Here is a 57,671-nt window from a genome sequence, read left to right as displayed (position 1 = left end):
GGAAGCCGTTGAACACGCCGCACAGCGCGGCGGCCAGAACCGGCAGCACGAACGCCAATGCAATGCCGAACGGCCCGGCGACGTTCATGAAGATCATCGGCGCGAGCGATCCGGCGATTGCCATCGAAGCGCCCACCGATAAATCGATGCCGCCCGTCGCCACGACCAGCGTCATCCCGATGCCGACAATTACGATCGTCACGACTTGCGTCAAGTTCACGTTGAAGGTTTGCAGCGACCAGAAGTGCTGCGTGAAAAACAGGTTGAACACGACCATCGCGAGGAGAACGGCGATCTCGCGCTGGATCGTGATGCGGTATTTCTTCTTCGCCGCGCTCGGCACGTTCTGTCCCACAGGCGCCGCCGCCGTTGCCGGTTGAGTTTTCTGGTTCATGGCTGACCTTCTTTGGCATCGACGGCTTCTGCAAGCGCCGATTCTTCACCTGATCCGTACGCGATCGCGTCCATGATCGACGCTTCGCTCATGCGCGCGCCGTCGAGTTCGGCGACCGTCTTGCCATCGCGGATCACGACCGCGCGATCGGCCACCGCCGTCAGTTCCTCCAGTTCGGACGCCGACAACAACACCGCCATTCCCGAGTCGCGCAACTCGCGGATGATCTTCGCGACATCCGCTTTTGCGCCTACGTCGATACCGCGCGTGGGTTCATCGAGCAGCAACAACGACGGGTTCGTCGCCAGCCATCGCGCGAGCAAAACCTTTTGCTGATTGCCGCCCGACAATTCGCGGATCGGCTGGTCCGGCGAACGCAATTTGATCCCTAATGATTCGATGAACCTGTCCACGATTGCGCGTTGCTTCGCGACATCGACCACGCCGTGTTTGGTCAACGTGCGCAGACAGACGAGCGTGAGGTTGTCGCGCACGGACAGTTCCGGCACGATGCCATCGCCTTTGCGATCCTCCGTCAAATACGCGATACCGCGCGCAATCGCGTCCTGCGGCGACTTGAAGTTCACCGCTTTTCCATCGATGGAAAGCGACCCGCGCTCGGCCGAATCCGCGCCGAACATCAAGCGCATGGTTTCCGTGCGCCCCGAGCCGAGCAAGCCGGCGAGACCCACGGCTTCGCCCGCGTGGACATCGAGCGAAACATCCGTCACCTTCGCGCCCGCGCCAATGTTCTTCGCGCTGATCGCGGTCGTGCCGCGTTTCGCGAGATTCGCTTCTTTCACGGCGCTGTCTTCCTGCACCACGGCGGCGAGCGTGCGGCCGAGCATCGTGGTCACGAGTTGCAGTTTGTCGAGCGCGGCCATGGGGCTTTCGGCGACGGTTTGTCCATCGCGCATGACGGTCACGCGATCGCACAGCGCATACAACTCGTCCAGCCGATGGGAAACAAAAATCACCGCGCGGCCGTCGTCACGCAAACGCCGCACGACGCTGAATAAAAGCTCGACTTCGCGTTCATCGAGGGACGACGTGGATTCGTCCATGATGACCATCTTCGCTTCCGACGATACCGCCCGCGCCAACGCCACCATCTGCTGGATCGCGGTGGAAAATTCGCGCACGGGTTTGCTGACATCGATCTGCAAGCCGAACGAATCGAGCAGTTCCTGCGCGCGCCGGTGGACCGTCTTCCAGTCGATCAAACCAAACCGGCGCGGCTCGCGGCCAAGAAAAATGTTCTCGGCAATCGAGCGGAACGGGACCAGGTTGATCTCCTGATAAATCGTGCTGATACCGGCTTCGCGCGCCTCCTTGGGCGTGCGGAAATCGGCTTCGCGGCCATCGAAACGAATCGTGCCGCCCGTGCGCCGGTACGCGCCGGTCAGGATCTTGATGAGCGTCGATTTCCCCGCGCCGTTCTGCCCGATCAGCGCATGCACTTCTCCCGCGCGTACCGACAGCCGCGCGTGCCGCAGCGCGGCCACGCCGCCGAAGCTGATATCGATGTCCTGCATCTCCAGCAGCGGCGATTGAGTTGGCGTGTTCATGGAATGCGTCTCCTCGGGCGAACTGAAATGGTTCGCCGGATACAAAAGAAGCGACGGCCGGCGAAAGACCGGGCGCGCCGCTTCGAACACCTTCGTTGCTCTTTACAGCGGGCTTCTTAGCCGATCAGTAGCCGTACTGCATGCTCTGCGCGACGTTGCTCTTGTCGTAGAAACGGTCGGAGACTTTCACCCACGGCGGGATGGTTTCGCCCTTCGCGAATTTCTGCGCAACGTCACATGCGAGCGGGCCGAAGAACGGGCTCGACTGCACGCTCGCGCCGAGTTCGCCGGCCGCGATGGCGTCCATGCCGCCCTTCGTTCCGTCGATGGTCACAATCGTGATGTCCTTGCCCGGTTGCTTGCCGGCAGCCTTGATGGCCGCGATCGCGCCGAGCGCCATTTCGTCGTTATGTGCATAGACGGCGGTCACATCCGGATGCGCCTGAAGCAGCGTTTCCATGACTTGCCGGCCCTTGTCGCGCGCAAAATCGCCGCTTTGTGACGCGATGATCTGCAGGCCCGGATTCTTCGCGATCACGTCATCGAAACCTTTCTTGCGATCGTTCGCGGCGGACGCGCCCGTCGATCCTTCCAGTTCGATGATCTTGCCCTTGCCGCCCGTCGCCTTCACGAGCCAGTCGGCGGCGCGTTGCCCCTGGTTGATGAAGTCCGAGCCAATGAACGTGATGTAGTCGCGGCCGGCCTTCGCCACCGACTGATCCACGTCGCGGTCAACCAGGATCACAGGAATGCCCGCTTTCTTGGCTTGCAAGACGATAGGCGCAAGCGGCTTTTCTTCACGCGGCGGGAACACGATCAAATCGACGTGCTGCGCGATCATGCTTTGAATGTCGGCGACTTGTTTCGATGCCGAGCTGTTGGCATCGGTCATGACCATCTGCCAGCCGCACTTCGCCGCCACGTCCTTGAAGCTCTTGGTTTCGGCGAGACGCCACGGGTTGTTGCTTTCGGTCTGCGCAAAACCGACGCGCAGCGGTTTCTTGGTCGCCAGCTTCGGCAGGGGAGAGTCGTCGGCGTGAGCGACGCCGAATGCCGCCGCCATCGACAGCGCGAGCACGGACGTGGCGAGCACGCGGAACGGGGTCTTGCATGTTTTCAAGTTTTCAAGCGACAGCATGTCTTCCTCCGGTATGGATGGTCTTGCTTTTTTAAGTGCTTCGGTCCTGCTGTGTCGTGTTCTTTCTTGCGCCTTGCTCGCTCCGTCTCAAAAAGTCGGAGTGCGACGATTATTCCACCGCATTTTATTATTGGTCAATCGCTAATATTATTAATTGCGGGTTGTTTTGCTTCGGTGAATACCCTTACCGATGCGCGCTCAACCAACGGTCCATCGAGCTTTACTACACGTCTTCGGACCGGTGCGCCGGCGGCGCGGTTGTGTTCTTCCTGCAGCAGCGTTTCGACCGCCCATCGGCCGAGTTCGTAGTTGGGCAACACGACCGTGGAAAGCGGCGGATGCGTGTGGCGCGCGATTTCCTGATCGTCGTAGCCGAGCACGGAAACGTCTTCTGGAATGCGCAATCCGAGTTGTTTGAGCGCCTCGATTGCACCGAGCGCCATCAGGTCGTTCGCGCAGAAAATGGCCGTGGGCGGGTTCGGTTCACGCATGAGCGAAAGCGTTTGTTCGAAGCCCGAACCGGAGCTCCAGTCGCCTTCGCGGACGAGTTCCGGCGCGAACGGCAAGTCCGCCGTGGACAGCGCCATCCTGTACCCCTTGAGCCGGTCACGCGCCGCGTCCTGCCACGGCTCGCCGTTCACATATCCGATCCTTCTGTGCCCCGCGTTGAGCAAATAATCGGTCGCGACATGGCCGCCCGCCACCTCGGCCGGGACGACCGATGAAAGCTCCGTATCGCTTGTGTAGCAGTTCAGGAGCACGGTCGGGACCTTCGATAACGCCGCCGGCAAGGACACTTTTCGCGTGTACACCGTTGCGTAGATCACGCCGAGCACGTTCGGGTTTGTCAGCGTCGCGTCGAGGACTTGCTGCTCGATTTCCGCGTTGCCGTGCGTTGAATAAACCGCGAGCATCCGGCCGTTTGCGAACGCCGTATCGCGCGCGCCGTCGATGTTCACGACTGGGTGCGGACTCGTCGAGATTTCATCGGCGAGATAAACAATCAGGTTCTTTTCTTCCGCCGAAACCGTCGCGTCCAGCGGCTCGCGCGTCGTCATTCGGTAGCCGAGATCCTGCGCCGCCTTCAGCACCTTGTTGCGCGTGGCGTCGGAAAACTTCGCGCTGGTCGCGTTGTTGAGCACGAGCGAGACGGTCGATTGCGAGACGCCTGTCAGCTTCGCGATGTCCGTCATCGTCGGGCGGCGTTGCGTGGATTTTTTCATTTTTCGGGCCGCGAACAAGCGGCGTGTTCGATGCAATAAGACTCGATAAAGCCGGTCTTTGGATGTCGCAGACGGTAGCATTAATATTTCCCGCGAGCAACGCTCCGAAACCATTGATCCGCTTGGTTTTCAGGCGAAATAACGCCGGTCTAAGTGTTATTACTAATAATATTGACTGCGGCACGCCGATCATGCGATTCTCGGGGCGTGCGACGGTGGCCGAAAGGCGAGCCGTGCGCGCTGACCACGCCGTACGACGTGGCGCAATTAAAGGAGACGATGATGCCCCGTTACGACGAGCGCGCGCGCAACGCGCTTGCGGAAGATTTCGAGCGCGACGGTTTCGTGCTGTTACCCGATCACTTTTCACGCGCCACGCTTGAAGCATGGCGCGCGGCATTCGAGCCGCTTTTCACGCCGCATGTCGACGAGGCGCGCGAAAAAGGCGGCAGCGGCAATCGGGGACCGGGCCGGTATTACGTGACATTGCCGTTCGAAGGCGAATTCGCCGATCCCGCTATTTTTTGCGATGACGACGTGCTCGGCATTGTCGAACGTATTGCCGGGCCGGACCCGGTGATGTGCCAGCTCGCCACCGATACCCCCGTGCGCGGCTCCGACTTTCAGGACTGGCATCGCGACACGCCGCCGCTGTTCGATAACTTCCCCGAGACGCCGTCTTTTCAGTTGGCGATAAATTTCCCGCTCGTCGATGTCGATGACCAGAACGGTTCGCTGGAAACCACACGCGGGACGCACCGGATATCGCGGGAAGATGCGCTCGCCGGTCTCGCCGATGGCAAATTTCCATCCGAGCGCGTGCCCATGAAACTCGGCGATGTGATGATCCGCGACGTGCGCGGTTTGCATCGCGGGACGCCGAATTTCACCGATACCCCACGCCCCATGGTCGTTATCGGCTATAGCCGATCGTGGTATTTCCGCCCGGAGGTTCAGGTTCAAGTGCCGCGTTCGACGTTCGACGCGCTGCCGCCGCGCGCAAAACGATTGCTCCGATACAACCCGCAAGTCGACCGGACGCCGCGCAGCTTCGACGAAAGCTATCAGCGGTTCGCATATTGAGCGCCGCCCGTAGCGTGGACGATCCTGCGCTGATTGAACTCCGCGCGGGAAATCGGCGAGCGGTGATTGCGCCGCATATCGGCGGGGCGATTGCGGCGTTTTTTGACCTGACCGATCAAGGCGAGCCGCTGCACTGGCTAAGGTCCGCGTCGCCGGAAGCGCTCGCTGCGCGCAATCCGCTTGGCATGGCGAGCTTTCCGCTGCTTCCCTATTGCAACCGTCTGCGCGACGCGCGTTTTGTCTTCAATGGCGAAGCGGTGGATTTATCGCAGGATGGCAACGCGTTCGATCACGCGCTGCACGGCCATGCGTGGCGTCGGCCCTGGAAAGTGCTTACGGCTTCTGCAAACGCTGTCGAGCTGAGTCTGACGCATGAGCCGAGCGGTGAAACGGCGCATCACTGGCCGTATAGGTATGAAGCGACGCAGCGCATCGAACTTACCGGAGCCGGCGATTTGCAGGTCACGCTCGCAATCCACAATCTCTCCGATAAACCCATGCCCTTCGGCATGGGCCATCACCCGTACTATCCGCGCACGCCGTCAACGCGCATCCACACCCACGTCCGCGCAATGTGGCACGCGACGCCTGACCTCCTGCCCACGAGGCTTGACGCGCACGAAAGCGTGGGAATGCTGGCATCGAAGGAGGGGATGTCGGCCAATGCCTTCGATCTCGACAACAATTTCGCCGGCTGGTCGAGATCGGCAACAATCGAATGGCCCGATGAAAACCGTAGCGTGACCCTGACGGCCGAGGCGCCTTTCAATCACATGGTCCTGTACGCGCCCGCCGCGCATCCGGATTTGCTGTGCGTGGAACCGGTATCGAATACGGTGGATTTCCTGAATCTGGACGTGCCGCAGGAAGATAGGGGCGGTGGGGTTCTGCGACCCGGAGAACGCGTTCAGGCAAGCTTTGGATGGCGACCGTACTCCGGTCCAAACGGGCGCTGAGCCACTTTCCCGGTATCATCTCGAAATTATCCGCACGTTCGATTCTTTCAGCGTGCTAGAACATTCGAGAATCTTAAAATGAGGGGAAAGGCATCATGAACACCACCGACGGGGCACTGGGCGACTCTGGACTTCCCCGCCGGGTGTTGCTCGTCGACGACAGCGTCGATGCAGCCGAAGCCATGTCCATGCTGCTCGAAACGCTGGGCCACGACGTACGCGTGATGCACGACGGCCCGAGCGCCCTCGCGATGGTCGATGAATTCGCGCCCGAGGTCGTGATCCTGGATATCGGCTTGCCCGGCATGAACGGTTTCGAGGTAGCGCGTGACCTGCGCACGCGCGCCGTCACAAAGTCAGCGTTGCTGATTGCGCTGACGGGTTACGGCGCTGACAGCGACCGTCAAAAGGCACATGACGCCGGCTTCGACCATCATCTGGTCAAACCCGTGTCGTTCACGGCGATAGAAACCGTGATCATCGATAAATTTTCGCAGGCTTAAAAAAGCTTCACTCCACCCGCAGCTTCGCCATATACGGCAGATGATCGGAGAGCCACGCGGTATCTTGCGTCGGCGTGATCCATTCGACCGGTTTCATGCCGCGCACGAACATCTTGTCGAGCGCGAGCGCCGGTGAAAACGCCGGATAGGTCCGCCCCGATTCCCCAAGCATGGTCGCCACTTCGTTCATGCCGAGTTCGGCAAAAAGCGGCACGGAATCGTTGCGCCAATCGTTGAAATCGCCGGCCAGCACCAACGGCCCTTCAGGCGCTTCTTTCTGTATCCACAAGGCGATCCAGTTCATCTGCCGCAAACGCGCCGCGCGCGTCAGCGCGAGATGCGCGCACAACAACGTAACCGATCGCCCCGCAAACGTGGCGCGCGCAACCAGCAAACCACGCCGCTCGAAGCGATGCGCCGAGATATCCCATCGGCCGCCGAGATCCAGCGGATGTGGCGAAAGTATCGCGTTGCCGTGTCGCCACGATGGCTTGAAAACGTTCTGCCCAAGCGCGATCTGCAAATCGAGCGACGTCGCGATTTCGGTGGCCTGGCAATGCCAGATGTCGTCGGTGGGGGCATCGAGCGGATTGCCGAAACTCGCCGCTAGCACGGGTTGCGGCATCCGGCGCGCCATGGCTTCCTGAAGGAAATAGGCATCGGCGCGGGTGGATTGCACCCAGCGCTGCATCGCGCTCCATGCCTGAAGCCCGAGCGGCGAGCGGCCTTTGTGCAAATTCCAGCTCACGGCCACGAAGTCGGGCACTTCGCGAGCGGAGGGAATGCCGGAGTTGAGATGTTCTGGATTTCGCATGCGATCGGTGTGTTGCCCTTACTGCGCAGCCGTTGCGAGCGTTGCGCGGACTTTGTAGGTGAGCGTCGGGTTTTTATCGACGATTTGCCACGTCGACCATTCGCCCGGCTTCAGCACCAGTCCAGGATGCGCGGCGTTGACCTGGCGCGGCTGCGGCGGCAGCTTGCAACCGGCGGCGGTGACCGGCGCCGAGCCATCTTGCAAGGTTTCCTGGGCGTCGATCTGAAGCGTGATGTCGTCGGCGTTGGCGTGGACGGGCGAGAGCGTCAAGGTGCGCTGCAGGTCGATATCGCCAGCGGGTTTGTCCGCGCAACCTACGTTGTTCTTGACGACGTGATGATGGGTGTCGGTGCGGGCCTGCCCGACGGCGGTCGTGCCCGTGAAGCTGTCGATCTGCTGACCGTCTTGCAAAACCTGCAATTCCCACTTCACCGATTGCGGCGGCGCGCTTTGCGCAAAAGCGCTGAATGGTGCTGCAACTGCGGCGCAAAAAAACAACGCGGCCGTTTGGTGTTTCAACATATGAGCTTTTCTCCTGATCCCTTTCTGGGTCCGGGCGTCTCGCCCGTTCGTTCGATCCGGGTAGCTGTTTTCTGACATGCATCCTGCCTGAGCGTTCAGCCCGCAAAGCTACGTGCGGCCATTGACGCCAATTACAAACTGAAACGCCGCGCCGCCTTCCAGCGGCCGCCGGCGGCCTTCGTAGCCGCACATTTCACACCCGCTCAGCCCAACGATCATACAAGCGGATCGGCTCGTCTGCTTGGGCCGTGTCGCAATATTCACGATTGGCAGCAAACCCCCGCGAGTGCTCGCTTGCGTGCATCTTTATGGCCGATAAACTGGATTTGCCGACCATCAAAACGGGGAAAAGCAATGAGCACCGCCGTAGTCAGACAAGAACTCGCCGTGGCATCGTTCAGCAAGGTCTACGACCTGGACGAAGTCGAAACCGCATTGAACGACCTGAGCGAAGGCGGCAGCGAGGCGCTGCGCTCAACCTACGAAAAGATGCTCAAAGCCGGCAATCTGCGCTTTTGCGTGAAGCCGAACCGGATGCCGTCAATCGACGATCTGGTGGCCGATCTGCCGAATTTTGCTGAACCGCTCAACGATATCCGCAAGCAGATCGCGCTGTGCCTCGAAACCGAGGACAGGCTCGAATTGATGCCGATGCTCTTGCTCGGAGACCCCGGCATTGGCAAGACGCATTTTGCGAAGCAACTCGCGCGCTTGCTCGGCACGTCGTGCCATTACCTCGCGATGAGTTCGCTCACCGCCGGCTGGATTCTGTCGGGCGCGTCGTCGCAATGGCGCAACGCCAAGCCCGGCAAGGTGTTCGACGCCCTGGTCAACGGCAGTTACGCGAATCCGGTCATGACGGTCGACGAAATCGATAAAGCCACCGGCGACGCCCAATACGATCCGCTCGGCGCGCTGTATGCGCTGCTGGAACACGATACGGCGAAGAGTTTTATCGATGAATTCGCCGAGATTCCGATCAACGCCGGCAACGTCGTGTGGATTGCGACGGCGAATCAGGCCAATACGATCCCCGAACCGCTGCTCAACCGCATGAACGTGTACGAGATCGCGCCGCCCGATCGAGACGGCGCGCGCCGGATTGCCCAGGCGATTTATCACGAGATTCGCAGCGCGCACGCCTGGGGCGCGCGTTTTCCGGAAACGCTCGGCGACGCGCCGCTCGATGCCTTGACCAAAGCTTCGCCGCGAGAAATGCGGCGCGCGATGCTGAACGCTTTTGGCAATGCCCGGATCGATAACCGGCATGAAGTTCAGGCGAAAGACATCGAGCTGGCTAATGGCAGCCGCAAGAAAGCGATTGGATTTTGAACGGATGGATTTATCGAAATCTGCGAAAAGTGCCCAAAAAATGGCCTCAAACTGACTTTTTCCTGGCAAAACGGCCATATTTCCCATTTCGACCCCGATTATTTCGGAAAGTAGTACGAGTTTCGTGCTGTTTCCTATCGGTAATTGTGTTTCGCGCAACAAACGCATCATTGCCGGGCTCGCCTAGAATGAAGAGATGGACAGGATCGAATGTGTGGTGATTGGTGCGGGTGTGGTCGGCCTTGCGGTTGCAAGGGCTATGGCCGCGCGCGGACGTGAAGTGATCGTGCTCGAAGCGGGCGAAGCGGTCGGGATTGGCACGAGTTCGCGCAATAGCGAAGTGATCCACGCGGGGCTGTATTACCCGCGGGGTTCACTGAAGGCCGAGTTGTGCGTGCGCGGCCGCGCAATGCTCTACGAGTACTGCGATGCGCACGGCGTGCCGTACAACCGCTGCGGCAAGTTGCTGGTCGCGACCGCGCGCAACCAGTTGCCGCAACTCGCCGCGATCCAGCAAAAAGCGCTCGAAAACGGTGTCACGGATCTGGTTCGCATAAGTGGCGCCGATGCGACGGCGCTCGAGCCGCATCTTCAATGCGTGGAAGCGATGCTTTCGCCGCAGACGGGGATTATCGATAGCCATCAGTTCATGCTCGCGCTTCAAGGCGACGCCGAACGCGATGGCGCGAACATCGCGTTCCACACGCCGGTGACGCAGGTCGATGCGCGCGACCGGTGTTTTATCGTGGAGACGGGCGGCGAAGCGCCTTTGCGTTTCCAGGCCGATTGCGTGATCAACAGCGCCGGGCTGTTTGCAAATGACATCGCGCGGCGGATTCGCGGACTCGATCCGCGCCACGTGCCGCCGCTTTACTTTGCGAAAGGGAATTACTTCAGCGTGAGCGGCCGCACGCCTTTTGATCGCCTGATCTACCCGATGCCCAATGAAGCCGGCTTGGGCGTCCATCTCACCATCGATATGGGCGGACAGGCCAAGTTTGGGCCGGACGTGGAGTGGATCCAGAAGATCGATTATTCCGTCGATGCCCAGCGCGCCACCGGTTTTTACGCGGCGATTCGCGCCTATTGGCCCGATCTCCCCGATGACGCATTGCAACCCGCCTATGCCGGGATCCGGCCGAAGCTCTCCGGGCCCGGCCAGCCTGCCGCCGACTTCGTGATCCAGGGACGCGCGGCGCATGGCGTGGCAGGACTGGTGAATCTGTTCGGTATCGAATCGCCGGGGCTGACGGCTTCGTTGGCGATTGCGGAGAAGGTCGCGAGGATGTTGAGCGTTTAATAATGCCTTTGGCGATTTCTTATCTCCGTCATTTGAGTCATTCCGTACCATCGTGCGTTGATATGCTCTTGGACATCGTCGTCGACAAGAACGGCGTCCCCCAATACAACAGAACAACGGAGCACATCAATGCAATCTTCACGGCGTACTTTCCTGATATCGAGCATTGGCATGGCGTCGGCGCTGGCGGTATCGCGCACGGCCTTCGCCGATCCGGTGAAGCTCCCCGAAACTGATCCCATGGCGAAGAGCCTTGGCTACAAAGAAAACGCCGCCACCGTCGATAAAGCCAAATTCCCGCGCTACGCCGCCGGTCAGGACTGCGGCAACTGCTCGTTCTACCAAGCCAAGGCGACCGAGCCGTACGCGGCATGCCCGATGTTTGCCGGCAAGCAAGTGGCATCGAAGGGATGGTGCAACGCTTATAACAAGCGAGCCTAGTCCGGCCGAGCCTGATCCGGCCGAGCCTGATCCGGCCGCATTCCATGAATGCAATACGCGCCCCGCCATATCGGCCGGGCGCGTTTTTTATCGCCGCTTGAAAACGATGTCACCGATCTTTACACTCGCAAGGCATTCGATCTGAGCCGTGGGCGAGCATTGTTGTCGCTCGCGACACTAACAGGCGCAACCAGCGATACGAACGCCCTCGCGGGCGGAGGTGACATGGCATCGGTGAGACCAGAAAGCACGATCCGCAAGACACCGAACACGCGCGCGGTGGTCGCCGCCGTAATCGGCAACGCGCTCGAGTGGTACGACTTCACGGTCTTCAGTTTCATGACGGTGGTGATCTCCAAGCTGTTTTTTCCCACCGATAGCGACTATTCCTCCATCCTCCTGACCACCGCGACCTTCGGCGTGGCATTTGTCATGCGCCCTGTCGGCGGAATCGTGCTGGGTCTCTATGCCGATCGCGCCGGGCGCAAGGCGGCGCTGAGCATGGTGATCGCGTTGATGACGTTCGGCATCTTGTTGCTCGCCATTGCGCCGCCTTATGCCGCGATCGGCCTGGGCGCGCCGTTGATCATCGTGTTCGCGCGGCTGTTGCAAGGCTTCTCGGCCGGCGGCGAGTTCGGCAGCGCGACGGCGTTGTTGATTGAAGCGGCGCCTTTCTCGCGGCGCGGTTTCTATGGCAGCTTCCAGATGGCGAGCCAGGCGGCGTCGCTGCTGCTGGGCGCGGTCGTCGGGTCGATCATCACGCGCAACATGTCGCCCGAGGCACTGATGTCCTGGGGATGGCGCGTGCCGTTCATCTTCGGGCTGATCATTGGGCCGGTTGGCTTTTATCTGCGCCGGAACATGCTCGAAACCGAGGCGTTCATCCATGCAAAAAAGACGGCGCGGCGTGCGACGCTCGGCGAAGTGTTCCGCGAACATGGCCGCGAAGTGATCTGCGGACTGGGCGCGGTGATCGCGCTGACGGTGACTGTGTATGTGCTGATCGGCTATTTGCCGACCTTCGCCGTCAAGCAGTTGAAGCTGCCGTATGGTCAGTCGTTCACGGCGTTGATCGTGGGGAATCTGCTGTTGACCGTGTTGTCGCCGGTTGCGGGCGCGTGGTCGGACAAGATCGGCCGCAAGGGTTTGTCGATGTGGTCGCTCGCCATCACGCTCGTGCTCATTTATCCGCTGTTCGTCTGGCTTTCCGCGGAGCCGAGCGTGACGCGGTTGATCATCGTCCAGGCCATCTTGTCGATCACGCTTTCCGGCTACTACGGACCGTTCGGCGCGCTGCTCGCCGAGTTGTTCCCGGCGCATATCCGTTCGACGGGGTTATCGGTTGCGTACAACATGGCGGTGATGCTGTTCGGCGGCTTCGGGCAGTTCGTGGTGACTTGGCTGATCAAGGCCACGGGTTCGCCGCTCGCGCCGACGTTCTATGTGATGGTGGGCATCGTGCTGTCGCTCGTCGCGATAGCGTTCATCCCGTCCGCGCCTCACGCCGATGTCGACGAAGCGCGTGTCCTACCTTGATGGAACGTTCATGAAAGTCGTGAGAAGCGGCGAATTTACGGCAGAGCGCGCGTGGGGCGCGCTCGACATTGCGAACCTGAACGGCACGACATGCCGCCTTCACTGGACCGATGCGCCTTACAAATGGCACATAAACGACGGCGAGGAAGTATTCGCGGTGATGCAGGGACAAGTGCGAATGCGCGTGCGGCGCGAGGGCGTGGAAGAAGTTTTCATGCTCGAAGCCGGCGACATCTTCCATGCGCAATCCGGCGATGAACATGTTGCGGAGCCCGTGGGCGTCGCGCGAATTCTGGTGATCGAAAAAGAAGGAAGCGTGTGAACGCTCAATAAAAAGCCGTTCCTCGATGCATCGGGAACGGCTTTTATTCTGCAGACAAGATGGGCTTAGCTTGTCGTCTTGCGCTCGAGCCCGGCCTTCACCAGCAGATCGGCGAGCGCTTCGCTCATGCCGCCTTCATGCTTGGTCGCGTGTTCCTGAAGCTGTTTCACGAGATGGCTGTCCAGCTTGCAAGCAAACGGTACAAGCCCCTTTTCTTGATCCAGACGACGCTGTTCGCGCTTGTCGAGTTTCGGCTCGGCCGGGTTCGCGCCGAAGCGCGCCGCGTTGCCTTGCTTCAGTTCGTTGGCGAGCTTGAGCGCCTTGTTTTTTTCGAGGTCGAATTTTTTCACGCGGTTTTCCTGAAGCAATGGAGACACAAAGGCCGAGGCGCGTATTGTACGCAGGTCACGGGTTTGCCCGGTTTCCCCTCAGTTGTCCCTTCAGCCGGAAGCCGGAACGGGCGGCGCGCCGCTTTCCTCATCCATCAGATCTTCGATACGCGCCCGCATGCGCTTCCAGTGCGAGCCTTCCCAGAACACGCGCCTGCAGACATCGCAGGTGACAAAGCGCGTGTGGCGCTCGAGCACGCCATCGGGCACGCGATCGCTGACTTCAATGGCGCTGGCGCGGCGCAGCGGCGCGTTGCACATCAGGCAAAGCCGGAAAGGGCGCACATATTGCGCAAGACCCAGCCGCGCGGCGACTTCGCGCCATTGCGCATCGGGCTGAAGCGCGCGCACATAACAGCCGTGGACGAGCGTGCGGCGCTTGAGCAATTCGCGATCGCGCGTGAGCACGACACGGTGTTCATCGAGCGCGAGTTGCTCGATTTCATCGTCGGGGAAATGGTTGTCATAGCGTGTGTCGAAACCCGCGAGGCGAAGCCGCTGGGCGAGCGCGCCGAGATGGGCATCGGCGATAAAACGCAGCGTCTCCAGCCGCAACGGCGCGCGCAGAAGGTGCGCGGTATCGAGCGAACGGGACACGGCGCCGGCCGGATGGACATCGATGAAATCGCCTTCCACGATAGCCTCGTCGAAGCGCACCGGCACGCCATTCCGTAGAATCAGGCCGACTTCAGTGTGCGGCACGCCGAGTGCTTCGATCATGTGCTTGGTGGTCGACGCCGCCGGACACCCGCACGCAAACGCCTGGTCGCGCTGCGCTCGCGCCAGGAACTCATTCAACTCCCGATGAAAACGGAACGTGGCGCTTGTCATGGTTTCGAGTATCGCATCGGTTCGACGCGTTTGCTTTGGCGCACAACATAAAGGAGCAGGACATGGACATCGGCTTTATTGGAATTGGCGGAATGGGCAGCGCGATGGCGTTGAACGCGCTGAAGGGAGGCCACACGGTACGCGTCTGGAACCGTTCGCCCGAGGCAACCAAACCGCTCGCCGAAGCAGGCGCGACGGTGGTGGCGTCGGCGGAAGAAGCGTTTGCGGGCGACGCCGTGTTCTCCATGCTCGCCGACGACGCCGCGTTGCGCGCGGTGCTGATCGACAGCGGCGTGCTCGAGCGCGCGCCGAAGGGCATCGTCCACGCGAACATGGCGACGATCTCGGTCGCGCTTAGCGAGGAACTCGCGGCCCTGCACGCGCATCTCGGCGTGGCGTATGTCGCGGCGCCTGTGCTCGGACGCCCGGACGTGGCGGCGGCCGGAAAGCTGAATATCATCGCGGCCGGCGCCGAAGACGCGATCGACCGTTTGCAGCCGGTATTCGATGTCATCGGACAAAAGACCTGGCGCGTCGGCGCGACGCCGCAGCACGCGAACGTGTTCAAGCTGGCGGCGAACTTCATGCTGGCATCGGCGATAGAAACTACATCCGAAGCGGCGTCGCTGATGACGGGACATGGCATCGACCCGCACGCTTTTCTCGATGTCATCAGCAACACGCTGTTCCCGGGGCCGGTGTACCAGGGCTACGGCCGCATGATCGCCGATAACCGCTATGAACCCGCGTTGTTCAAGGCGCGGCTTGGTTTGAAAGATGTGCGTCTCGCGCTTGCAGCTGGCGACGCGGTGAACGTGGCGCTGCCTGTCGGAAGCCTCGTGCGTGACAACCTGATCGAAGCGCTCGCGCAAGGCGACGGCGACAAGGACTTCGCTGTGCTTGGCAAAGTCGCGGCACGTCGGGCTGGCAGGAAGGTTTGATTCTTGCTCTTCAGCAGAGGAGAGAAGGCGTCGTATCGATAATAAATAACGGCAATGCGCGGCAACGTTCCGTATACTTGGCGCGCCGTTTGGCTCACGTTCCATCAGGTAATGGAAACGCGCAGCATTCGGTGGCGCACAGACACACGGATACGCCGCGCGCAGGCTGCGACAAGCTCTTGCGAGCTCATAAAAAGATGATGCGGAGACAGGACAGCGACCATATGAAAAGCACTCTTCGGGGTCTCATGTTCATGGTGGCATCGGCGGGCATTGGCGTGCTTTGCCTGAACTTGCCCACACTCGCCCTCGCCGACGATACCCCCGCGCCCTGCAGCGCGCTCAAGCGCATTGTGGCGGCCGCCCCGGGCGGTTTTTCTTCCGTGCAACCCGGCGACGCCACGACAGTCGCCCAGCCTTACGGCCAGGATGCGCAATGCGCGGCGAAAGGCAGCACGCTCACGTGTACATGGACGAAGGCGACGGATTCCGGCTCGACGAAGGACGCGCTGCAAGCAGTCGCGGCGGACATTGCGTCATGCCTGCCGGAAGCCACGCACGACCAGAATTCAGCGGCGCGCCAGCATTTCTACATCGGCGAGCGCGGACAACGCACGCAAATCACGGCAACGACGGCCGGCGCCGGCAAGTTGTCGCTCGCGGTATCGGGCAAATAAGGGCAAACAGGGGACTGTCATGACCAAGCGTGTTCTCATAGCCGATGACGACGATGACGCCCTTAGTTGTCTCGCCAATTTGCTGACTGCCCTGGGCCATCAGGTCGCGCAGGCGGGTTCCGGCAAGCAGGCGCTGGTTGTTGCGCGGCAATTCGGTCCGGAAGTGGTGATCCTCGATCTCGGCATGTCGCCGATGGACGGCCTTTCCGCCGCCCGGGCTTTGCGCGCTTTGCCCGAAGGCCCATCCATGCTGCTGGTCGCGCTAACCGGTTGGGGCCAGCCGCAGCATCACGAAATGACCCAGGAAGCCGGTTTCGATATCCATCTGGTCAAACCGGTTTCAATCGATCAGTTGGGTTTTATCTTGTCGATGACGCAGCCTTGACGTTGTTGTATTGAAGAGACACATCGCGAGGAGGATGTTGCGCTGCACCAATGGTTCGGGTACAGTGAACTTGTCTCCTCCATGTCTCCACTGATATGGATTCAGCCCGCCAATCATGCGCGGGCTTTTTTTTGCCTGCGTTTTTGGGCGGACATGCCGCAATGCCATCGCGCTGACGCGCAAGCGCATTAAAATGGCGTTTTTATCGCGCATCGGCCGGGACGAATTCAACGCCCGCCGCGCGACCGAACCAGCGAGATCAAGATGACCACGAAAGTATTTGTCGACGGACAGGAAGGCACCACCGGCCTGAAGATTTTTGAATATCTGTCGGCGCGCCGTGACGTCGAGATCCTGCGTATCGATGACGCCCGCCGCAAGGACGTGGAAGAGCGCCGCCGGCTGATCAACGCGTCGGACGTGACGTTCCTGTGCTTGCCGGACGTGGCGTCGCGCGAATCGGTTTCGCTTGTGGATGCGGATAACCATCGCACGGTAATGATCGATGCCAGCACGGCTTTCCGCACGCAAGACGACTGGGCGTACGGCTTGCCGGAACTGATGCCCGCGCAACGTGAACGCCTGCGCACGGCGAAGCGCATTGCCGTGCCGGGATGCCATGCATCGGCTTTCCTTCTGGCCATGAAACCGCTGGTTTCAAGCGGCCTCGTTTCCGCCGATTTCGCCGCGCACGCTTATTCCATCACGGGTTACAGCGGCGGCGGCAAGAAGATGATTGCCGATTTCGAGGTAGGCGGAAATCCGAAGCTGATGAGCCCGCGTCCTTACGCGCTGGGCCTCACGCACAAGCATTTGCCGGAAATGGCCGTGCGATCGGGGTTGAAGCGCGCGCCGGTTTTCACGCCTATCGTGGGTAACTTCCTGAAGGGCCTGGCCGTCACGACATATTTCTCGCCGGAGCAACTGACGCGTACGGCGAAGCCGCAGGACGTTCAATCGCTTTTTGCCGAGTACTACGCCAACGAGCCGTTCGTGCGCGTGTTGCCCTTCAACGCGGACAGCAATCTCGACGACGGTTTCTTCGATGTCCAGGCCAACAACGATACGAACCGTGTCGACCTGTTTGTCTTTGGCAACGACGAGCGTTTCGTCACGGTTGCGCGCCTGGATAACCTGGGCAAGGGCGCATCGGGCGCGGCGATCCAGTGCATGAATCTCGCGATCGGCGCTGATGAGGACGCGGGTCTTATCGCGTGATTGATTACGGGTGAACGCCGCGCGCGTTCATCTCTGAAAGCCGGTTTCCGCCTTCTGGCGAAACCGGCTTTTTTACGTCCGTGCGATCCCCACGATATCTCCATAGGGAATCTCCCAATTTATTTACGAACGTTCGTTCGTCAATGATTACGCGTTTTCGCGATCAAACCTTCTTCGTTTTGATTTTTGGCTAAACAAAAATTCTCTGGTCGATGATATTGGCGAATTTTTGTTTCAAAACATCGCGCATGGCTTGCCAGTCAAGGCGCTCCGGAAAAGCGGCTGTTTGAATCGGCGCTGCGGATGCTTTTTAGCCCATTGCCAAACGAAGAGCGAACGCGAAATTACTGCGCAAAACTACATGAGGGAGACAGCGGTATGCCGTATGCCATTTCGAAAGGACTCGCGCTCGCACTTGCGGCCGCGCCGTTGTTCATCGCGTGCGGCGGAGGCAAGGCCGACGATCCGGGTCCGATCAACACGCCGCAATGTTCCGGCGCGAGTTGTGGCACGCAGGGCGCTCCGGGCGTCGGCGCGGGGGCCGCGCCCTTGTGTCCGGCCAACGCGGATATTGTCGCGAACACGTATCTGGGCGGCGCGGGCAGCGGCGAGATTGTGAGCCTGAACATCGATGCCGTGAACATGAAATACACGCTCAAATGGCTCGAATCGCCAATACCGCTCGTCACCGGCACGGTCAATCCCACGCGCAAGGGCACGACCATCGCGGGCGCGGTGGTTCACCCGCCCGCAGGAACGTTGCCGACCGCCGAGCAGACGCGCTGCGCGTTCGTGTTGACGCCGGGCGGCGGCAAGGCATCGGATGGATCGACTTACACGACGGCCGCCGCGTTCAACCAGGCGAATCCGCCGACCATCTTCATTGGTCAGGGCGTCGCCGGAGGCGGCATTCCGGGCGCGACCGTGCAGTACAACGGCGCGACGCTCACCGCCGATGGCGTCCACGCCATCCCCGGTTTCCCGCAATTGTTCCCCGTGCCGAACCGGCATTTCGACTTCTATCCGTTCATCGGGTTTGCGTCGGTGAGCACGAATGTCGGGGACCTCAAGGGCACGTATAACGCGTTGCTTTACCACCTGGTTCCATCGAATAACTACGCGACCACGACCACCCAGGCGCAGGAATCCTTCGATACCGCCGGCAATTGCACCGTGCCCGTGCCGGCTTCGAATACGTCCTGCCAGACCACCGGCGGCGCGTGGACGGCGAATGCAGGCGGTTCGTACTTCACCAGCGCCGTAGCGCCGCAAGTTCAGGGCAAGCGCGCGACGCCCACGTTGCCGCTGGTCGGCGCGCTCACGTTCCCGGCCGTGGCGAACGCGAACATGGTGATCGGCAAGATCAACGGCGTGATTGTCCCGATCGTCGTGCGCACGGGTCAGGTCTTCGTGCCGTCGCCGCTCACGCCGCTGAACACGAACGCCGCGCAAGTCGACGATGAATCCGGCATCGCCATGCTCGCGCCGAACACGGCGCTGAAATCGGGTGCGTTCGATGGCGGTTACGTCGGCGCGGATTCGAACTTCAAGTACACGGCGGCGCTGTTGCAAGGGCCGGTCGGCTCGTTCATCAATCCATCGACGCAAAGCACCGAGACCGGTTTCGGCATGAGCTACGCGCAGCAATTGCCCGGCTTGATCGGCGTGCAGGACCAGAACGGCGGCAAGGGCGCGCTGATATCAGCGGGCGGCTTGTATGGCGTCTTCATAGCGGGAAGCACGGTGAATGGCGGGCCGACATCGACGTCCGTCAACGCCGATACCCCCGCGAGCCCGTACTTCGGCATTGGCGCGTTGCTGAGCAAATAAGTGAAAACACGGCGGCTGGCATGCGCCGGCCGCCAACGAACGAACACATGTGGATGGAGACAGCAGCATGAAATGGAGAACTTTGGGCGGAGTTGTGCTGATTGCGGGCGGTACGCCGTTCCTGATGAGCGCGTGCGGCGGCGGCAGCGACGCGCCACAGGCGCCGGTCGTCCGTTTGTGCCCGGCATCGCTTGATTACACGACGAACTTCACGGGCGGCGGTGGCGACGGCGAACTCGTCAAGCTGCAACTCGATACCACCAAGCTCACATGGCAAGTGACGTACATTGAATCGCCGATACCCGCCGCGACCGGCACCGTCTCCCCCACGCGCGCCGGCACCACGCAAAGCGGCACGCTCACGATGGAAACCGGCCTGCCCACGCAAAAGCTCAATCAATGCGCGTATCAGTTGAATGGCGCGACGCTCGACCCGACGCGCCCCGCGCGCATTTTCGTGGGCGAGGGCGTGGCGGGCGGCACGATTCCGGGCAAGCGCCTGCAGTTCAACGGCATTTTGGGGCAAGGCGTCGTGCCGGATCGCACGTTCCCGTATTACCCGTTCATTGGTTTCTCGACGCTGGAAACGAATCTCGCCAATGTCGCCGGATCGTATAACCAGCTTGGATATCACGAGATTCCATCGCAGAGTTACGCGCGTATTGCCGTCGATTCGAAGATCACCATCAACGCCGACGGCACCTGGCAAGAATGTGACAACACGGGCGTGAACGCCGGCAAGTGCCAGCAGGCGGGATCGAACTTCACGCCATCGCCCGATGGCAGCGGCGCGTTCGTCACCAGCAACTTCCTCGGACAAGGCAAGCCGACGCTCGCCGCCGGTCCGCTCGGCAAGGGCTACATGATCGTCGGCAAATTGCGCGGCGCGAACGTGCCCATCCTGGTTCGCACGGGGACGGCGAACGCCACGATCACGACCGGCATTCCGCCTTTCGCCGACGACGAATCCGGCATCTCGATGCTTTCGCCACAAACCAATGTTGCGTCGGGATCGGTGAATGGCGAATACGTTGGCGTGGACAACCAGTTCAACTACCGCACAACGGCGCTCGCCGGCGCGCAGGCCACGCTCATCGATCCATTCCAGCCGTCACAAGTTGCGTTGTCGCGTGCGTTGAACCTCGACTACACGCAGACCATTCAGGGTCTCGTGACGTCCACGGTCGTCAACGCATCGACCGGCGCGGCGCCAACCGGCAAGTTCATCTTCTCCGGCGGCGTGTTCGGTTATCTCGATCAAAGCGATCCGACAACGCCCTATTTCACCATCGGCTCATTCGTCGAGTGACCGTCCGGCAGCCCATTAAAAAGGGCTGCGCGCGCTCACGCCTGCTTTCATCAGAAGCGGCGTGACGCGTGACGGCCTGTAACCGAAGAGAGATGAAATGAGAAAAATTCTGGCAGCGGTGATCGGGTGTGCCGGGGCTTGCGCATCAATGACGGCGCACGCGCAAAGCGCCGGCGACAACGTCGTGGGTCTCGGCTGGTTTCATGTGATGCCGCAGGATTCGAGCAGCGAACTCACCACGCACGTGGCGCCCGTGCCGATCAACACGCCGCTGCGCTTGCCGTCGCAATTTACGTCGGCGGGAACGAGCCTTTCGACGAAAAGCGCCGATACTTTCGGCCTCGTCTTCACGCACTTTTTTACCGATCACATTGCGACGACGTTCGTAGGCGGCGTGCCGCCCGAATTCGAACTCGATGGCCACGGCACGATCCGTCCGCCGGGACCTGCCGGCGCGCTGGGCAATCAGAATCTCGATCAAACGAACCCGATCGTGAAAAGCGTGCGTCAGTGGAGCCCGGCGCTGATTTTCCAGTACTACTTCAATTCGCCGACATCGGCGTTCCGGCCGTTTGCGGGTATCGGCGTGTCGTACAACTTCTTCACGAACATCAAGCTCACCAACGGCTTCGTCAATTCGACGCAGAACAACCTTGGCTCGGTTCTGGCTGCGGCCGCAGGCAAGCCGGGGCAGACATCGGTGGACGCGAAGGCCTCGTCGTCGTGGCAACCGGTGTTCAACGTCGGTGCGACCTACAACTTCGATAAACACTGGGGTTTGATCGCGTCATTGACGTACATTCCGCTGAAGACGACGTCGTCGCTGATCATCAAGGCTGCCGATGGCACCGAACTGGCCACGACCAAAGGCAAGCTGAACGCCGATCCGCTGATCACGTTCCTGGCGGTGTCGTACCGTTTCTGATTGCGCTGACGGTCCCGCGAATCGAACGATGCCATTTAGACGCGATTCGGCGGGACGATTTTCCTTTGCTTTGGGAAACGGGTGGATGGGCCTACTTTCCAGCCCAGCGGGCCGTGACGGCCGCGATTCTCGCACCGAAGGCTTTGGCTGTTTCGAGATCGCCGGGCGGGGGCGCTTCGTCGGGAGATGCATCGGCTGGAGACTGGGTGAGCAAGCCCGAAAACCCGCCGACAAAGTTCAGGTCGTTGCGCGTGGCCGCCTTCGTGTTCGACGGCATCATGCCCGTGCCCGCCCAGATCATGCTGTGCTGCATGGCGAGCGTCATGAAATACGCGATGGTCGAGTGCTTGTCGCCGTTCATGGTCGCCGAGTTGGTGAAGCCGGCGGCGACTTTGTCCTTCCACGATTGCGCGAACCAGGGTTTGGAACTGGCATCGGCGAATTTCTTGAAGTCGGCGGACGGGCCGCCCATGTACGTGGGCGCGCCGAAGATGATGCCGTCGGCGGCGTCGAGTTCGGCCCAGCCGGCGTCGTCCAGCTCGCCTACAGTCAGGAGTTTGGCGTCGGCGCCTGCATCGGTGGCGCCGGCCAGAACCGCTTCGGCGGCCTTTTTCGTGTGACCGTAGCCACTGTGATAAACGATGACGATTTTTGGCATTTCATTCCTTCTCTGCGACGCTGCGTCGCGGGTTGAGCGGAAAGACCCAGTCTATCAAGCCAAATTGACGCTGATTGCGTGCGATGGCGGCGCAGTTGATCATCGTCCGTACGTGACCACGAGTTGCGCGCTGGACAAGGCTGTCGTGCGTATCTCGTGTTCGAACATCAGCGCGGGGCTGCTCTGGCGCAGCCGCAAGTCGGCGCTGTTGAGCGCATAAACGGTGACGATGTACCGGTGCGGCTTGCCTTGCGGTGGGCATGGCCCTGCATAGCCGTCGATGTCAAAATCGTTGCGCGATTCGACCGCGCCGATCTTGCGCAGGAAGCCCGAGGCGCTGGCATTGGACGGCAGCTTTGCGACACTTGCAGGAATTCCGGCGACCGCCCAGTGCCACCAGCCGCGGCCGGGTGCATCGGGATCGAAGATGGTCACTGCAAAACTTTGCGTGTTGGCGGGCGCGTTATGCCAGGAAAGTTGCGGAGATCGATTGCCGCCCTTGCAGTCGTTTTGATTGAAAACGAGGGAAAGCGATGCGTGTTGGTCTGCAACGATGTCGGTGCTTGTCAACGTAAATGGGACGGATGCAACAACTTCGGCGACTGCGCGCGGCGCATTTGATACCATCGCGGCGCAGAAAAACGGAACCAGCAGTGAGCGGCGGGACATTCGGAAACGAAAAACGCGGCAACCAACAACGCGGTACACAGCACAAACCACAAGCCCGGTCCCCAAGCGCATGGTGCGAGTTCTCCTGTCTCGGGCGCAGCCAGAACTGGCGTTTCACCCTTTGTAACGATGTATTTTGTCTCAGAAATAGGCTTAATGCTGGATTCAAGTTTAACATTGCGCGAAAGGACAAAATTTTTCAAATGTTCGGCACACAACTCAGCAAGGGGCAACCAGTAGACTCGGGTTTCGCTGGGATTTCGATCTCCGGGCTGAAGGGGCCATGTAATGAACAAGAGCACATTGCCTATAATGCGCAAGGGATTTATCCATTTACGAGCGAGGGGTAAATAATGGGTCAACGGATAAAAGTCATTATCGCCGATGACCATCCTGTCATTCTGTTTGGCGCTGCGCAGGCATTACTGAAATTTCCTGAAATCGAGGTGATCGGACAAGCGCGTCAATCGACGGAATTGATTCAGCTATTGCAAAAATCACCTTGCGATGTGGTTGTATCGGATCTTGCAATGCCTGGCGGACAATATGGCGACGGCATGCCGCTCCTGGGTTATATCGGGCGGCAGTTTCCGGCCGTGCGCATTGTCGTGCTGACCATGCTGGAAAATCCCGCATTGCTGAAACGGCTGCGCGAAGTGGGCGTGACGGCGGTGATCAACAAGTCCGATGACCTGAGCCACATCGGCCTTGCGATCGTTCACGTCATGCGCGGGCAGGAGTACATCGGGCCTTCTGTGAAGGTTGCGCTCGACAGCATGGGTTTGTCGGCGAGCGGGCAGCAACGTGACGTGGTGCTGTCCAAGCGTGAACTTGAAGTGGTGCGTTTGTTTGTTTCCGGCATGACGATTACCGAAATTGCCGCGCAATTGAAACGCAGCATCAAAACAATCAGCACGCAGAAAAATACCGCCATGCGCAAGCTCGGCATTGAGCGTGATTCGGAATTGTTCCAATACGCACAAAGTAATGGATTGTTAAATCTATCGGCGTATGTGGGCGATGGAAGTCTTGACGACGCATTGCCGGCAGACAGTGAATAATTGTTAGCTCAATTGAAATAAAAATCCGTTCGTCGATAAAAACGAGCGGATTTTTTTATTGCATCAACGATATAAAAATCACGAATTATTTCGGCGATGCCGTCACGCCGCCATGTGCCGCCGACCATTCTGCGGGCGAATGCAAAAACTGTTCGACCTCATCCAGCGTCTTTGTCTCGAAATAACCCGCTTCCTTGGCAACGCGCAATACATCCCACCAGGTTGCGAGCGCGTGCAGTTCCACATCGATATCTTTCAAAACCGAAACGCTTTCTTTAAAGATGTTGTAATGAAACAGCACAAAACAGTGGTTCACCTTCGCACCCGCCGTGCGTAGCGCGTTGATAAAGTTGATCTTGCTGCGGCTGTCCGTGGTCAGGTCCTCGACCAGCAGCACGCGCTGACCTTCAGTCAGCACGCCTTCAATCTGCGCGTTCCTGCCGAAGCCTTTCGGCTTTTTGCGCACGTATTGCATTGGCACCATCAACCGGTCCGATAACCACGCGGCAAACGGAATGCCGGCGGTCTCGCCACCCGCGATGGCATCGATCTGTTCGTAACCGATGTCGCGCAGGATGGTGGCCTCGGCCATCTCCATCAGGCCACGGCGCACGCGTGGATACGAGATCAGTTTCCGGCAGTCGATATAAACCGGACTTGCCCATCCCGACGTGAAGATGTACGGCTTGTCCGCGTTGAAATGCACGGCCTCGACTTCGAGCAGCATCTTTGCCGTTGTGTCCGAGATCGTCTGACGGTCGATGCCTGTCATGGGCAAGTCCTTGTTTTTGCTGGTGGGAGGAGAGACCCTCCCTTCGATACTACCCGGCCGATAAGTCGCGGATGGTGACAATACACCGCACCCACCTCGCAATCGATGCGATGCGTTTAGTAGGTTCGGCGCGCTTTCTTTCGAAAATGGTGCTCCGCGTCAAAATTATCGCGCGGTGTACACTATTTATCCCCGAAAAATGCTAACGCGCGGTCCGGGCACAAAGTGGGTTTTCCTGTGCGCTGCGGACTCCGCGCTACTTCATCGAATCCTTTTTCAGCCCACACGAAATCAGTGACCCGCAGCAACGCGCCCGAACCCGGCGCCGACGCCGCCATGCAGAACGCAGAACGAATTCAAGCTTTTTCAACTTTCCTAACGTCTCAGGCCAATCATGGACGAACAACTGAAGCTCAGCGCCCTCGCATATCACCAGTATCCGAAGCCCGGCAAGATCTCGGTCACGCCGACCAAACCCTTGTCGAACCAGCTCGATTTGTCGCTGGCGTATTCGCCGGGCGTGGCCGCTGCCTGCATGGCCATCTTCGACGAACCGCTCGACGCCCAGAAGTACACATCGCGCGGCAATCTGGTCGGCGTCGTGACCAACGGCACGGCGGTACTGGGTTTGGGCAATATCGGGCCGCTCGCCGCCAAGCCCGTGATGGAAGGCAAGGGCTGCCTCTTCAAGAAATTCGCGGGTATCGACGTGTTCGATATCGAGCTTGCCGAAACCGATCCGGACAAACTCGTCGATGCAATCGCCATGCTCGAGCCCACGCTCGGCGGCATCAACCTGGAAGACATCAAGGCGCCGGAGTGCTTCTACATTGAGAAGAAGCTGCGCGAGCGCATGAAGATTCCCGTTTTTCACGACGACCAGCACGGCACGGCGATCATTGCATCGGCGGCGATTCTCAACGGCCTGAAAGTGGTCGGCAAGAAGCTCGACGAAGTGAAGCTCGTGTGTTCGGGCGCGGGCGCCGCGGCAATTGCCTGTCTCGATTTGCTCGTGCATCTCGGGTTGAAGAAGTCGAACATCCTGGTCTGCGACTCGAAAGGCGTGATCTACGAAGGGCGCGGCAACCTGGATCCATCGAAGGAACGCTATGCCGCGAACACCGCGGACCGCACGCTCGCGGATGCCATCGACAAAGCCGACGTCTTCCTTGGCTGCTCGAGCGCCGGTGTGCTCAAGCCGGAAATGGTCAAGGTCATGGGCACGCAGCCGCTGATCCTCGCGCTCGCCAATCCCGAGCCGGAAATCCGTCCGGAAGAGGCCAAGAAAGTACGCCCGGACGCGATCATCGCGACTGGCCGTTCGGACTATCCGAACCAGGTCAACAACGTGCTGTGCTTCCCGTTCATTTTCCGCGGCGCACTTGACGTGGGCGCGACCACGATCACCGAAGAGATGAAACTCGCGTGCGTGCGCGCGATCGCGGAACTCGCCGAAGAGACCGATCAAGGCGATGAAGTCGCCAAAGCGTACGAGGGCCATTCGCTCGAATTCGGCCCGGATTACCTGATTCCGAAGCCATTCGATCCGCGTCTGATCATCAAGATCGCGCCCGCCGTGGCGCAAGCCGCGATGGATTCGGGCGTGGCCACCCGTCCGATTCACGATATGGACGCGTATCGCGAGGAATTGGGGACGACGGTGTACCGGACGGGCATGGTCATGCGGCCGGTGTTCGCGGCGGCCAAGGCAGCGCCGGCGCGCATTGTGTTCGCCGAGGGCGAGGACGAGCGCGTGCTGCGCGCCGCGCAGTTCGTGCTGCTGGAGAAGATTGCGAAGCCGATCATTATCGGCCGGCCTGCGGTGGTCGAAATGCGGCTGCAGAAGATGGGCTCGAAGCTCAAGCCCGGCACTGATTTCGAGATCGTGAATCCGGAAGACGATCCGCGTTATCAGAAGTGCTGGCAGGAATACCACAACATCGCCGCACGCGAAGGCGTGACGCCGGACAACGCGAAGGCCGCGTTGCGCAAGTTCAATACGCTGATCGGCGCAATCCTGGTTCGTCTCGGCGATGCCGACGGCATGATCTGCGGGATGATCGATACCTATCACGACCATCTCAAATTCATCGAACAGGTTTTGGGCAAGGCCGACGGCGTACAGAACTTCGCTGCGATGAACCTGTTGATGCTTCAGGGGCGCAACCTCTTCATCAGCGATACGTACGTGAACGAGATCCCGACGCCCGCGCAACTCGCCGACATGACCATCCTGGCGGCGCGCGAAATCGAGAAGTTCGGAATCGCGCCGAAGGTTGCGTTGTTGTCGAACTCGAACTTTGGCAGCGTGCCGACGGCTTCATCGAAGCGCATGGCCGAGGCTCGCAAGCTGATCGCCGAACGCGCGCCGGATCTCGAAGTCGATGGCGAAATGCACGGCGACGCGGCGTTGTCGGAAGTGGTGCGCAAGGCCGCGATGCCGGCATCGACGCTCACGGGCGAGGCCAATCTGTTGATCATGCCGAACGTGGAAGCGGCGAACATCACGTACAACCTGCTCAAGATGGTGAGCGGCGAAGGCGTGACCGTCGGGCCGTTCCTGCTCGGCGCGGATAAGCCGGTGCACATTCTCACGCCGGCTGCGACCGTGCGGCGGATCATCAACATGACCGCAGTGGCTTCGGCGAATGCGCGGGTGAAGGCTGGAGGCAACGACGCATAATTGCGAGGCTGCTCGCAGTCTGTGCCATCGGATGACGAGCGAACAAGAAGCGGCGATCGAGCATATCGGTCGCCGCTTTTTTTGTGCGTGCCGGAAACATCTAACGCAAATTCGATAAGGATGCTTAAGGAATTTTTTTAAGAGATGGGAAAGGTGTGGTGCATACAACGTCGATTTCCTGATTCGGACAAATCTGATTTGGTTGTCAAGTTGTGCTGAGTAGAGTCCCGGGACGTTTCATTTACCTGATCGCAAAGCCGAATTGTTTCTAGGGTTCGTTTCGCGTCAGACACTTTCCGCACAACTCTTTGCAGGTATCAGCATGAACAAGGTCTTTAAATCGGTTTGGAGCGAAGCTCTGGGTGCTTGGGTCGCAGCTTCGGAATTGTGTCGCGGGCGCGGGAAGGGTGGCGGGAAGGCGGCGCGGGCAGTGGCGCTGGTGATTGGGATGGGTTTGGCGGGCGGGGCGTTTGCAGGCGTGACGTTAAGCGACACCGCTAGCGCGACTAACTCAACCGATATCGCGATAGGTCCAAACTCGCTTGCCCAAAGCAATACAAAGGATGCACTCGCCATTGGCGATACAGCGCGAAGCACTGCTGATGGTGCTATTGCAATTGGCGGTGGGGTGCAAAACAAGGCGACCAACTCCATCATCATGGGGAACGGCGGGGGATCGCTTCCAGCGGCCTCGCTGGATGCAAACTCATCGAATTCGGTGTTCTTCGCACCAGCCGGCGGCTCGGTAGCAAGCTCGGCAAACTCGTTTTCGTTCAACCCATACGGTACAAACGCAACTAGTGCTTCCGCTGACGCGATCAATATCTCCGGCACCGTAAGAACGTCCCAAGGCGCCGTTGCCATTGGTACTAAATCCAGCGTCGTTGGGAACGCTGGTGGAGTGGCGATAGGATCCAATGCGTCCGTTCAGAACGCAAACTCAGTCGCGATTGGGGCTAATTCAGTAACAGACCGCGACAACTCCGTTTCAGTGGGTGGCGGCAATGGCCTCGTGACAACGCGAGTCATCACGCAGGTTTCAAACGGAGTGCAGCCGACCGACGCGGCAACGGTCGCTCAAGTTCAGGGGGTGCTCACCGCCCTGGGTGGAACTGCCACTTTTAAGGCAGACGGAACGGTCTCCGGCCCGGTTTATAAAGTAAATGGTGAAGACCAATATGGCGTGGCAAAGGCTATCAGCGCCTTGGATGCCAGCGTTCAGAACGCTGTCCTCTATGACGGAGTTAAAGACTCGGTCACCTTGGGTGGTGATAACGGCACTAAGATCCAGAACCTCAGTGCGGGTTCGGCTCCAATGGATGCAGTCAACTTCAAGCAGTTGACTGACGCCGGACTCACAGTTGATTCAACCGGTACGGTCACAAACGCGTTCGTTGCATACAAAGACAAGACCATGACCAAGGTGGATCTGGGCGGCGCGAACGGTACCGAAATCAGCAATGTCGCTGCCGGCTCAAAGGACATGGACGCCGTCAATCTGAAGCAGCTCAAGGACGCGGGGATCACAGTCGACCCGAGCGGCAACCCGACCAATGCGTTTGTCGCGTATGACGACAACGCAAAGAAGGATTCCGTAACGCTCAAAGGAGCAGCGGGCACGCAAATTCACAAGGTTGCAGCAGGTACGGCAGACCAAGACGCGGTCAACGTGAAGCAATTGACCGACGCGGGCGCGGTGGTGGACTCCACTGGTTCTGTAACGAACGCATTCGTAGCTTATGACGGCAGCGCAAAAGACTCCGTGACGCTAAGAGGCACGAGCGGCACGCAGATTCACAAGGTAGCAGCAGGTACGGCAGACCAAGACGCGGTCAACGTGAAGCAATTGAAGGACGCGGGCGCAATTGTTGATTCAAGTGGCACCGTAACGAACGGATTTGTAGCGTACGACGGCTCCGCGAAGGATTCGGTGACGCTCAAGGGCACGAACGGCACGAAAATTCACAACGTCGCGGCCGGTACCGCTGACAAAGATGCCGTGAACGTGAAGCAGTTGACCGAGGCGGGCGCGATCGTCGATTCGAGTGGCACGGTGACGAATGGCTTTGTCGCATACGACGGCTCTGCAAAAGATTCGGTGACGCTCAAAGGCACGAACGGCACTCAGATTCACAACGTTGCTGCAGCGACGGCCGACAAAGACGCGGTGAACCTGAAGCAGTTGAAGGATGCTGGCGTAATCGTCGACTCGACCGGAGCGGTGACAAACGCGTTTGTTGCGTACGACACCACGGCGAAGGATTCAGTGACGCTGAAAGGTTCGAACGGAACTCAGATTCACAAGGTCGCAGCGGGTACCGCAGCGCAAGATGCTGTGAACGTGAAGCAGTTGACGGACGCGGGCGCGATCGTCGATTCGAGCGGCACAGTGACGAATGGCTTTGTCGCGTATGACGGTTCCGCGAAGGATTCGGTGACGCTGAAGGGCACGAACGGCACGCAAATTCACAAGGTTGCAGCGGGTACGGCAGACCAAGACGCGGTCAACGTGAAGCAGTTGACGGATGCAGGCGCAATCGTCGATTCAACCGGCGCGGTAACCAACGCGTTTGTAGCATACGACGGCTCCACGAAAGACTCGGTCACGTTGAAGGGAACGGATGGAACGCAGATTCACAATGTTGCAGCTGGCACCGCTGATAAAGATGCCGTGAACGTGAAGCAATTGACGGACGCGGGCGCGATTGTCGATTCAACTGGCGCCGTGACAAACGCGTTTGTGGCGTACGACGACTCTGCAAAAGACTCGGTCACGCTGAAGGGCACTGACGGCACGCAGATCCACAATGTCGCCGCTGGCGCAGCGGATAAAGATGCTGTGAACGTGAAGCAGTTGACGGACGCAGGCTTGAACATCGACACGAGCGGCGTGGTCACGAACGCGTTCGTTGCATACGACAACAACACATCGAAGGATTCGGTCACGCTGGCCGGCGCCAATGGCACGCAAATCCACAACGTGGCAAACGGTGAGGTTTCGGCCACGAGCAAGGACGCGGTCAACGGTTCGCAACTCTTCGCAATAACCCAGAATATTTCTGCGGATAGTGTGAATTATTCGTCCCCGGCGCATGACAAGGTGGCGTTAGCGAGCACGGCCGGTGGCCTGGTGACCATCTCGGGCGTCGCGCGCGGTGCGATGACGGCTGACAGCAATGAAGCGGTCAATGGTGCGCAGCTTTTCGAAGTTGACGCCAAGACCAATCAAAACGCTGCTGATATCAACAACATCAACAAAACCATCAATAACATCGTGAATGGCGGTGATGCGTATGTGACCCAGGACGCGGCCACCGGAACGATTTCAATCGGTGGAAGCACTGGCGGCAATGAGATCAGCGTGGCAGGCACGGCGGGCCCTCGCAAAATCTCTGGTGTTGCGGCGGGTAGCGTGGGACCCGGAAGCACGGACGCGGTGAATGGCGACCAAATGTATAACGTCGCAGCAAGTACAGCAGCGGCGCTGGGCGGCGGTGCGGGCGTGGATGCAAACGGCAACATCACGGCGCCTACATATACGGTCGGCGGTACGGACGTCCATGACGTTGGCACGGCAATCAGCAACCTCGACGCACGCACGGCGCAGAACACGACTGACATTACGAACATTAGTAATGCGACCAAGAATGCGGTCACCTACGATTCCGATGCGCACAACAAGGTGACGTTGGGCGGCACCGCGGCCGCGGATGGCACAGACGCAAACGCCGTCCAGTTGACCAATGTGAAGGCAGGGGAACTGTCCGCGACCAGCACGGATGCTGTGAACGGGGCGCAGTTGAACGCTACGAACGCACGTGTCGATTCATTCGAAAACGTCGTGAACAATATTTCCGGTACAGGAAGTCCATTTATTGCGATCAACTCGTCGGTGGGGGCATCGCCGGCACCTACCGCAACGGGCACGGATGCGGTAGCGCTCGGTGCCAACGCCCACGCTTCTGGCAACAACTCAATCGCGCTTGGTGCAAATTCAGTTGCCGATGAAGACAACACAGCGTCGGTTGGTTCCGCTGACAACGAACGTCGCGTGACGAACGTGGCGCCTGGGCAAGGCGGCACGGACGCAGCCAACATGAACCAGGTCAACGATTTGCGCAACGAAGTTGGCCAGAACATGACGGCGTTGCAACGCAGCGCGTTCGGCGGTGTGGCGTCGGCCATGGCCATGCCGAATCTTTCGCCGCGTGAAGCGGGCAAGACGGTAGTTGCAGTCGGTGTGGCCAACTACAAGGGATATGGCGCGGTTGGTGCGGGCGCAACGTATCGGTCGCGTGATGGCGCTTGGCTGATCAACGGCGCAATGTCCATCACACCTCATGGCGACACCGGCGCACGTGCGCAGGTGGGCTACGAGTTCTAAGTTTGCATAGGTCCTAAACAGTAAGTCAAGGCGATCCGGATGTTCGGATCGCCTTTTTTTATTGTGCGTTTTATTTCCATATACCCGAGCTAAAAACTGCATCGGCATCATTCAAATTCAGGCAAACGCGTCGTCGATTTGCCGTCGGGTACGGCGAGTGAGATTCGCTCGTAAGCTGCCCCGAAACCTCTGCGGTTCCCAACTATCCCCAGCGCTTCAGTCTCACGCCGACGATTGTCGGTCTTGTCCCGTATTCCCACGTTTGTGGCGAAGACAACAAAGTATCTCGATTTTGGCAACGTTTTGTAGGACTGTGCCTATCTGGCTCCTCGCTTCGTCCTAATAAAGTAGGTTCTGACGCGAGTGACGAGCCATCGATTCCCTTCCAATTCGTAAGTCATCGTCCGCCGCCACTTGATAGCTGCTTGAGCTTTGCCGTACGCGATAACCCCGTATGGCTGGCCAACTGATCGTATTGAACCGCTGATTCGGGCAATGCCTCGAATTGATTGCCCGTGTGGAAGCACAGGATACATTTAGGAATCCATAGTTATTATGAACAAGTCATATAAATCCATTCTGAATCGCTCCACAGGTACGTACGTGGCCGCTAGTGAAAACGTGAAGAGCGCAGGAAAGTCCGCCAAGAGCAAGCTGGCCAAGAAAGTGGCATCGGCTTCTTTGGCTTTTGGCGCATCGGTTGCCTTGTTGTCGACAGGCGATGCGTTTGCCGACGAGGGCGTCGATGTCGGTGCTTCTTCGGTGCAGGCTCAAGATGAGTCCGGCGTTCTCCGGGGCGTGCAGGCAACGGACGACTCCGCGTCGGACGACAGCGCCCCGGCATCGAATCCGTCCGGTCCAAAATTGTTAGGAAGGCAACTACTTGGCGCAACGCAGACCGGTGCATCGGTTCTCTATGATGACTCGACTGGTGACAGCATTTCGTTCGCGGGTGCTGCGGGGACAAGGCTCTCGAACGTTGCGGCGGGCACAGTGAGCACTGACGCGACTAACTTCGGCCAGTTGCTTGGCACGGCGCAAAGCGTCGCCACGGCATTGGGCGGCGGCGCCGCTGTGGACGCGAACGGCCGGGTGACCGCTCCCACCTATACCCTTGGCGGCACAGCTTATAACGACGTCGGCAGCGCACTGACTGGTCTGGATGAACGGACTACCAGCAACGAAACGGCGATCTCCAACCTTGCCGCTAGCGGCAACAAATATATCGGCGTAGGCAGTGCGGGCAATGCGGCGTACGCATTGGCGACTGCGGTCGCGATAGGCCCTGGCGCAACGGCGACTGGGAATACGTCGCTTGCTCTCGGCTCGGGTACGGTAGCGGCCACAAATGGGTCAATGGCAATTGGTTCGACTGCCAAGGCAACGGGCGTCAACGCCCAGGCGATCGGTTCAGCGGCAAGTGTCAGCGGCCAAAACTCCATTGCAGCAGGTTCTTATGCCAGTGCTAGTGCAAACCAGGCTGCCGCATACGGTTATATGGCGTCCATTGGGACCAGCGGCGCCAGTTCTGTCGCATTGGGCTATTACGCCAGTGCGAATGTGTCGAACGCCGTCGCCCTGGGCGCAGGTTCTGTCGCGAATCGTGCCAACACGGTTTCCGTCGGCAAGGCTGGATCAGAGCGGCAGGTCGCGAACGTGGCCGCGGGTACGGAAGGCACCGACGCGGTGAACTATGGTCAACTGATGGCAGCGGGTCTCAAGACCGACACGAATGGCGTCGCCACAAACAGCTTCGTCGCTTATGACAGCAACACCGCGAGCACGGTCACACTCAATCCGGCCGGCACGAAGATCAAGAACGTAGCGGCGGGCGATGTTTCATCGGCGGCGAGCACGGACGCGGTGAACGGCGGCCAGCTTTTCACAACCAATCAAAGCGTGGCTGAGAATGCCGCGGCTATTGCTGCGAATACGGGCGATATTGCTACCAACGCGGCTGCCATCGCAGTGAACACGAGCGGGATTGCGCAAAACACGAGCGATATTGCAACGAATACAAGCGACATCGCTGAACACACGACGGCCATCGCGGCCAACACGGCTGACATTGCGGCGAACACGAGCGGAATCGCGCAAAACACGAGCGATATCAGCACGATCAACACGCAGGTCGGCACGCTGAACACGCAACTCGCCGATACCGTCAAATACGACAGCGCAGCGCACGACACGATGACCTTGAGCGGCGCATCGGGCACGAAGATCACGAATGTTGCGGCAGGCACGTTATCGTCGTCGAGCACGGACGCGGTGAATGGCGCGCAGTTGTACGCGACGAACACCAATGTTTCGAACCTGGAAGCGACCGTCAGCAGCCTCAGCGCCGGTGGCGCGCAGGACTCGCGTATTGCTTTTGGCACCAAGTCGGGTCGAGTCAACGCCAGTCAGAATAGCTCCAATCCCGCTGCAGCAAGTGGTGCGGACAGCGTTGCTATTGGTGGTGGATCTCTCGCTGGCGTTTCAGGGGTCGCAGTGGGCGCTTTGGCAGGTGCTGGTTCCGTTTCGGCGGCGTTCGGTTTCGCAGCTCAGGCTTCCGGGGACTACGCAGCAGCATTCGGCCGTCAAAGCATCGCTTCGGGTTCAAGCTCGGTAGCCGTTGGCTCCATATCAAGCGCGTTGGGAACAGGATCGGTTGCATTGGGCAATCAGGCGACCGCTTCGGCGACAGGCGCTGTGGCTTTGGGCAGTGGGTCAGTCGCAGACCAGGAGGATACGATTTCCGTGGGCTACAACCAAGTACAACGCCGGATCGTGAACGTGGCGGCGGGTACGCAGGGTAACGATGCGGTGAACCTCAGCCAGATGCAAACCGCATTGAACAACACCTCCCGCTATCTGAAGGCAGGCGGCCTGAGGGATGGCTCGGATGACGCGACGATTGGAACATGGGCAGCAGATAACATCGCTATCGGCTCGAAGGCGATAGCCGACACGGGTGATCTGCGAGACGATAGCTATAGAATTGGACAAGGTGCAATTGCCATTGGCACCAACGCCAATGCCAAGGCAGCAGTCGCTACAAGTAGCGGATACGAAATGGCTATCGGCGACAACGCGGTGGCTAATATTCGGGGAGCAGTAGCTGTCGGTGGAAACGCCAGCTCAACCGGCGATATGAGTTTGAGCACTGGTTTCAATGCTCAAAGTAGCGGCGCCAGAGCCGTGGCTTTAGGTACTATGGCCAGCGCTTCGGGCGCCTCCTCCGTAGCCCTTGGCGCCAACTCCGTGGCAACGCTGGCGAACACCGTCTCCGTGGGCAGCGGCTCACTGAAGCGCCAGATCGTGAACGTAGCGGCGGGCGGGGTGTCGGCGACGAGTACGGACGCGTTGAACGGCTCGCAGTTGTATGCGAGCGCCGCGAGCACGGCTACGGCGCTGGGCGGCGGTTCAAGCGTCAACGCGGACGGCACGATCTCGTCGCCGGCCTACAGCGTGAACGGCGCGACCGTGAACAGCGTGGGTGCAGCAATCTCGGATATCGATGGCCGTGTGACGACGAACACATCCGACATCGCACGGAACACCAGCGACATCGGCACCCTCAACACCCAGGTCGGGACGATCAACACGCAACTCGCCGATGCCGTGAAGTACGACAGCGCAGCCCACGACACGATGACCTTGGGTGGCGCGTCGGGCACGAAGATCACGAACGTGGCGGCTGGCGATATTTCATCGGCTGACAGCACGGACGCGGTGAATGGTTCGCAGCTCTACGCGACGAACCAGAATGTGGCTGCGAACACGACGGCCATCGCGGCGAACACCGATGACATCGCAAACAACACAAGCGCGATTTCCGCGAATACCGGCGCTATCGCGGCAAACACCAGCGATATCGCCGAACACGCGACGGCCATTGCGGCCAACACGGCTGACATTGCGGCCAACACCAGCGGGATTGCACAAAACACGAGCGATATCAGCACGATCAACACGCAAGTTGGCACGCTGAACACGCAAATGGCCGTTGCCGTCAAATACGACAGCGCGGCGCACGATACGCTGACCTTGAGCGGCGCATCGGGCACGAAGATCACGAACGTAGCGGCTGGCGATGTTTCATCGGCTAATAGCACGGATGCAGTGAACGGCGGGCAGCTCTACGCGACGAATCAAAACGTGGCGCAAAACACGGCGGCCATCGCCGAGCACGCCGGAGTGATCGCAGACAACACCAGCGCAATTTCCGCGAACACCAGCGCGATTGCAGCGAATACAAGTGACATTGCTGCTAACGCAGCCGAGATCGCAACCAACGCAAGCGGAATCGCGCAAAACGCGAGCGATATCAGCACGATCAACACCCAGGTTGGCACGATCAACACGCAACTCGCCGATGCCGTGAAGTACGACAGCGCAGCGCACGACACGATGACTTTGAGCGGTGCATCAGGCACAAAGATCACGAACGTGGCGGCCGGCGATATTTCATCGGCTGACAGCACGGATGCAGTGAATGGTTCGCAGCTCTACGCGACGAACCAGAACGTGGCGCAAAACACGGCAGCCATTGCTGAACACGCCGGAGAGATCGCCAACAACACAAGTGCAATTTCCGCGAACACCAGCGCGATTGCAGCGAATACAAGTGACATTGCCGCCAACACAAGCGGAATCGCACAAAACACGAGTGATATCGCCGAGCACGCAACGGCGATTGCTGCGAATACGGCTGACATTGCTGCAAACACAAGCGGGATTGCGCAAAACACGAGTGATATCGCCGCACATGCGACGGCTATCGCAGCCAACACGGCCGACATCGCAACCAACACCAGCGGAATCGCGCAAAACACGAGCGACATCAGCGCGATCAACACCCAGGTTGGCACGATCAACACGCAACTCGCCGATGCCGTGATGTACGACAGTGCCGCCCACGACACGATGACTTTGAGCGGTGTATCAGGCACGAAGATCACGAATGTGGCGGCGGGTGATGTCTCATCGGCTGACAGCACGGATGCAGTGAATGGGTCGCAACTCTACGCGACGAACCAGAACGTGTCGGCGAACGCAACAGCGATTGCAGCGAACACGGCTGACATTGCTGCGAACACAAGCGGGATTGCACAAAACACGAGCGATATCGCTGAGCACGCAACGGCTATTGCCGCGAACACGGCTGACATTGCTGCGAACACAAGCGGTATTGCACAAAACACGAGCGATATCGCTGAGCACGCAACGGCTATTGCCGCGAACACGGCTGACATTGCGGCGAACACTAGTGGAATCGCACAAAATACGAGCGATATCAGCACGATCAACACGCAACTCGCCGATGCCGTGAAGTACGACAGCACAACCCACGACACGATGACTTTGAGCGGCGCATCGGGCACGAAGATCACGAACGTGGCGGCTGGCGATATTTCATCGGCGGACAGCACGGACGCAGTGAACGGCTCGCAGCTCTACGCAACCAACCAGAACGTGGCTGACAACGCGACAGCCATCGCGGCGAACACCAGCGGAATCGCGCAAAACACGAGCGACATCAGCTCGATCAACACGCAGCTCGCCGATGCTGTGAAGTACGACAGCGCCGCACACGACACGATGACTTTGAGCGGCGTATCAGGCACGAAGATCACGAACGTTGCAGCGGGTGATATCTCATCGGCGGACAGCACGGACGCGGTGAACGGTTCGCAGCTTTACGCGACGAATCAGAACGTGGCTGCGAACGCGACAGCCATCGCGGCGAACACCGATGACATCGCGAGCAACACAAGCGCGATTTCTGCGAACACCAGCGCTATTGCAGCCAACACGAGTGATATCGCGGAACATGCAACGGCTATTGCCGCGAACACGGCAGACATCGCTGCGAACACCAGCGGGATTGCACAAAACACGAGCGATATCGCGGAACATGCAACGGCTATCGCCGCGAACACAGCAGACATCGCTGCCAACACCAGCGGCATCGCACAAAACACAAGCGATATCAGCGCGATCAACACGCAAGTTGGAACGATCAACACGCAACTCGCCGATGCCGTGAAGTACGACAGCACAACCCACGACACGATGACCTTGAGTGGCGCATCGGGCACGAAGATCACGAACGTGGCGGCTGGCGATATCTCATCGGCGGACAGCACGGACGCAGTGAACGGCTCGCAGCTCTACGCAACCAACCAGAACGTGGCTGACAACGCGACGGCCATCGCGGCGAACACGAGCGACATCGCCCTAAACACTGCTGACATAGCGACGAACACAAGCGGCATTGCGCAGAACACCGCTGATATCGGCACGCTGAACACCCAAATGGCCGACGCCGTCAAATACGATGCTGGCTCTGATCACGCATCGATGACATTGGGCGGCGCAGCAGGCACGGTGATCAAGAACGTAGCCGCGGGCCAGGTGAGCGCGGACAGCATGGAAGCCGTGAACGGCTCGCAATTGTTCTCCGTGCAGCAAAGCGTCGGCGAGCAAGGTGCGATTCTCGCCGATGCCGTTCGCTACGATTCGAGCAGCCATGACACGATCACGCTGGGCGATCCGACTGCGGGCCCCGTCGCGCTTACTAACGTCAAGGCAGGCGATGTATCGGAAACAAGCACGGACGCAGTGAACGGTTCGCAGTTGTACACAGTCTCGCAGGACGTCGTGAAAAACACGGCTGACATTGCCAGCTTGAATACATCGATGAACGACTTGAGCAACGGCACCGCCGGTCTCGTGCGTCAGGACCCGGTGACGCAAGCGCTCAGTATCGGCGCAAACACGAACGGCGACACGATCAGCTTCGCAGGCCTGCAAGGCGCCCGCGTCCTGACCGGCGTGGCGAACGGCATGGTGAGCAGCGCCAGTCAGGACGCAGTCAACGGCTCGCAATTGTTCAATACATCGACGAGCGTAGCCGCGGCATTGGGCGGCGGAGCGAGCGTCGACGCGAACGGCGGTGTTACGGCGCCGTCATACACGGTCGGCGGCAAGCAGGTGAACGATGTCGGTTCAGCTGTCAGCAACCTCGATGGTCGCGTCACGCAAAACAGCGCGGATATCGCGGGCTTGAAGGGCGATCTCGCGGATGTATCGAAGACGGCTGCGAACGCAGTGGCCTACGATTCCGCCGATCACAGCAAGGTCACGCTTGGCGGAACGGATGCAAGCGCCGGAGTGAAGTTGACCAACGTGGCGGACGGCGACCTTTCGGCCACCAGCACGGACGCGGTAAACGGCAGCCAGCTCAATGCGACCAACGCCCGGGTCTCGGCAACGGAATCTGCAATTGAACAATTCCAGGCCTCGGGTGTTTCGGGATCGACAGCCACAGGCGACGGCGCAGCGGCAATCGGATCGAACGCAGACGCTTCCGGCACCAATTCGACAGCAGCCGGCGCGAATGCCGCAGCGTCGGGCGACCAGTCGACAGCAGCTGGCGCGAACTCAATCGCATCGGGTGGTCAGTCGACGGCAACAGGCGCCAACGCGATGGCCTCTGGCAGCAATTCGACGGCAGCAGGCGCGAATTCGATGGCCTCTGGCGATTCGTCGGTGGCATTCGGCGGAAACGCTGCTGCGTCCGGAAGCAATGCCGTTTCGATCGGCGGAAACTCGCAGGCTTCGGGAAGCGGTTCCGTGGCGTTTGGTGGAAACAGCAGCGCAACCGCTGATAACTCGGTCGCGCTGGGCGCAAACTCGGTTGCCGATGAGGCGAATACCGTATCGGTCGGCTCGGCTGGCAACGAACGCCGCGTAACGAATGTGGCGCCGGGGGTGAACGGTACGGACGCGACGAACGTGAACCAGTTGAACGCGTTGCGCAACGACGTGAATTCAAGCATGACGACGTTGCGGCGAGCCGCGCTGGGTGGCGTTGCTGCAGCCATGGCAATGCCGAACCTGATGCCCAGTGCACCAGGCAAGACGGTGGTCGGCGCGGGCGTGGCCAACTACAAGGGCTACAACGCCTTTGCGGCTGGCGCAACATACCGGTCGGAAAACAGCCGGTGGTTGGTGAACGGTGCGGTATCGGTCACGCAGAACGGCGATGCGGGCGTGCGCGCACAAGCCGGCTACGAGTTCTAAGCCCTGCGGCTTTCTTGAAGTGGGAAGGGGTGATCTAAATGTCAGATCGCCCCTTATTACCGAGCATCGTGTAAGCCACATTCTTTAGGAGCAGGCCTATCAGCATTCTCATTCAGTCCCAATAGAATAGGTTTTGAAGCAAGATTGTGACAATTCCAGGCGTTTCCAAGCGAATGGCATGCTTGCTTCTCCGCTATCGGTCAGATGTTGGTTATCCACGTAATTTGGATCCGCATTTCCCAACTGCCACACACGTGCGATAGCCCTTCAGGTGCGGTTTCCAAAATATGTTGAATCCGCTGCAACTCACAAGACTGATAAATATATTAGGAATACGTATCAATCATGAAAAGGCAATATAAAACGGTATTAAACGAAGTCGCTGTTAAACGTGGCATCGTCGGTGAAAAACCGTCCTCAGGTTACAAGCTGTTTGAGAGAAAGCACAGCATTCCGTTAGCCCCACCGTCGAAGACGTCGCATTCAACGGCATTGAGATTCTGGTCGTTATCATGAGACACACTGAAATAACCACCATTCCTTCTTATGCTGTCCGGCAGGGCGCCACGGAAGTACGCGCAGGCATGTCGCAACGGAAAACCAGATCTGCCCGGCTAGTGGCTACGGCGTTCAGCAGCTTGATATTGGCAACCGCATCTGGCGCTGCGTCGGCATCGACGACCGGATTGGCGAGTTTGCTCACTCAGGTAACTGCGCTGGATATGGCGGATAGCAAGCATGCTGCAGGGGGAATTATCCAGGTCGGGAATCCGGTTTCGCTGGATGGCGACGCGTTGCTTTATGACCCTGCCAGATACCAGGACTCGCCTTCTCAGGAGCAGGTCGTTGCCGAAGATATGCCGAGCGCCCGGCTTTCGGATGTTCTGGAAAAGGCCGAGACAATGATTGGCGTCCCTTATTCATGGGGCGGCAATACGCCGGAGCAGGGACTCGATTGCAGCGGGTTTGTGCGTTACGTTTATCAAAAGGCCGCGGGAATTTTATTGCCGCGCGTATCGTCGCAAATCAGCCGTAAGGGTGTAGCCATCGCGCAGACGGATTTGCACCCGGGCGATCTCGTGTTCTTTAACACGACTCGTGGGACAGCAACGCACGTGGGCATTTACGTGGGCGAGAATCAGTTTATTCATGCTCCGAAGAAAGGCGCCTATGTTCGAATTGAATCGATGAAAAGCGCCTATTGGACCCGGCGATATTACGGTGCGCGTCGTGTTGCCTGATTGCCGAATGTATTGCCTTCAATGACAAAACGCCCGATGAACTTCATCGGGCGTTTTGTTTTCATGCGTTGCGTGAAAAACTTTAAGCCACTTGCCGGCTTTCACCTCCGGCCGGCGCGCGCCAACGCGCCAGTAGCGCATTCCATTTGATACGCGCTGCATTCACGTTATTGTCTTTCACGTGACCATAACCGCGCATGGAATCCGGCAGACTTGCCAGTTCAATCGCCAGTGGCAACTTATCGAGCGTCAATCCACCGATCAGTTCTTTCACCAATGCTTCGTAATCCCCGATCAACGCCCGCTCCATCTTCCGTTCCTCGGTCTTGCCGAAAACATCCATCGACGTACCCCGCAAGAACTTCATCTTCGCCAGAACTTTCATCGCCGATAAAACCCACGGCCCGTATTGCTTCTTAATGAGATGACCGTGCGCGTCCTTCTTTGAGAACATTGGCGGCGCGAGATGGAAGTTGATTTTCCAGTCGCCCTCAAAGCTGCCCTTCAAGCGCTCGACAAACGCCGGATCGGCATAAAGACGCGCGACTTCGTATTCGTCCTTGTACGCCATCAACTTGTGCAGGTTTTTCGCGACGGCTTCGGTCAACGCGTATTGACCATCGAGCACACCGAGCGACGCCTCCGCGACCCGCACTTCAGCCACAAGCCGGCCATAACGCGCGGCATACGCCTCGTTCTGATAATCGGCGAGATAGGCAATGCGCTTTTCGATCAACGCATCGAGCGCCTTCGGCGTATGCAGCGCGATGATCTTGCTGTTGCCCTGAACCTCCGATGAAACCCCGCGATTGCGTCCCTTCACCAATCGTTCGAGACCATCGAGATCATGCGCCGCGTGACGGCCCCATTCGAACGCCGCCAGGTTCTTTTCGACTTGCACGGCGTTCAGTTCGATCGCGCGAACCAGCGACTCATGCCGCAACGGCACCCAGCCGCGTTGCCACGCAAAACCCAGCACGAACGGGTTGGTGTAGATGGCATCGCCGAGAAGCGCGACGGCGAAACGGTTTGCATCGACGAGTGCAACATGTTCGCCCGCGGCCGTGCGGATATCGGCTTCCGCGCTCGCGCCCGGGAAACGCCAGTTCGGGTTCTTGATGAACTCGGCGGTCGGCGTTTCGGCGCTGTTCACGACCACGCGCGTGTGGCCGGGCTGCATGCGTGAACCGCATTCATCGCTGGCTGTGACGATCGGATCGCAACCGATGACCAGATCCGCTTCGCCCATCGCGATGCGCGTGGCGTGGATATCGCCGGGCTGCGTGGCGATCTGCACGTGGCTCATCACAGCGCCGCCTTTTTGCGCAAGGCCGGTGACATCGAGGACGGTCACGCCTTTTTGCTCGAGATGCGACGCCATGCCGAGCAATGCGCCGATTGTCACAACACCCGTTCCGCCAACGCCCGTGACCAGCACGCCATAAGGCCGGCCAATTTCAGGCAGCGATGGCATGGGCACGGGCGGCATGGCATCGCCGGAAATGCTCGATACCTTCGGTTTCTTCAACTGTCCGCCTTCGACCGTGACGAAGCTCGGGCAGAACCCGTTCACGCACGAGTAGTCCTTGTTGCAGGTCGACTGGTTGATCTGGCGTTTCGTGCCGTATTCGGTATCGAGCGGTTCAACCGATAAACAATTCGACTTGACCGAGCAATCGCCACAACCTTCGCACACGGCTTCGTTGATGACGACGCGCTTTGCCGGATCAGGGTAAGCGCCGCGTTTCCTTCTGCGCCGCTTTTCTGTCGCGCACGTCTGGTCGTAGATCAGGATCGTGGTGCCGCCGATTTCGCGTAGCTCCCGCTGAACTTCATCGAGCTTCTCGCGGTGATAAACCTGGATGCCGGGCGCGAGGCCGACGTTCGGGTCGTACTTTTCGGGTTCATCGGTGACGATGACGATTTTCTTCGCGCCTTCTGCCGCGAGCTGATGCGTGATTTGCGGCACGGTGAGCACGCCGTCGACGGGCTGGCCGCCGGTCATTGCGACGGCGTCGTTGTAGAGAATCTTGTACGTGATGTTGGTCTTCGACGCGATCGCCGCGCGGATCGCCAACAGGCCGGAATGGAAGTACGTGCCATCGCCGAGATTGGCGAATACGTGTTTGTCGTTCGTGAACGGCGCTTGCCCGATCCACGCCACGCCTTCGCCGCCCATCTGGCTGAACGTGCTCGTGCTGCGGTCCATCCAGACGGTCATGTAATGGCAACCGATGCCCGCCAAGGCGCGCGATCCTTCGGGCACGTTAGTGGATGTATTGTGCGGACAGCCCGAACAAAACCACGGCTTGCGCTCGGCTTCAACGCGCGGCCTTGCGAGCGCGCGTTCCTTCGCTTCGATCACCGCAATCCGCGTCGCGATGCGCGCGCGCACTTCGGCAGGCAGATCGAACTTGTCGAGCCGCGTAGCAATCGCCTTTGCGATGATCGCCGGCGACAACTCGTAATGCGCCGGCAGCAGCCAGTTACCCATCGGTACGGACCATTCGCCGCCAGCGCCGTCTTTCTCGTCGAACTTGCCGAAGACGCGCGGGCGTTGTGCATCCGGCCAATTGTAGAGCTCTTCCTTGATCGCGTATTCCAGGATCTGGCGCTTTTCTTCCACGACCAGAATCTCTTCCAGCCCGTGCGCGAACGCGTGCGCGCCCTGCGCTTCGAGCGGCCACACGCAGCCGACCTTGTACAAACGAACACCGATGCGCGCGCAGGTTTCATCGTCGAGACCGAGGTCCGATAACGCCTGACGCACATCCAGATACGCCTTGCCCGCCGTCATGATCCCGAAACGCGCGTTCGGCGATTCGATCTCGATGCGGTCCAGCTTGTTCGCGCGCACGTAGGCGAGCGCCGCGTACCACTTGTAGTCGAGCAGCCGCGCTTCCTGCACGAGCGGCGGATCAGGCCAGCGGATGTTCAGGCCGCCATCGGGCATCGCGAAATCGGTCGGCAACACGATTTCGACGCGATTCGGATCGATATCCACCGAAGCCGACGATTCCACCACGTCAGTCACGCATTTCATCGCGACCCAGAGGCCGGAATAACGGCTCATTGCCCAGCCGTGCAACCCGAAGTCCAGATATTCCTGCACATTCGATGGAAACAGCACCGGCAATCCGCACGCTTTGAAAATGTGTTCCGACTGATGCGCGAGCGTGGAGGATTTGGCGGCGTGATCGTCGCCGGCGAGCACAAGCACGCCGCCTTTCGCCGATGAACCCGCCGAATTGCCGTGCTTGAACACGTCGCCGGTTCTATCGACGCCCGGCCCTTTGCCGTACCACATCGAGAACACGCCGTCGTATTTGGCGCTCGGGTAGAGATTGACCTGCTGCGAACCCCAGACCGCGGTCGCTGCCAGGTCCTCGTTCACGCCAGGCTGAAACACGATTTCGTGTGACGCCAGATGTTTCTTCGCTTTCCACAAATGTTGATCGAGCGCGCCGAGCGGCGATCCGCGATAACCCGAAATAAACCCGGCGGTGTTCAAACCGGCGGCGTGATCGCGTTGTTGTTGCAGCATCGGCAACCGGACGAGCGCCTGAATCCCGCTCATGTAAGCGCGGCCGCGTTCGAGGGTGTATTTATCGTCGAGGGTGACGGTGGTGAGCGCGGCCTCAAGCTTGGCTTGTTGTTCCGCGTCTAGTGGGGCATTCATTATGGGGTCTCTCCGCCAACGTTTGGGATCGCCAAAACTCTTGGGCTTTAGCGTCTTGTGAACGCGGCAGCCGGGATTTTGAGTGTGCCTGTTTTGTATTTCTGACAGCACTGGTAAAAACCCGCTGAAAAGAAATTTCACGATCGTTCGCGTGTTACGAGGTGTAAAAACGCCCGAGTTTTATTTCACGAAGGAACCGCTCGCGGTGAGCGCATTCAAATACCGCGATGCACATGTTGATGCACGCAGTTGAAGGAGGACGCAGTGAAACAACGATATATCCAGAATTTCTTGATGGTTTCGGCCGCATTTTTTGCGATGAACGCGCCCGTTCGCGTCGGCGCGGCGGCGGGATCTGAAAGCGTGATGACCGGCGCGCCGCGGATGATCCAGGTTCGCGTCGAACAGATTTCGAACGATCAGGCTGCGGAAAAGAAAGACGAAGCCTGAAATTCTCACGCCGAATAAAAAAGCCGGTGATCGTTGAGATCACCGGCTTTATTTTTAGCCTGGCGTGGTGTCCTTCACCACGCCGCGTCGAATCTGATCAAGTTCAATCGATTCGAACAGCGCCTTGAAGTTGCCCTCGCCAAATCCCTGATTGCCCTTGCGTTGAATGATCTCGAAGAAGATCGGGCCAATCTGGTTCTCCGTGAAAATCTGCAGCAGGATTTCATCGCGCACGCCGTCGATCAGGATCTTGCGCCTCTTCAGTTCCGCCACCGATTCGCCGTGGTTCGGCACGCGCCGGTCGACCAGTTCGTAGTAGGTATCAATGGTGTCCAGCAACGCGATCTCCGCGCCGCGCAAGCCATCCACGGTGTCGTAGATGTTGTTCGTTCCGAGCGCGATGTGCTGAATCCCCTCGCCACGATACGCATCGAGATATTCCTGAATCTGCCCCGACGTCTCCGACCCTTCCTCATTGATTGGAATGCGGATCTTGCCGCATGGCGAACTCATCGCTTTCGACTTTACTGCCGTGACTTTGCCTTCGATATCGAAATAACGCGCCTCGCGAAAATTGAACAGGCGCTCGTAGAACTCGGCCCATTCGACCATTCGCCCGCGATGCACGTTGTGCGTCAAGTGATCGATGTACGTTAAACCGTGGCCTGCCGGATTTTGATCGGCGCCGGGAATCGGCTCGAAATCGACGTCGTAAATGCTGATATCGCCGATAGCGCCGGGCTGCGCGCCATTCTTGCCGCGCCACCGATCCACGAAGTAGATCAGCGAATCGCCTACGCCCTTGATCGCGGGAATGTTGAGTTCCATGGGGCCGGTTTTGTTGTCGAAGCCCCAGGCGCCGAGGTCGAGCGCGCGTTTATAGGCTTGACCGGCATCGGCGACGCGAAACGCAATTGCGCAAATCGACGGGCCATGCAAGCGCGTAAAGCGCTGCGCGAAGGAATCAGGCTCGGCGTTCACAAGAAAGTTGATCTCGCCTTGCCGGTACAACGTCACGTCCTTATGCCGATGCCGCGCGATCGCCGTGAATCCCATCTGCTCGAAAAGCTTGCCGAGTGCAATCGGGTCCGGCGCCGTGTATTCGATGAACTCAAAACCATCGGTGCCGACGGGATTGTCCCAGGTCGTTGGCTGCATGCTTTGTCTCCGTAATTCGCGGTTAATGAGACAAAGTCTATCGAGATGCGGGTGGCGGATACTTGCGAAGAAAAATGTGCATGGCTACGATGGCGCACGTTTATAGCGTCTATTCAGATACAAGAGGCAGAATATGGCTCGATTCGAACTCGATGCGATTGACCGGAAAATTCTCGCAATCCTTCAGGTCAACGGGCGGCTGTCGAATCAGGACATCGCCGACCAGGTGAGTTTGTCGCCGAGTCCTTGTCTGCGGCGCATCCGGCAGCTGGAGGAGGCGGGGGTGATTCGCGGGTACGTTGCGTTGTTGGAGCCGCGCCTGCTGGGCCTTGGGCTGCTTGCGTACGTCAACGTGCGGCTGGAAAAGCGCGGGGGAACGGCGCCATCGGCCGGAATGAAAAATCCGCCGACGCACTCCGACCAGTTCCGAGAAGCCTTGCTTACCTGGCCAGAGGTCGTGGCCTGCGACGCCATGACCGGCGATACGGACTATCTGTTGCGTGTCCAGGTGGAGGACATGGAGCACTTCTCGCGTTTCGTGCAGGACCAGTTGCTGCACCATCCATCGGTTATCGATGTAAAGAGCAGCTTTTCGCTCGAGCGCATCAAGGAAACCACGGCTTTGCCCATCAGATAAAGCAGACGCAAAAAAGGCGGCTTTCGCCGCCTTTCGTGCTTTTGCGCATGCTTGCTGAGATGGCCGAAACTTAGGCCGCGTCGGCAGTAGGCATGAACGCCTGAAACATTTGCGATGCCCGGCGCGCCTGGCGCTTGATCGCGTAATCGAAGACTGCCGCTTGTTCCTGCAGCATCTCCGCGAGAATGCTGCTCTGGTCAGCGGGCGTCAGGGACAAGTAGGCATCGGCTTCGCCGTATGCGTATTCGATCTTCATTCCCGACTTCTTCGCTATGTGCATCATGGTCGAGTTACGTGACAGACAATGCATGTAGAGCATTGAAACGTGCGTGTTGCGGCTGCGAATGGCGGCGCGCTCGAACAAGCGGCTTCCAACACCACGACCCCGCGCACTTTCCAGCACGGAAACGCCGAATTCAGCCGTGCGCTTGTCGCCTTCGGCCGGCAAATAGGCCAGATGGCCGACGCCAACCAGGTTCAACGCTTCGTCGAAAACGCCGAAAACCGTATCGCGCGAAAAGTCGATATTCGTTACGTAATTGTCGATAACCCGATCCGGCACGATCTGACCGAAGCGCAGAAGGCGATCATCTTCGTCCAGCGCAAGGAAATGGGTCATCAGACGCTCGCGATCGGCAGAGGACAGCTCACGTACGAGAACGGGCGAACGACCGGCAGCCGGTTGCGAGCGATCAGCTGATGCAAAGATCGATGCGGCGGGGCGGTTGAAAGATAAGTTCACGATGGTGGCTCCTTGAATCGTCGAGCGACGTGGTGCGCCGCAAAACGAATTTTAGCCGAACCATCGTTGGAGTACTAGGGAAAACCCGTAATACAGTGTGGAGTGTTACGTCTAACCGTCACGGAATACGGATATAAAACGTTTAAATACAGTGACTTGGTACATGTTGTGAAAATCGGACGGACGTGCGCCAAAACCTTCATGTCGCGGCGCAGCATTTCACGTGTCGCCGTTCAGCCCGTGTTCGATCACATTTACAACCTGTTCCGCGAATTCACGATAGCCCAGCTTGCCATCCGGCTTTAGCCACGTGAACGTCCAGTTGATCATGCCGAATACCATCATTGTTAGGGCGGTCTGATTTTCCTTGGTCGCCCGCTTCGGATACGCGCGCGCAAGTTGCCGCGCAAACGCCGCTACGATTCCGCGCTGGCGTTCGAGCACGATTTCGCGCTGCGTATCTTCGAGATATTTCACGTCATTGAGCAACGCGACGTGCCGGCTGTGCGACGTCTCGTATTCCGCAAGAAACGCGCGAATGAGTTCGGCAAACGCCTCGCGTTCGGTCAGTCCGCGCCGCTGGCTTGCCCCCTCCACCTCGGCAATGATCAACATCAGCCGTTTTGTGTAACGGTCGAGGAGGTCGAAGAGGATGGCTTCCTTGCTCGCGTAATAGTGGTAAAGGCGCGCCTTGGACGTGCCGCTGGCGGCGGCGAGATCGGCCATCGATGTGCTTGGGTAGCTCGTCTGCGCGAATTTGGCGGCGGCGAGTTCGAGAATCTGCTCGCGTTGTGTGTCGTGGTCGGGCGCTCTGGTACGGGCCATTGAGTCTCGGAGAAGTGCTGGGTCGAACGGAATTCTAATGCTTGGGCGAGACTTGAACCCTTCCAGCAGTTAATGCGCGGCGCGGCGCAGCTTTGCTTCCGTTATTTTTGCGGGATCGCCGCGGATTTCCAGTTTGCCTGCGGCGACCAGTTCGCGGCATCGCCACAGCGCGATCGAATCGCTCACCAGAAAGCCGAAACCACCGCCCATCACCTGCCCGGCAAGCCGAGGCGACTCGATCCAGCCTTCGCTCGCTATTTGAAGGATGGTTTCATCGATGTCGGAAAACGTGCCGGAGATAAATGTGTTGTCGCGCCAGCGTCGTGTTTCGCTGTTGATCTGCTTTACTTCCTGCCACTCGAGTGCGAGCCGGCTGATGCGCAACACGGATATGGGCGCGGCCGTCGGCAACTTGGCGCCGAGTTCGGCCGCCGTGAACATGCCAACCGCGGTTATGCCATCGCCGCGGCCACTACGGCGCTGCGTGCCGTCATCGGCGGGGATGAGCGGCAGGTCGTCGGCGGTGAGTTTGGCTTCATTCAGGCGTTGCGGGACATTGCGCAAAAAATAGGCGACCCGTCGCAGCATCAATTGATCGCCGGCGCTCTGGCCGTGCCAGACCACGACCTGGCCTGTGCCTTGGGCGAGTTCGCGCAACAGCGCGTCCTGTTCCTTGAGCTTGGAAATGAAATCGACTTTGTGCTCGTCGAGCACCTGTTGCCAGAAGAGGGCCCGCGTTTCCGGGTTATCGTCGATACCCCTCAGATGGCCGACCGCGAGATCGTCCTTCAGGGGAATGACGCGCTCGTCGCGTGAAACTGCATTCAGCGCTTCGCGAAGTATCTCGGCGGCGTAGTCGCCGTTGGTAACGTGAATGGTGCTCATCAGTAACGGTGACCGCAAACGTAAGAAGGCCGACTGTTGCGTGATCGACGAGGCGACAACTAAACAACAGGCGACCCCTAGTGTAAGCGAATTGAATCAGTGCAATCCGCCAACTGCTTGCTCAACGTTCGTCATAGCTCACAACTACGTGATCCGAGACCGGATGGCACTGGCATGTCAGCACGAAACCGGCATCGATTTCATGTTGTTCCAGCGTGAAGTTCTTCTCCATTCGCACTTCGCCTTCCAGCACTTTTGCGCGGCACGTGCAGCAAACACCGCCTTTGCACGCGTAGGGCAACGCGAGCCCCGCCTTCAGTCCGACGTCCAGCACGCTTACGCCTTGATAGGGGAGGCGCAACTTGCGTTTTTTCCCATCGATGATCAGTTCCAGATCCGCCGCCGGCGTATTGTCCGTGATCTCGATTTGCGGCACGCCGGCTTGCGGCAAAGGCGTGCCGAAGCGCTCCACGTGAACCTGCTTGGGCGGCACGCCCGCGCTTTTCAGCGCGGCTTCGGCGGCGTCCATCATCGGACCGGGGCCGCAGATGAAGGCTTCATCGATTTCATCGGTGGGAACGAGCGCTTTCAGGAACGCCGCGCATTTTTCCTGGTTCAGCACGCCGTTGAACAGTTCGACGTCCTGCAAATCGTCCGATAACACGTGGTACAGCGAGAACCGGCTCATGAAGCGGTTCTTCAGGTCTTCCAGTTCCTCGGCGAACATGATGGCGTCGACGCTGCGGTTGCCGTAGATCAGCGTGAAGCGGCTGGTCGGCTCGGTTTCAAGCGTCGTCTTGACGATGGCAAGCACCGGCGTAATGCCGGAACCGCCCGAAAACGCCACGTAGTGCTTGACGTGATCCGCGTTCAGATGCGTGAAGAAGCGGCCATCGGGCGTCATGACTTCGATTTCGTGACCCGGCTTGAGCGTGTCGAAGGCGAAGTTCGAAAAGCGGCCGCCGCGCACGCGCTTGATGCCAATGCGCAGTTCGCCGTCGCGATCGTAATCGGTCACGCCCACGCAAATGGAGTACGAACGCCGCGTTTCTTCTCCGTCGATATGCGTCTTCAAGGTAACGAACTGGCCCTGCGTGAAGCGGAACGCACTGCGCAGATTTTCGGGGACATCGAAGGAAACGGTGACGGCGTCCGACGTTTCGGGACGGACGTCGCGGATGCGCAGCGAATGGAATTGCGGAGTCGCCATGGTCGGATTCAGTACGGTTTGAAGTAGTCGAACGGTTCGCGGCAGTCCATGCAGCGATACAGCGCCTTGCACGCCGTCGAGCCGAATTGCGCAAGACGTTCCGTGTGCAATGAACCGCAGCGCGGGCAGGCGGGTTTATCGACGATGCGCGGCACGAAGCGCAATGGCCGTTCTTGCGGCGCGTGTTCGGTCGAGCCGCAATTGCCCATCGGCGGGGCGATGCCGTATTGCTTAAGTTTTTCGCGGGCGGCGTCGGTCATCCAGTCGGTCGTCCACGCAGGCGCCAGAACGGTCTCGATCCGATGTCTAGGAAAGCCAGCGTTGGTCAACGCAGCGCCGATGTCCTCCGCAATCTGGTACATCGCCGGACAGCCGGAATACGTCGGCGTGATGACGATTTCCAGCGTGTCGTCGGCGGCGCGGCGGACGTCGCGGAGAATGCCCAGTTCGCGGATGGACACCACCGGGATCTCCGGATCCGGCACGGTTTCAAGTACCTGCCAGACTTGATCCAGCGCAACTTCCTCGAAAGCAGTCATGGTGTTCACCACGTCGCGCCCGGATGTTGACGCGCGATACTCTGCAACTCAGCGAGCAGGTAGCCCATGTGCTCGGAATGTTCGCCCAGTTTGCCGGTTGTCACGTGCTTAGCCTCGGCGGGCTTTTGCAACGTCGCTTCGGCGAGGGTTGCGTCGACGTCTTCGCGCCACGCTGTTTCCAGATCGGCGGTCAACGGACCGATACCCGCATCGGCGATGCTCGTTTCCACGTCATCCACGCTGAAAAACTCCCGCGTGTACGGCATCAGATAATCCACCGCGGCCTGCGCCCGGCGATGCGATTCCTCGGTGCCATCGCCAAAACGCAGCAGCCAGTCGCTCGCGTGATTCAGGTGGTAGCGCGTTTCCTTGATCGACTTGGACGCGATCGCGGCAAGCTGCGCGTCGCTCGATTGCGTGAGCGAGGTCCAGAGATGCGCCATCAACGTCGAATAGAGGAAGTTGCGCACGACAGTTACCGCGTAATCACGATCCGAACGCGCCGTGCCCGACAACGGCCCGGCATGCGGCAACTCAGTCAGCGTGAAGTTGCGGAAATCGCGCTCGTTGCGGAAATACGCGTAGTCGTCTTCAGTTTTCGTCGAGCCGTGAAGCTCGGCTTCGAGCGTGGCCGCGTGCGAGTAAAGCAAGCGCGCCTGACCGATCAGATCGAGGCTGATGTTGGCGAGCGCGATATCTTCCTCGAGCACCGGACCGTGGCCGCACCACTCGCCGTTACGCTGGCCGAGGATCAGCGCGTTGTCGGCAAGGCGCAGCACGTAGGAAAGATGTTGTGGCGTCGTCATGGGCTTGACCCTTCGATCACATATGGTTGATTTCGTCGGGCAGCACGAAGAACGTCGGGTGACGATAAATCTTGTCGCCAGCGGGTTCGAAGAACTCGGCTTTGTCGGCGGGATCGGAAGCCGTGATCGCCGCCGATGGCACCACCCAGATGCTCACGCCTTCCTGGCGCCGCGTGTAGACATCGCGCGCCATGCGCAGCGCCGCCGGTGCGTCGGGCGCATGCAGGCTCCCGCAGTGCTTGTGATCGAGGCCCTGTTTGCTGCGCACGAACACTTCCCAGATCGGCCATTCCTTGTTCATTTCTCGCTCCTTATGCGGCTTGCTTTTGGGCACGCGCTGCCTGTTTCGCGGAATAGGCAAGAGCCGCTTCGCGAACCCACTCGCCGTCTTCATGCGCCTTTACGCGCGTCGCCAGCCGTTCCTTGTTGCACGGGCCGTCGCCATTCACGACGCGCCAGAATTCGTCCCAATCGATCGCGCCGTAGTCATGCGCCTGACGTTCCTCGTTCCATTTCAGGTCGGGATCAGGCAGCGTGACGCCAAGGATTTTTGCCTGCTCGACGGTGGCATCGACGAATTTCTGCCGCAGATCGTCATTCGATATCCGCTTGATGCCCCACTTGAACGACTGCCCGCTATGGATGGAATCCTTGTCGCTCGGGCCGAACATCATCAGCACCGGCCACCACCAGCGATCCACCGCTTGCTGGACCATCTCCTTTTGCGCCTGCGTGCCTTTCATCATGGAGAGGAGTGCATCGAACCCCTGCCGCTGATGGAACGACTCTTCCTTGCAGATGCGAATCATGGCGCGCGCATACGGGCCGTATGTGCAACGGCACAGCGGGATCTGGTTCATGATCGCGGCGCCGTCGACCAGCCAGCCGATCACGCCGACGTCCGCCCAGGTTGGAGTTGGGTAATTGAAGATGCTCGAATATTTGGCTTTTCCGGCGTGCAGGGCGTCGACGAGCTGATCGCGCGATACCCCCATGGTTTCCGCCGCACTATAAAGATAGAGGCCGTGGCCGCCTTCGTCCTGCACTTTGGCAAGCAGGATCGCCTTGCGCTTCAGGCTCGGCGCGCGCGAAATCCAGTTGCCTTCCGGCAGCATTCCGACGATTTCCGAATGTGCGTGCTGTGAAATCTGGCGGACGAGCGTCTTGCGATACGCGTCGGGCATCCAGTCCTGCGGTTCGATCTTGCCGTCGGCGGCCATCACGGCGTCGAAACGGCTCAATTCCGGCGATGTGGACGCCGGATCGATGGACTGCACGTTGCCGGGGATATCGAGGGATTGCGTGTACATGACGATCGCTCGCTGTATGAAGTCACTGTGCCGCAATTATAAACCGACCGGACGGTCGGTTTATAGATATTTTTTTGGGATAGGCGCGCGAACAGAGCTGCGATCCAGGCGAATGCGACAATACAGGCTCGTTTCCATCAACTTTGCCCTGCATGCCGTCATCCATCGAAATTCGTATTCCGCGCGTGGCAGTTGTCGGCGGCGGCCCGGCTGGCTTGATGGCGGCGGAGGTTCTGGCAGCGGGCGGCGTAGAAGTGGATCTTTACGACGCCATGCCCTCGGTCGGCCGCAAGTTTTTGATGGCAGGCAAGGGCGGCATGAATCTCACGCATTCAGAACCGGCTGAGGCTTTTTTGTCTCGGTATGGCGATCGGCGGGCGCATTTAGAACCGTTGCTTCATCGTTTCGACTCTTCTGCCTTGCGCGCGTGGGTTCACGATTTAGGCGTAGAGACGTTCATCGGCAGTTCCGGCCGCGTTTTTCCCACCGACATGAAAGCGGCGCCAATGCTGCGCGCGTGGCTGCATCGGCTACGCGGGTCGGGCGTGCGCTTTCATATGCGGCATAAGTGGATTGGCTGGGCAAACGGTGCATTGCGATTTTCCACGCCGGAAGGCGAGGTCGATGTTCAAGCCGATGCCATCGTCTTCGCGCTGGGCGGCGCGAGCTGGCCGCGTCTCGGATCGGACGCCGCGTGGACCGGCCATTTGGATGCGTATGCCGAGATAGCGCCGTTCAAACCGTCCAATTGCGGCTTCGATATCGCCTGGAGCGAGCACTTCAGCAGCCGCTTTGCCGGCGAGCCGCTGAAATCGGTTGCAATTGGTTTGCCGCGTGAAGACGGCGGCGTGGACTGGCGGACGGGGGAATGTTTGCTGACATCGACGGGCATCGAGGGCAGTCTGATCTATGCCAAGTCCGCGCGCATTCGGGATCGTCTCGCCGATGGCCACGCCACTTTCCTTCTGGATCTCGCGCCGGCTTTGACGCCCGAGCGCGTCCACGATGAAGTCACGCATCCGCGCGGCGCCCGTTCAATGTCGAGCCATTTGCAGAGCCGGTTAAAGCTGACGGGCGCAAAAGCGGGCTTGCTGCGCGAATGCTTGAGCCGCGAAGATTTCGCCGATACCACCCGTCTCGCGCAACGCATCAAGGCGTTACCGCTGACGGTGACGCGGCCCAGGCCCATCGCCGAAGCGATCAGCAGCGCCGGCGGCGTGAGGTTCGAATCACTAGATTCGCAGTTGATGCTCGCAGCATTGCCCGGCGTGTTCTGCGCGGGTGAGATGCTGGATTGGGAAGCGCCGACTGGCGGTTATTTACTGACGGCGTGTTTCGCGAGCGGCGTGGTCGCGGGGGAAGGGGCGCTGGCTTATCTGGATCAAAACCGCGCCCCAACGCTCTAATCAGGCAGGAACAAGGCGCCACAACGAAGTAATTTCGGCCGACCGGGCTTGGTACAGCGGGTCGGTTTTATCGGCGGCGCGGGGGTGATGTGGACGAACGTCCATCCGGCCATCGGTTTTCAACCCGGCGCGATCGACCCATTCCTGGAATTGCGCGCGCGTACGTAAGCCGAGATGCTCGGCGAGGTCCGACAAAATCAGCCAGCCTTCGCCGCCGGGCGTCAAATGCGCGGCGAGACCGTCGAGGAAACCGCGCAACATCCGGCTTTCCGGGTCATAGATCGCGTGTTCGATAGCCGAACTCGGTCGCGCCGGCAGCCAGGGCGGATTACACACGATCAAAGGCGCGCGGCCTTCAGGAAACAGGTCGGCCTCGATCACTTTGACTTGCTGCGAAAACCCGAGCAAATCGATGTTTTCATGCGCACACGCCAGCGCGCGGGGATCGATTTCCGTCGCTATCACGCGCTTCACGCCGCGCTGGGCCAGCAATGCGGCCAGCACGCCAGTGCCCGTACCAATATCGAATGCAAGTTCCTTCGATGGCAACGGCTGATCCGCCACCAGCTTGACGTACTCGCCACGCACCGGCGAAAACACGCCGTAATACGGATGAATCCGCGCGCCGAGCGCCTCCACGTCCACGCCTTTCTTGCGCCACTCGTGCGCGCCGACCAGTCCGAGCACTTCGCGCAGCGACACGACCGAATCCCCTGCCGATGGGCCGTACGCTTCCTCGCACGCTTCTTTCACGACCGGCGCGCGACGCAATGTAATGGCGTACTCGGCGTCGAGCGGCAGCAAGAACATGCCGAGCGTCCGGGCCCGCTGCGACTGGGCCAGCCGGTGCAAATTGAACGCCTCGGCAGGCGCGGCCGCTTCAACCGGCGCATCAGGCGTGGCGCTGCGTTGCTTCGCTTTCGCCTTCGCGGACTTCTTCGGTCGTGTTTCGATGCGTCGCGCCACAGCCTGCAACAATTGCCGCGCGTTCTGGAAATCGCCGCGCCACAGAATCGCGGTTCCTTCGCAAGCCAGGCGATAAGCCGAATCGGCAGTCATCTGGTCATCGCCGATCACGACGCGTTTGGGCGGCGCAATCCCGCTTTCCGAGCGCCAGAGCGCCGAACGGCTCTCGCCTTTTTCCTCCCATTCAATGAGGTCGGATGCGGCGCTGGTGCTGGAAGAGGTTTTGGAATGCATGCTGAATAAGTACCGGACAAAGTGAGAACCGCGAGGCGGAATGCCGACATTCTGAGGGCTTTTCACAAAACGGTCCGATTTTCCGTCCATTGGCAGGGGCGCTGAGACCCGGCCGCCACTGTAAGCGTGCGGTCTGCTGCCGGTTGTTGCATAAGGCACAATCGGTTTTCCCCAAAAATTCCCGCTCTCCGATGAACCTTCGCGTCCTCTCCGCCGTTGCTGCCGCGACACTTTCCGCCTTCCTGCTTTCGTCCGCCCCGGCTTTTGCCGACGATGCCCCGTCCGGACGTTGGGTCAGCGCGTGGAGCACGGCGCTCCAGCAGATTCCGCAGCGCGCGGAATTGCCCGCGCTGTATCGCGCGCCGGAAATCGGCGGGCGGACGGTCAGACAGATCGTCTATCCGGCTATAGATGGAAAACAGCTTCGCCTGCGGTTCAGCAACGTGTATGGCACGGAGCCGCTCGTTATCGATGGCGCGCAGGTCGCGCGCGCCGTATCGGGCAACGCGGCGGGGACGCGTGCCGGAACGAGCCGTCCTGTGACCTTCGGCGGCAAAGCGAGCGTGACAATCGCGCCGGGCGGCCAGATCGACAGCGATCCTGTCGCGTTCAACGTCGCTGCTTACCAGCCGCTGGCTGTGAGCACCTATATGGCTGCGGAGCAGAAACTGGCCGCATGGCATCGCGTGGCGAGTCAGGTCAATTACATCTCGACTCCCGGCAACCATTCCGCCGATACCGACGTCTCCGCCTTCCGCACGCGCTTCACGCAATTTGTGTGGCTGACAAGCGTCGCTGTCGACACCGCCCCTGCGCAGACCCTGGTTGCCATCGGTGACTCGATCACCGACGGCATGCGCTCGACGCCGAACGCCAATCGCCGATGGACCGACGCGCTCGCCCGCCGGCTCACGCAAAAAGGCATCGAGGGGACGTCGGTCGTGAACGCCGGAATCAGCGGCAATCGATTGCTGAGCCCATCGCCCTGTTACGGTGATGCAGTGCTGAGCCGGTTCGATCGCGATGCCTTGCGCCAGCCCGGCGTTCGCTCGGTGATCGTGCTGATTGGCATCAACGACATCAATTTCCCTTCGATGCCACCACACGCCGGCCTCGATTGCGACGATCCCCATACGCCCGTCACCGCCGACTCGCTGCTTCGCGGATACCAGCGGCTGATCGCTCAGGCGCACCAGCGCGGCATCAAGATATACGGTGCAACACTCACGCCGGCCGCCTTGCCGCCCGAACGCGAGGCGATCCGTACCGCCGTCAACAATTCTATCCGGTCGAGCCATGCGTTCGATGGCGTCGTCGACTTCGATCGCGCGCTGCGGGACCCCGATCATCCGGACAAACTGCAACGCCGCTACGACAGCGGTGACCACATCCATCCGAGCGACGCGGGCTATGCGGCAATGTCTGAAGCTGTTCCCATCGATGAAATGGGCTTGAGGGGACGCTCTGCGGGGACGAAATAAAGGTTTCGCCAAAATAATTCCAAGATGTCCTTGCCAGATGCGCTGCTGTCACCTATTATTCGCCTCCTCGTTTCGCAACGAGGACCGCCAACGAAACGGGCGGGCTCCAAAGTCGGTAAGTTTGATAGCAAATCGCTCACAAACTTGTTGACAAGGAGAAAAAGA

The 57,671-nt window shown here is 59.6% G+C and carries 46 protein-coding genes (1 of these 46 running past the window's edge); 24 read left to right on the top strand and 22 right to left on the bottom strand.

Annotated features, from left to right (window positions below; translation table 11 throughout):
* From HB633_RS26370 to HB633_RS26355, 4 genes are all read right to left on the bottom strand, one after another.
* Positions 1-394 carry the start of an ABC transporter permease gene (locus tag HB633_RS26370; RefSeq protein ID WP_213781112.1) on the bottom strand. It extends 605 nt beyond the left edge of the window, so 394 of the gene's 999 nt are visible here — the first part of the coding sequence; it begins with the start codon at positions 392-394; its stop codon lies beyond the left edge, outside the window.
* The gene (locus HB633_RS26365) at positions 391-1,962 is read right to left on the bottom strand and encodes a sugar ABC transporter ATP-binding protein (protein WP_255581170.1); all 1,572 of its coding nucleotides are present in this window, start codon (positions 1,960-1,962) and stop codon (positions 391-393) included. The genes HB633_RS26370 and HB633_RS26365 overlap by 4 nt, the downstream gene beginning before the upstream one ends.
* Positions 1,963-2,086: 124 nt before the next feature.
* A complete protein-coding gene (locus tag HB633_RS26360; protein WP_213781111.1) occupies positions 2,087-3,100 on the bottom strand; it encodes an ABC transporter substrate-binding protein in 1,014 nt (337 codons plus the stop codon).
* 134 nt (positions 3,101-3,234) lie between these two features.
* A complete protein-coding gene (locus HB633_RS26355) occupies positions 3,235-4,293 on the bottom strand; it encodes a LacI family DNA-binding transcriptional regulator (protein WP_213781235.1) in 1,059 nt (352 codons plus the stop codon).
* A 312-nt stretch (positions 4,294-4,605) separates the two neighbouring features.
* Here HB633_RS26355 and HB633_RS26350 point away from each other — a divergent pair, with 312 nt between their 5' ends.
* From HB633_RS26350 to HB633_RS26340, 3 genes are all read left to right on the top strand, one after another.
* On the top strand, positions 4,606-5,406 hold the full coding sequence (locus tag HB633_RS26350; RefSeq protein WP_213781110.1) for a phytanoyl-CoA dioxygenase family protein: 801 nt from the start codon (positions 4,606-4,608) through the stop codon (positions 5,404-5,406).
* Positions 5,403-6,362: an aldose 1-epimerase gene (locus HB633_RS26345; protein WP_213781109.1), complete on the top strand. Its 960-nt coding sequence runs from the start codon at positions 5,403-5,405 to the stop codon at positions 6,360-6,362. Before HB633_RS26350 ends, HB633_RS26345 begins: the two co-directional genes overlap by 4 nt.
* A 95-nt stretch (positions 6,363-6,457) precedes the next feature.
* Positions 6,458-6,865: a response regulator gene (locus tag HB633_RS26340; protein WP_213781108.1), complete on the top strand. Its 408-nt coding sequence runs from the start codon at positions 6,458-6,460 to the stop codon at positions 6,863-6,865.
* A 7-nt stretch (positions 6,866-6,872) separates the two neighbouring features.
* On the opposite strand, the gene HB633_RS26335 is transcribed toward HB633_RS26340, so the two are convergent.
* Together HB633_RS26335 and HB633_RS26330 are read right to left on the bottom strand one after the other, a co-directional pair.
* Entirely contained in the window at positions 6,873-7,679 is an 807-nt protein-coding gene (locus HB633_RS26335; RefSeq protein ID WP_213781107.1) for an endonuclease/exonuclease/phosphatase family protein, read from the bottom strand.
* A gap of 18 nt (positions 7,680-7,697) precedes the next feature.
* Positions 7,698-8,201: a hypothetical protein gene (locus tag HB633_RS26330; RefSeq protein ID WP_213781106.1), complete on the bottom strand. Its 504-nt coding sequence runs from the start codon at positions 8,199-8,201 to the stop codon at positions 7,698-7,700.
* A 354-nt stretch (positions 8,202-8,555) separates the two neighbouring features.
* Here HB633_RS26330 and HB633_RS26325 point away from each other — a divergent pair, with 354 nt between their 5' ends.
* The 5 genes from HB633_RS26325 (at position 8,556) to HB633_RS26305 (ending at position 13,132) form a co-directional block, all read left to right on the top strand.
* Entirely contained in the window at positions 8,556-9,533 is a 978-nt protein-coding gene (locus HB633_RS26325) for an AAA family ATPase (protein ID WP_213781105.1), read from the top strand.
* Between the two features lie 196 nt (positions 9,534-9,729).
* The gene (locus HB633_RS26320; protein WP_213781104.1) at positions 9,730-10,833 is read left to right on the top strand and encodes an NAD(P)/FAD-dependent oxidoreductase; all 1,104 of its coding nucleotides are present in this window, start codon (positions 9,730-9,732) and stop codon (positions 10,831-10,833) included.
* A 129-nt stretch (positions 10,834-10,962) separates the two neighbouring features.
* Positions 10,963-11,274, top strand: a complete 312-nt coding sequence (locus tag HB633_RS26315; RefSeq protein WP_213781103.1) for a high-potential iron-sulfur protein — start codon at positions 10,963-10,965, stop codon at positions 11,272-11,274.
* 225 nt (positions 11,275-11,499) lie between these two features.
* Entirely contained in the window at positions 11,500-12,810 is a 1,311-nt protein-coding gene (locus tag HB633_RS26310) for an MFS transporter (protein ID WP_213781234.1), read from the top strand.
* 10 nt (positions 12,811-12,820) lie between these two features.
* Positions 12,821-13,132 (top strand): cupin, encoded by a 312-nt coding sequence (locus HB633_RS26305; protein ID WP_213781102.1) that lies wholly within the window; start codon positions 12,821-12,823, stop codon positions 13,130-13,132.
* Positions 13,133-13,197: 65 nt separating this feature from the next.
* Here HB633_RS26305 and HB633_RS26300 read toward each other — a convergent pair whose 3' ends face one another.
* Positions 13,198-13,482 carry a hypothetical protein gene (locus HB633_RS26300; RefSeq protein ID WP_213781101.1) on the bottom strand — a complete coding sequence of 95 codons (285 nt, stop codon included), beginning with the start codon at positions 13,480-13,482 and terminating at the stop codon, positions 13,198-13,200.
* Positions 13,483-13,572: 90 nt separating this feature from the next.
* A complete protein-coding gene (locus HB633_RS26295) occupies positions 13,573-14,352 on the bottom strand; it encodes a Mut7-C RNAse domain-containing protein (RefSeq protein ID WP_213781100.1) in 780 nt (259 codons plus the stop codon).
* A 62-nt stretch (positions 14,353-14,414) separates the two neighbouring features.
* Between HB633_RS26295 and HB633_RS26290 the strand changes: the two genes are divergently transcribed.
* The 7 genes from HB633_RS26290 (at position 14,415) to HB633_RS26260 (ending at position 21,637) form a co-directional block, all read left to right on the top strand.
* On the top strand, positions 14,415-15,293 hold the full coding sequence (locus HB633_RS26290; RefSeq protein WP_213781099.1) for an NAD(P)-dependent oxidoreductase: 879 nt from the start codon (positions 14,415-14,417) through the stop codon (positions 15,291-15,293).
* Positions 15,294-15,541: 248 nt separating this feature from the next.
* The gene (locus tag HB633_RS26285) at positions 15,542-15,970 is read left to right on the top strand and encodes a hypothetical protein (protein ID WP_255581194.1); all 429 of its coding nucleotides are present in this window, start codon (positions 15,542-15,544) and stop codon (positions 15,968-15,970) included.
* Positions 15,971-15,989: 19 nt separating this feature from the next.
* Positions 15,990-16,355, top strand: a complete 366-nt coding sequence (locus HB633_RS26280; protein ID WP_213781097.1) for a response regulator — start codon at positions 15,990-15,992, stop codon at positions 16,353-16,355.
* Positions 16,356-16,619: 264 nt separating this feature from the next.
* On the top strand, positions 16,620-17,573 hold the full coding sequence (argC, locus tag HB633_RS26275) for an N-acetyl-gamma-glutamyl-phosphate reductase (protein ID WP_213781096.1): 954 nt from the start codon (positions 16,620-16,622) through the stop codon (positions 17,571-17,573).
* 378 nt (positions 17,574-17,951) lie between these two features.
* Complete coding sequence (locus HB633_RS26270; protein WP_213781095.1) at positions 17,952-19,403, top strand: DUF2957 domain-containing protein; 1,452 nt, start codon at positions 17,952-17,954, stop codon at positions 19,401-19,403.
* A gap of 67 nt (positions 19,404-19,470) precedes the next feature.
* Positions 19,471-20,712, top strand: a complete 1,242-nt coding sequence (locus HB633_RS26265) for a DUF2957 domain-containing protein (protein ID WP_213781094.1) — start codon at positions 19,471-19,473, stop codon at positions 20,710-20,712.
* Between the two features lie 97 nt (positions 20,713-20,809).
* Entirely contained in the window at positions 20,810-21,637 is an 828-nt protein-coding gene (locus tag HB633_RS26260) for an OmpW family outer membrane protein (protein ID WP_213781093.1), read from the top strand.
* 91 nt (positions 21,638-21,728) lie between these two features.
* Here HB633_RS26260 and HB633_RS26255 read toward each other — a convergent pair whose 3' ends face one another.
* Both HB633_RS26255 and HB633_RS26250 read right to left on the bottom strand, forming a co-directional pair.
* Entirely contained in the window at positions 21,729-22,295 is a 567-nt protein-coding gene (locus tag HB633_RS26255; protein ID WP_213781092.1) for a flavodoxin family protein, read from the bottom strand.
* Positions 22,296-22,394: 99 nt separating this feature from the next.
* Entirely contained in the window at positions 22,395-22,922 is a 528-nt protein-coding gene (locus tag HB633_RS26250; RefSeq protein WP_255581193.1) for a YbhB/YbcL family Raf kinase inhibitor-like protein, read from the bottom strand.
* A 395-nt stretch (positions 22,923-23,317) separates the two neighbouring features.
* On the opposite strand from HB633_RS26250, the gene HB633_RS26245 reads away from it, so the two are divergent.
* Complete coding sequence (locus HB633_RS26245) at positions 23,318-24,025, top strand: response regulator (protein ID WP_213781090.1); 708 nt, start codon at positions 23,318-23,320, stop codon at positions 24,023-24,025.
* A gap of 85 nt (positions 24,026-24,110) precedes the next feature.
* Here HB633_RS26245 and HB633_RS26240 read toward each other — a convergent pair whose 3' ends face one another.
* Positions 24,111-24,797, bottom strand: a complete 687-nt coding sequence (locus tag HB633_RS26240; protein WP_213781089.1) for an orotate phosphoribosyltransferase — start codon at positions 24,795-24,797, stop codon at positions 24,111-24,113.
* 394 nt (positions 24,798-25,191) lie between these two features.
* Between HB633_RS26240 and HB633_RS26235 the strand changes: the two genes are divergently transcribed.
* The 4 genes from HB633_RS26235 (at position 25,192) to HB633_RS26220 (ending at position 41,178) form a co-directional block, all read left to right on the top strand.
* Positions 25,192-27,480, top strand: a complete 2,289-nt coding sequence (locus HB633_RS26235) for an NADP-dependent malic enzyme (RefSeq protein ID WP_213781088.1) — start codon at positions 25,192-25,194, stop codon at positions 27,478-27,480.
* Positions 27,481-27,802: 322 nt separating this feature from the next.
* Positions 27,803-31,864: an ESPR-type extended signal peptide-containing protein gene (locus HB633_RS26230; protein WP_213781087.1), complete on the top strand. Its 4,062-nt coding sequence runs from the start codon at positions 27,803-27,805 to the stop codon at positions 31,862-31,864.
* Between the two features lie 555 nt (positions 31,865-32,419).
* Positions 32,420-39,937, top strand: coding sequence for a YadA-like family protein (locus HB633_RS26225; RefSeq protein WP_213781086.1), 7,518 nt, complete (start codon positions 32,420-32,422; stop codon positions 39,935-39,937).
* A 512-nt stretch (positions 39,938-40,449) separates the two neighbouring features.
* The gene (locus tag HB633_RS26220; RefSeq protein ID WP_213781085.1) at positions 40,450-41,178 is read left to right on the top strand and encodes a C40 family peptidase; all 729 of its coding nucleotides are present in this window, start codon (positions 40,450-40,452) and stop codon (positions 41,176-41,178) included.
* A gap of 82 nt (positions 41,179-41,260) precedes the next feature.
* On the opposite strand, the gene HB633_RS26215 is transcribed toward HB633_RS26220, so the two are convergent.
* Complete coding sequence (locus HB633_RS26215) at positions 41,261-44,857, bottom strand: indolepyruvate ferredoxin oxidoreductase family protein (RefSeq protein WP_213781083.1); 3,597 nt, start codon at positions 44,855-44,857, stop codon at positions 41,261-41,263.
* A gap of 264 nt (positions 44,858-45,121) precedes the next feature.
* On the opposite strand from HB633_RS26215, the gene HB633_RS26210 reads away from it, so the two are divergent.
* A complete protein-coding gene (locus HB633_RS26210) occupies positions 45,122-45,307 on the top strand; it encodes a hypothetical protein (protein WP_213781081.1) in 186 nt (61 codons plus the stop codon).
* Between the two features lie 54 nt (positions 45,308-45,361).
* On the opposite strand, the gene hppD is transcribed toward HB633_RS26210, so the two are convergent.
* Complete coding sequence (hppD, locus tag HB633_RS26205) at positions 45,362-46,465, bottom strand: 4-hydroxyphenylpyruvate dioxygenase (protein ID WP_213781080.1); 1,104 nt, start codon at positions 46,463-46,465, stop codon at positions 45,362-45,364.
* A 133-nt stretch (positions 46,466-46,598) separates the two neighbouring features.
* On the opposite strand from hppD, the gene HB633_RS26200 reads away from it, so the two are divergent.
* On the top strand, positions 46,599-47,102 hold the full coding sequence (locus HB633_RS26200; RefSeq protein ID WP_213781078.1) for an Lrp/AsnC family transcriptional regulator: 504 nt from the start codon (positions 46,599-46,601) through the stop codon (positions 47,100-47,102).
* Positions 47,103-47,172: 70 nt separating this feature from the next.
* On the opposite strand, the gene HB633_RS26195 is transcribed toward HB633_RS26200, so the two are convergent.
* The 8 genes from HB633_RS26195 to paaA all read right to left on the bottom strand — a co-directional run bounded on the left by HB633_RS26195 (position 47,173) and on the right by paaA (position 53,419).
* A complete protein-coding gene (locus HB633_RS26195; protein ID WP_346730372.1) occupies positions 47,173-47,811 on the bottom strand; it encodes a GNAT family N-acetyltransferase in 639 nt (212 codons plus the stop codon).
* Positions 47,812-48,063: 252 nt separating this feature from the next.
* The gene (locus HB633_RS26190; RefSeq protein WP_213781076.1) at positions 48,064-48,669 is read right to left on the bottom strand and encodes a TetR/AcrR family transcriptional regulator; all 606 of its coding nucleotides are present in this window, start codon (positions 48,667-48,669) and stop codon (positions 48,064-48,066) included.
* 69 nt (positions 48,670-48,738) lie between these two features.
* Positions 48,739-49,554, bottom strand: a complete 816-nt coding sequence (locus tag HB633_RS26185) for a DUF1835 domain-containing protein (RefSeq protein ID WP_213781075.1) — start codon at positions 49,552-49,554, stop codon at positions 48,739-48,741.
* Between the two features lie 121 nt (positions 49,555-49,675).
* Positions 49,676-50,764 (bottom strand): 1,2-phenylacetyl-CoA epoxidase subunit PaaE, encoded by a 1,089-nt coding sequence (paaE, locus tag HB633_RS26180; RefSeq protein ID WP_213781073.1) that lies wholly within the window; start codon positions 50,762-50,764, stop codon positions 49,676-49,678.
* 8 nt (positions 50,765-50,772) lie between these two features.
* Entirely contained in the window at positions 50,773-51,303 is a 531-nt protein-coding gene (paaD, locus tag HB633_RS26175) for a 1,2-phenylacetyl-CoA epoxidase subunit PaaD (RefSeq protein ID WP_213781071.1), read from the bottom strand.
* 5 nt (positions 51,304-51,308) lie between these two features.
* On the bottom strand, positions 51,309-52,109 hold the full coding sequence (gene paaC, locus HB633_RS26170; RefSeq protein ID WP_213781070.1) for a 1,2-phenylacetyl-CoA epoxidase subunit PaaC: 801 nt from the start codon (positions 52,107-52,109) through the stop codon (positions 51,309-51,311).
* Between the two features lie 16 nt (positions 52,110-52,125).
* Positions 52,126-52,410, bottom strand: coding sequence for a 1,2-phenylacetyl-CoA epoxidase subunit PaaB (gene paaB / locus HB633_RS26165; RefSeq protein WP_174365055.1), 285 nt, complete (start codon positions 52,408-52,410; stop codon positions 52,126-52,128).
* Between the two features lie 10 nt (positions 52,411-52,420).
* A complete protein-coding gene (gene paaA, locus HB633_RS26160; RefSeq protein ID WP_213781069.1) occupies positions 52,421-53,419 on the bottom strand; it encodes a 1,2-phenylacetyl-CoA epoxidase subunit PaaA in 999 nt (332 codons plus the stop codon).
* Between the two features lie 152 nt (positions 53,420-53,571).
* Here paaA and HB633_RS26155 point away from each other — a divergent pair, with 152 nt between their 5' ends.
* On the top strand, positions 53,572-54,825 hold the full coding sequence (locus HB633_RS26155; RefSeq protein ID WP_213781067.1) for a TIGR03862 family flavoprotein: 1,254 nt from the start codon (positions 53,572-53,574) through the stop codon (positions 54,823-54,825).
* Here HB633_RS26155 and HB633_RS26150 read toward each other — a convergent pair whose 3' ends face one another.
* The gene (locus tag HB633_RS26150; RefSeq protein ID WP_213781066.1) at positions 54,826-56,025 is read right to left on the bottom strand and encodes a class I SAM-dependent methyltransferase; all 1,200 of its coding nucleotides are present in this window, start codon (positions 56,023-56,025) and stop codon (positions 54,826-54,828) included. It lies immediately after the preceding gene.
* Between the two features lie 191 nt (positions 56,026-56,216).
* Here HB633_RS26150 and HB633_RS26145 point away from each other — a divergent pair, with 191 nt between their 5' ends.
* Positions 56,217-57,506: an SGNH/GDSL hydrolase family protein gene (locus HB633_RS26145; protein ID WP_213781064.1), complete on the top strand. Its 1,290-nt coding sequence runs from the start codon at positions 56,217-56,219 to the stop codon at positions 57,504-57,506.
* Positions 57,507-57,671: the final 165 nt, after the last annotated feature.

The organism is Caballeronia sp. dw_276 (assembly GCF_018449635.1).
Classification (GTDB): Bacteria; Pseudomonadota; Gammaproteobacteria; order Burkholderiales; family Burkholderiaceae; genus Caballeronia.
This window is presented reverse-complemented; position numbering and strand designations above follow the sequence as displayed.

Excerpts from the sequence above, each read along its gene's own strand:
- HB633_RS26365 (WP_255581170.1), bottom strand. The coding sequence starts at position 1,962 with ATGAACACGCCAACTCAATCGCCGCTGCTGGAGATGCAGGACATCGAT.
- HB633_RS26360 (WP_213781111.1), bottom strand. The coding sequence starts at position 3,100 with ATGCTGTCGCTTGAAAACTTGAAAACATGCAAGACCCCGTTCCGCGTG.
- HB633_RS26355 (WP_213781235.1), bottom strand. The coding sequence starts at position 4,293 with ATGACGGACATCGCGAAGCTGACAGGCGTCTCGCAATCGACCGTCTCG.
- HB633_RS26350 (WP_213781110.1), top strand. The coding sequence starts at position 4,606 with ATGCCCCGTTACGACGAGCGCGCGCGCAACGCGCTTGCGGAAGATTTC.
- HB633_RS26340 (WP_213781108.1), top strand. The coding sequence starts at position 6,458 with ATGAACACCACCGACGGGGCACTGGGCGACTCTGGACTTCCCCGCCGG.
- HB633_RS26335 (WP_213781107.1), bottom strand. The coding sequence starts at position 7,679 with ATGCGAAATCCAGAACATCTCAACTCCGGCATTCCCTCCGCTCGCGAA.
- HB633_RS26330 (WP_213781106.1), bottom strand. The coding sequence starts at position 8,201 with ATGTTGAAACACCAAACGGCCGCGTTGTTTTTTTGCGCCGCAGTTGCA.
- HB633_RS26325 (WP_213781105.1), top strand. The coding sequence starts at position 8,556 with ATGAGCACCGCCGTAGTCAGACAAGAACTCGCCGTGGCATCGTTCAGC.
- HB633_RS26320 (WP_213781104.1), top strand. The coding sequence starts at position 9,730 with ATGGACAGGATCGAATGTGTGGTGATTGGTGCGGGTGTGGTCGGCCTT.
- HB633_RS26315 (WP_213781103.1), top strand. The coding sequence starts at position 10,963 with ATGCAATCTTCACGGCGTACTTTCCTGATATCGAGCATTGGCATGGCG.
- HB633_RS26310 (WP_213781234.1), top strand. The coding sequence starts at position 11,500 with ATGGCATCGGTGAGACCAGAAAGCACGATCCGCAAGACACCGAACACG.
- HB633_RS26305 (WP_213781102.1), top strand. The coding sequence starts at position 12,821 with ATGAAAGTCGTGAGAAGCGGCGAATTTACGGCAGAGCGCGCGTGGGGC.
- HB633_RS26295 (WP_213781100.1), bottom strand. The coding sequence starts at position 14,352 with ATGACAAGCGCCACGTTCCGTTTTCATCGGGAGTTGAATGAGTTCCTG.
- HB633_RS26290 (WP_213781099.1), top strand. The coding sequence starts at position 14,415 with ATGGACATCGGCTTTATTGGAATTGGCGGAATGGGCAGCGCGATGGCG.
- HB633_RS26285 (WP_255581194.1), top strand. The coding sequence starts at position 15,542 with ATGTTCATGGTGGCATCGGCGGGCATTGGCGTGCTTTGCCTGAACTTG.
- HB633_RS26280 (WP_213781097.1), top strand. The coding sequence starts at position 15,990 with ATGACCAAGCGTGTTCTCATAGCCGATGACGACGATGACGCCCTTAGT.
- argC (WP_213781096.1), top strand. The coding sequence starts at position 16,620 with ATGACCACGAAAGTATTTGTCGACGGACAGGAAGGCACCACCGGCCTG.
- HB633_RS26270 (WP_213781095.1), top strand. The coding sequence starts at position 17,952 with ATGCCGTATGCCATTTCGAAAGGACTCGCGCTCGCACTTGCGGCCGCG.
- HB633_RS26265 (WP_213781094.1), top strand. The coding sequence starts at position 19,471 with ATGAAATGGAGAACTTTGGGCGGAGTTGTGCTGATTGCGGGCGGTACG.
- HB633_RS26260 (WP_213781093.1), top strand. The coding sequence starts at position 20,810 with ATGAGAAAAATTCTGGCAGCGGTGATCGGGTGTGCCGGGGCTTGCGCA.
- HB633_RS26255 (WP_213781092.1), bottom strand. The coding sequence starts at position 22,295 with ATGCCAAAAATCGTCATCGTTTATCACAGTGGCTACGGTCACACGAAA.
- HB633_RS26250 (WP_255581193.1), bottom strand. The coding sequence starts at position 22,922 with ATGGTATCAAATGCGCCGCGCGCAGTCGCCGAAGTTGTTGCATCCGTC.
- HB633_RS26245 (WP_213781090.1), top strand. The coding sequence starts at position 23,318 with ATGGGTCAACGGATAAAAGTCATTATCGCCGATGACCATCCTGTCATT.
- HB633_RS26240 (WP_213781089.1), bottom strand. The coding sequence starts at position 24,797 with ATGACAGGCATCGACCGTCAGACGATCTCGGACACAACGGCAAAGATG.
- HB633_RS26235 (WP_213781088.1), top strand. The coding sequence starts at position 25,192 with ATGGACGAACAACTGAAGCTCAGCGCCCTCGCATATCACCAGTATCCG.
- HB633_RS26230 (WP_213781087.1), top strand. The coding sequence starts at position 27,803 with ATGAACAAGGTCTTTAAATCGGTTTGGAGCGAAGCTCTGGGTGCTTGG.
- HB633_RS26225 (WP_213781086.1), top strand. The coding sequence starts at position 32,420 with ATGAACAAGTCATATAAATCCATTCTGAATCGCTCCACAGGTACGTAC.
- HB633_RS26220 (WP_213781085.1), top strand. The coding sequence starts at position 40,450 with ATGAGACACACTGAAATAACCACCATTCCTTCTTATGCTGTCCGGCAG.
- HB633_RS26215 (WP_213781083.1), bottom strand. The coding sequence starts at position 44,857 with ATGAATGCCCCACTAGACGCGGAACAACAAGCCAAGCTTGAGGCCGCG.
- hppD (WP_213781080.1), bottom strand. The coding sequence starts at position 46,465 with ATGCAGCCAACGACCTGGGACAATCCCGTCGGCACCGATGGTTTTGAG.
- HB633_RS26200 (WP_213781078.1), top strand. The coding sequence starts at position 46,599 with ATGGCTCGATTCGAACTCGATGCGATTGACCGGAAAATTCTCGCAATC.
- HB633_RS26190 (WP_213781076.1), bottom strand. The coding sequence starts at position 48,669 with ATGGCCCGTACCAGAGCGCCCGACCACGACACACAACGCGAGCAGATT.
- HB633_RS26185 (WP_213781075.1), bottom strand. The coding sequence starts at position 49,554 with ATGAGCACCATTCACGTTACCAACGGCGACTACGCCGCCGAGATACTT.
- paaE (WP_213781073.1), bottom strand. The coding sequence starts at position 50,764 with ATGGCGACTCCGCAATTCCATTCGCTGCGCATCCGCGACGTCCGTCCC.
- paaD (WP_213781071.1), bottom strand. The coding sequence starts at position 51,303 with ATGACTGCTTTCGAGGAAGTTGCGCTGGATCAAGTCTGGCAGGTACTT.
- paaC (WP_213781070.1), bottom strand. The coding sequence starts at position 52,109 with ATGACGACGCCACAACATCTTTCCTACGTGCTGCGCCTTGCCGACAAC.
- paaB (WP_174365055.1), bottom strand. The coding sequence starts at position 52,410 with ATGAACAAGGAATGGCCGATCTGGGAAGTGTTCGTGCGCAGCAAACAG.
- paaA (WP_213781069.1), bottom strand. The coding sequence starts at position 53,419 with ATGTACACGCAATCCCTCGATATCCCCGGCAACGTGCAGTCCATCGAT.
- HB633_RS26155 (WP_213781067.1), top strand. The coding sequence starts at position 53,572 with ATGCCGTCATCCATCGAAATTCGTATTCCGCGCGTGGCAGTTGTCGGC.
- HB633_RS26150 (WP_213781066.1), bottom strand. The coding sequence starts at position 56,025 with ATGCATTCCAAAACCTCTTCCAGCACCAGCGCCGCATCCGACCTCATT.
- HB633_RS26145 (WP_213781064.1), top strand. The coding sequence starts at position 56,217 with ATGAACCTTCGCGTCCTCTCCGCCGTTGCTGCCGCGACACTTTCCGCC.